Consider the following 57,671-nt stretch of genomic DNA (forward strand, 5'->3'; position numbering starts at 1 on the left):
GACCACCACCGCCCCCACCGGGTCGTCCGCCGGGCCCGAGCCCGCCGTGCGTCCCGCCGTGTCCGTCCCCCGTCGACCACCATCGTCGTTCCTCTCTGTCATGCACACATCGGTCATCCGGCACCCGGGCGGCCGTGTCGTCCGCCCGGGTCGACCGCGGGCCCCCGCCCGCGGTGTCGGCTCTGATCATCGCGGCCCAGCGTCGTCGCCCACGTCGCCGTCGCCCGGCTTGTGGACGATCACGTGACGGCGGCGATGGTGGACGACGCGATGCCGACGACGACCGGGACGACGCCGACGAGGACGAACGCCGGCAGGACACACAGCCCCAGCGGCACGACGAGCTGGGCGTTCAACCGCTCCGCCGCAGCCAGACGGTCGGCGACCACGCGACGTCGGACGTCCAGTGCGCTCGTGCGGAGCAGTGCCGCCGCGGGCACGCCCGCCTCCGCAGCGACGGCCAGGGTCTCGGCGGCCGCGCGGGCCTCGGCGTCCGGAGGCGGCACGACCGACTCGGCGACCACCCGTTCGGCGGTCGACCACGCCGCACCGCCCGAGACCGCGATCGCCCAGGTCTCGAGGACGAGCCCCGGCACGGGCCCGTCCGGCCGGGCCCGACGGACGAGGGCGGCAGTCCAGGCCCTCGCGAGCGCCACCAGCCCGACGGCGACGACGATCGACGCCCAACCGAGCGGTGTCAGGAGGAGGAAGCGCAACGCATCCGCACCCGAGAGGAGCCCGAAGAGCACGCCCACCAGCGGCAGCGCGAGGACGACACGAGCACTCGCGCGTGGACCCGCGAGCGCCACCTCCACGGCACGTTCGCCCTCGGCGACGTCGCGGAACGCCGCGGCGGCCGCGGCGAGCGCCGGACCGGCGGGCGCGCCGATGCGCTCGGCGACCCGCCACATCGCGGCCACCTGCGCCCAGGCAGGACCGGGCAGCCTGGCGATCGCCGCGACGAGGTCCTCGCCGGCGTCGCACGCGACGACGAGCGGTGCGATCGCGGGTTCCCGCGCCGCCACGATGCGCCAGGCACGGCGCGGTGCGAGCCCGCCGCCCACCAACGCCGCGACCCGTTCGAGCACGCGCGCCGTGGCGGTGGCGACCTCCGCGGGACGGTCGGGCGGACGGGCCTCCCGGGCCAGACGCGAGGCGGCGACACCGGAGGTCGTCGTCGCGTCGTGCGGGCCGGTCACTGCGCCGCCGCCGCCGCCGTCGGCGCCGTCTGACGGACGACCAGTCGGCCGCTTCCGTCGAGCGCCAGGGACGCGACCGCCTCGAGCCGCCGGGTCCCGGCGGTCCGTCCGACGTGGAACACACGCTCGAACGCGCTGACGGCCTGCCGCGCGAGCGCGTCCGATCCGAGCCCGGCGAGCGCGCCGAGGGCCTCGAGCCGCGCGGGGACGTCCGCCACGCCGTTCGCGTGCAGCGTGCCCGCGCCGCCGTCGTGTCCGGTGTTGAGGGCGCTCATGAGTTCCCGGACCTCGGCTCCGCGACACTCGCCGACGACGATCCGGTCCGGCCGCATCCGCAGGGCCTCGCGGATCAACCGGTCGAGCCCGATCGCGCCCGCACCCTCCGCGTTCGCCTGCCGGGCCTGCAGCGCGACGACGTGTGGGTGAGCGACGCGGAGTTCGGCGACGTCCTCGACCGTGAGGATGCGTTCGTGGTGCGGGACGAGTGCGAGCATCGCGCCGAGCAGGGTGGTCTTGCCGCTGCCGGTCGCTCCGCTGACGAGCACGTTCCGGCGCGCGCGCACGGCGTCCTCGACCTCGGTCCGGGCGACGCTGGTGAAGAACCCGGCCGCTTCGAGGTCCGACAGCCCGAGCTGCTCGGTGCTCGGCAGCCGGATGCTGATCGCGGTCCCGTGGTGGGCGATCGGACGGAGCACGACGTGCACGCGGATGCCGCCGACGTGGTGGACGTCCGCGCAGGGCGTGGACTCGTCGACGTGGCGACCGCCCAGCGCCACCAAGCGGACGGCGAGTTCCCGCGTGCGGGCCTCCGGGAGCACCATCCCCACCACGGATCGGAGTCGGATCCCGTCGTCGACCCAGACTCCGCGGCCACCGATCACCAGCACGTCGGTGATGTGCGGATCGGCGACGAGCGGGTAGAGCTCGTCGAAGTCGACGAGCCGGTCCGGACGGGGCCGGGAGTCGAGCAGCGGCGGTCCGTCGCTCGTCGTGGACGGAACGAACGGTGTCACGTCCTGCGTCCAGGCCACCCCGGGCGGACGCGGCGTCTCGGTGTCGTGCATGCCGCGGAACGGTACGCAGGCGCCGAGGGCGCCGATCGCTCGACAGCACCCGCGGTGGATGACTCCGAGGCGGCGCGACCTGTGGAGGAGGTATGTGACGAGCGCACCGACGGGACGCGATCTGTACCCCGTTGTGCGGGTGCGGTCCGCGCCCGCGGTCGTCGCGGCCCGGGTCGGGCGTACGGTGCCGCGAGGCACGACGAGCAGCGTCGACGACCGCTGTCGGTGCGAGGGTCAGCCGCTCGGCTCGGACGGGGATGGACCGCTGCGGCGACGTCCGCCGAGCCCCCAGACCGACCGTTCTGTGTACAGCGCGGCGATCGGGAGGCGTCCCGAGGGCCCACGGTCGCCCTCGACCGCGTCGACCCTCACCAGGAAGAGAAAGGGGCGGCACCAGTTGGGGGGAACGGGTGCCGCCAGACAACGGAGGATTGGGGGGAATCCCGACCGCTGCCCCCGGAAACGAGTCCGGTACCACCAGTGTACCCCACGACAACACCGTCGTGGGCGCACCGCGACCGTTCCGAGGGCAGTCTGTCCGCACCGACAGGATCGGAGGCGTGACGGTCGTCGTCCGCGGTAGTGTCCCGAACAGCCACAACCCGTCGCGACGATGCGAAAGGACGCCGATGCCCACTCCCGCCGAGTCCCCGGTCACGCCCCACGACGGGTTCCCCCCGTCACCGGAGTTCTCCGCGACCGCGATCGCGCAGCCCGACGTGTACGACGCAGCACGAGAGGACCCGGCGGCGTTCTGGGCCCGACAGGCACACGAGCTCCTCACCTGGCGGACTCCGTTCGCGCGGACCGTCGACACCTCGGACGCACCGTTCGTCCGCTGGTTCGAGGACGGCACGCTCAACGTCGCCGAGAACTGCCTCGACCGGCACGTACGGGACGGGCACGGCGAGCGGGTCGCGATCCACTTCGAGGGCGAGCCGGGCGACCGACGGGACATCACCTACGCGGAACTGACCGACGAGGTCCGCCGCGCCGCGAACGCCCTCGAGTCCCTCGGCGTCGGGGTCGGCGACCGGGTCGTCGTGTACATGCCGCTCGTCCCCGAGGCGGTGGTGACGATGCTCGCGGTCGCCAGGATCGGCGCCGTGCACTCGGTGGTGTTCGGCGGCTTCAGCGCCGAGAGCCTCCGCGCCCGGATCGAGGACGCCGGCGCGAAGGTCGTCGTGACGGCCGACGGCGGCTGGCGGAAGGGCGCGGTCGCCCCGCTCAAGCCCGCGGTCGACGAAGCCCTCGCCGGGGCGGGGACCGGATCGGTCGAGCACGTCGTCGTGGTCCGCCGCGGCGGGAACGCGGTCGGGTGGCAGGACGATCGCGACCTGTGGTGGCACGACCTCGTGCCGGCCGCCTCCCCGGAGCACGAGGCCCGGGCGTTCCCGGCGGAGCAGCCGCTGTTCATCCTGTACACGTCGGGCACCACGGGGCGCCCGAAGGGGATCGTCCACACGTCGGGCGGCTACCTGACCCAGGCGGCCTGGACGCACCGGAACGTGTTCGACATCCACGCTGACCGCGACGTCTACTGGTGCACGGCGGACATCGGCTGGATCACCGGCCACAGCTACGTCGTGTACGGCCCCCTGGCGAACGGCGTCACCCAGGTGCTGTACGAAGGCACCCCGGACGAACCGCGTCCCGGGCGCTGGTGGGACGTCGTCGACCGGTACGGGGTCACCGTCCTCTACACGGCACCCACCGCCGTCCGCGCGGCGATGAAGGCCGGGCGTGCGATCCCCGACGAGCGCGATCTCGGCTCGTTGCGGCTCCTCGGCTCGGTCGGCGAACCCATCAACCCGGAGGCCTGGCACTGGTTCCGGCAGGTCATCGGGCACGACCGCACGCCGGTCGTCGACACCTGGTGGCAGACGGAGACGGGCGCGATCATGGTGTCCGCCCTCCCCGGCGTGACGCGGTTGAAGCCCGGAGCCGCGCAGACGCCGATCCCCGGGATCAGCGCCGAGGTCGTCGACGACGACGGAGCGGTCGTGCCGCGAGGCGGGAGCGGCTACCTCACGATCACGGAGCCCTGGCCGTCGATGGCGCGGGGCATCTGGAACGACCCGGAGCGGTTCGTCGAGACCTACTGGTCGCGGTTCCCCGGCCGCTACTTCGCCGGTGACGGCGCACGGCTCGACGGCGAGGGCGACCTCTGGCTGCTGGGCCGGGTGGACGACGTCATGAACGTGTCGGGGCATCGCCTCTCCACCGCCGAGATCGAGTCGGCGCTCGTCGAGCACCAGGCGGTCGCCGAGGCGGCCGTGGTCGGCGCCGCCGACCCGACCACCGGACAGGCGATCGTCGCCTTCGTCATCCTGCGGGCGTCCGCCGACGATGTCGACCGGGAGGCCGTGGCCGCGGAACTCCGCACCTTCGTCGCCACGCGGATCGGTGCGATCGCCCGCCCGCGTCAGGTCGTCGTCGTGCCGGAACTGCCGAAGACCCGGTCGGGCAAGATCATGCGGCGGCTGCTCCGCGACCTCGCGGAAGGACGGGGCGTCGGGGACACGACGACGCTGGCGGACGCCGACGTGATGCGACGGATCACGGAGTTGCTCTGACGGACCGGTCGAGCCGGCCCGCGGAACGGGCACGGACCTCCCTGCTGCGGCGGGACCGCGAAGCGCACGCGTTGTCCGATCAACGACCGGATGGTGACGACGCGGCGCCCGCGCGGACGACGCTCTGACGGGCGGTCACCGCACCTGCGGCGATGAGCGGCGCCGTGGCCGGTCTCCCCCAACACACCGACCGGTCACGGCGTACCCGGCGTCGGTTCGCGGCGTCCCGGGCGGTGTCAGGCCGCGAGCTCGAGGACGAGCTCGATCTCGACGGGCGCGTCGAGCGGCAGCACCGCCACCCCGACGGCGCTGCGCGCGTGCACGCCGACGTCGCCGAAGACCGCGCCGAGGAGGTCCGACGCGCCGTTGACGACGCCGGGCTGCCCGGTGAAGGACGGGTCGGAGGCGACGAACCCCGTCACCTTGACCACGCGAGCCACGCGGTCGAGCGACCCGATCGCGGCACGCGCCGCGGCGAGGGCGTTGAGGGCGCACTGGCGTGCCTGGTCCCGGGCGACGTCCGCGGTGACCTGCGCGCCGACCTTGCCGCTGACCGGGAGCGCTCCGTCGACGAACGGCAGCTGCCCGGAGGTGTACACGAAGCCCTGGGCCACGACGGCGGGGACGTAGGACGCGACCGGGGCGGCGACCTCCGGCAGGGTGATGCCGAGTTCGGCCAGTCGTGCGTCGACGTTCACGCCGACGCCAGCGGACGCTTGAGGTACGCCACGAGCCCGCCCTCGGGACCCTGCACCACCTGCACCAGCTCCCAGCCGTCCTGGCCGAAGTTGTTCAGGATCGCCGTCGTGTTGTGGATGATCAACGGGGTGGTGAGGTACTCCCAGCGGGGCATGCGGCTCCTTGTCAGCTGGACGGTCGGGGGCATCATCTAGGCTGCATCCTATGTCTGCCCAGAGGACGAAGCCCGTCTCCGCCGTCGGCGCCCTGGTCGGTTTCGTCGGCTTCAGCGTGCTCGCCGGACTGCTCGTGACGATCGGGGTGACCCCCGCCATCGCCGTCGCGGGCGTCACGACGACGTCCACGATCGGCGTCTTCGAGTCGCTGCCGGAGTACATCGAGATCGGTGCGCTGCCTCAGCGGAATGAACTCTACGCGTACCAGGGCGGCAAGTCCGTGCAGTTCGCGACCGTGTACGACCAGAACCGCGAGGAACTGACGTACGACCAGATCTCCCCGATGCTCAAGGACGCCGCGGTCGACGGTGAGGACCGCCGCTTCTGGAGCCACGGCGGCGTCGACGTCGCGTCGTTGGTGCGCGCGGGTGTGGGCAGCATCGCCGGTGGCAGCCTCGGTGACTCCGGTGGGGCGTCGACGCTGACGATGCAGCTCGTCCGGAACATCAAGATGCAGCAGGCGCTCGAGAAGCCGACCAAGGCCGAGCAGCTGAAGGCCTACAACCAGGCCGTCGAACAGACGATCCCGCGCAAGCTCGAGGAGATGAAGCTCGCCATCGGTCTGGCGAAGAAGTACACGAAGAAGCAGATCCTCACCGCGTACCTCAACATCGCGTACTTCGGCGACAACACGTACGGGGTGCAGGCGGCAGCGCAACACTACTTCAACAAGAGCGCCACGAACCTCTCGCCGGTCGAGGCCGCGTCGATCCTGGCGATCGTGCAGTCGCCGAACACGCGGAACCTCTCGGACCCGAAGTACTACGACGCCAACCAGGCCCGCCGCGACGTCATCCTCAAGGCGATGTTCGCCGAGCACGACATCTCGAAGGCGGACCTCGACAGCGCCCTCGTGACGAAGCCCGCGGACTACGTCCACCTGACCCCGGCCACGCAGGGGTGCCAGGCGGCCGGTGGAACCGGCGCCCAGTTCTTCTGCGACTACGCCGTCAAGGTCGTCAAGGAGATGGACCAGCTCGGCGGGACCCAGGAGGAACGCGACGCCGCGTGGCGGACCGGCGGGTACAAGATCCAGACCACGCTCGACCTCGACCTCAACGGGCAGCAGAAGACCTTGCTCGACACGTACGACGACAAGGGCTCGACAGCGCTCTCGCTCGGGTCGACCTTCGACTCCGTCGAGACGTCCACGGGGCGGATCCTGACGATGGCGCAGAACAAGGACTACGACCAGTCCCCGACCTCGCCCCCGTCATCCACGAGCATCAACTACAGCGTCGACCACAAGTACGGCAACTCGATCGGGTTCCAGACCGGGTCGACGTACAAGCTGTTCACGCTCCTCGACTGGCTCGAGAACGGGCACGGCTTGTACGAGAGCGTCAACGGGACGCCCCACACGGTGAGCGCATGGCAGCACTGCGGGAGCACGCTGTACACCCCCTGGAACCCGAAGAACGACTCGCTCGGCGAACGCGGGTACTACTCGGTCGTCAACGCCACCGCCGAGTCGGTCAACGCGGCCTTCGAGTCCATGGCGGCCAAGCTCGACCTCTGCGACATCCGTGACGTGGCGCAGAAGCTCGGCGTGCACGACGCCGACGGCAAGGCGCTGAAGACCGTGCCCTCGTCCGTGCTCGGTGTGAACAACATCGCGCCCCTCACGATGGCGTCGGCGTACGCCACCGTCGCGAACAACGGCGTGTACTGCGCTCCGATCGCGATCGACGGCATCACGGACGCGAACGGCACGTCGCTCGGCGGCCAGACGAAGCAGTGCAAGCAGGTCATCGACCCGAGCGTGGCGCAGGCCGCGGTCTACGCGATGAAGCGCACGATCTCGAGCGGCACCGCGGTGGGCGCGCAGACGTACGACGGAGCCCAGCTCTTCGGCAAGACGGGGACCACCGACAACGCCGACCAGATCTGGCTCGTCGGCGGGAGCACCAAGGTCGTCACGGCCTACTGGCAGGGCAACACGGACGGCAAGCGGATCAGCCTCCGGCACGTGTACTCGCCCGCGAGCGGGACCACCCTCGCGTCGCAGCGCGCGTCCGTCTGGCGACAGGCGCAGACGCCGGTCAACCAGCAGTACGCACCCGGCGTGTTCACGGACCCCACGTCGTCCGCGATCAACGGGTCCTCCGTGAGCGTGCCGGACCTCAGCGGGAAGACGACGGCCGACGCCCAGACGACGCTCGCCGCGGACGGCTTCACGTTCGTCGACGGTGGCACACAGGCGGGGTCCGCCGCCGCGGGCACGGTGTCCTCGACCTCGCCCACCGCGGGCACGATGCTCTCGAAGGGATCGAGCGTCACGGTGTTCACCAGCGACGGGTCCCAGGCGAAGGTCCCCGCCGTCAAGGGCAGGACGTCGTCGGACGCCAAGGCGACCCTCGGCGATCAGGGCTTCACGTCCGTGACCGTGAGCGGCACCTTCCAGAAGGGCACGAACGGCCAGGCCTGCAAGGTCGCGTCGACGGACCCGGCCGCCGGGACCGCCGCGACGAAGTCGGCCCAGGTGACGCTCACGCTGTACGGGACGCCGGACGGCAAGGACCCGGGGAACTGCAAGTGACGCGCGGTCGCGGCGGCTCGGCCGCGCTCGGCGTCCTCGCGGTCGGCGCGGCCGTCGGCGTCGGGAGTGCGGCGTGGGGCACGCTCGTGGAGCGTCGGCGGTTCTCGATCCGGTGGGAGACCGTCCCGGTCCTGCCACCGGGATCACGGGACCTGACCGTGCTGCACCTGTCCGACATCCACATGGCGCCGTGGCAGTCCGACAAGCAGCAGTGGCTCCGTGACCTGAGCCTCGTCGAGCCCGACTTCATCGTGAACACGGGCGACAACGTCAGCCACCCGATGGCGAACGCGGCGGTGGAGTACGCACTCGAACCGTTCCGCGGCGTGCCCGGCGTCTTCGTCGACGGCTCGAACGACCACTTCGGGCCGAGCCCGCGCAACCCGCTCAAGTACTTCGGCGGCCCCAGCCAGCTCCGCAAGGACGTCGAACCGGTGCGCCTCGACGTCACGCGCCAGCACGCGTTCTTCGAGTCCCTGGGCTGGCTCGACCTGAACAACCGGGCACGTGCCGTCGAACTCCGCGGCTCACGCCTCGAACTGTTCGGGACCGGCGACGCGCACCGCGGTTGGGACCGCCTCGATCTCCTGCCGAACACCGTCGACGAGCTCCGCGAGAACGTCCCGTGGACGGACGAGCCGGGACCGGAGCCCGTGTCGATCGGCGTGACGCACGCGCCCTACCGCCGCGTGCTCGACGCGTTCGTCGCCCAGGGCGCGGACATCGTGTTCGCGGGACACACGCACGGCGGCCAGGTCGCGGTCCCCGGGTACGGCGCGCTCGTCACGAACTCGGACCTCCCCCGGCGCTACGCGAGCGGTCTGCACCGGTGGGAGAACCGGACGCACTGGTCCTGGCTCGAGGTCTCGGCGGGGATCGGGACGTCGATCTACGCGCCCGTGCGGTTCGCGGTCCGACCCGAGGCGGTCGTCGTCACGCTCACGGCGCGCACGGTCTGACCATCCGACGCGTGGTCTCGAACACCCCCGATCATCCGGTAGACTTCTGGGGTTGCTCCGATTCGGACAACCGCACCGCGGGGTGTGGCGCAGCTTGGTAGCGCGCCTCGTTCGGGACGAGGAGGTCGCAGGTTCAAATCCTGTCACCCCGACCACCACGAAGGGCCCGGCTCATGTGAGCCGGGCCCTTCGTCCTTCCGCAGGCAGGACCGCCGCTCGCGACCGGCCAGCCCCAGTCCGTCGGCCGCTCGCGGATGCGCGTCCGCGTGGCGGACGCGTCAGAGGGCGGAAGCAGCAGCCGACGCGGTCCGGGTGATCCGGCCCTCCCGGTGCAGCCGCATGACGGTCTCGAGCGCCTGGTGCCGGTACGGGGCCTGCGCGGCACCCGGCGCGATGATCAGGCCGTCGGCACCCGTCGAGTCGAGCAGGGACGACAGCTTGTCGGCGACCTCGTCGGCGGAGCCGTACGCCTGGCGGGCGATCCGCGCGGCGATGAACCGGCGCTCGAGCTCGTCGAACTGATGGGCCCGGGCCTCGTCCATGCTCACGGGCTGCGGCTTCGCACCCTGACGCATGCGGATGAACGAGATCATGCCCGGCGCGGACTGCTCGTCGACGACTCGGGGGTCCTCGTCGGTGACGACCTGGACGCCGATCATCGACCGCGGTTCGGACAGGAACCGCGACGGACGGAACGAGGACCGGTAGAGCTCCAGCGCCGCCTCGGTGTTGTCCGCGGCGAAGTGGTGCGCGAACGCGAACGAGACGCCGAGCACGCCGGCGACCTGGGCGCTGTAGCCGGACGACCCGAGCAGCCAGAACTCCGGCACGTCGCCGTATCCCGGGACCGCCTGGATGCGCGCGAGGGGGTTCGTGGGCTCCATGCCCGTGAAGAACCCGATGAGGTCGGCGAGGCGGTCGGGGAAGTCGTCGACGTCGAGCCGGTCGGTCCGACGGAGGGCCATCGCCGTCGCCCCGTCGGTACCCGGAGCGCGTCCGAGCCCGAGGTCGACGCGGTCGCCGTAGAGGGCACGGAGCGTGCCGAACTGCTCGGCGACGACGAGTGGGGCGTGGTTCGGCAGCATGACACCGCCGCTGCCGATACGGATCGTGGACGTGGCCGCGCCCACGGCGGAGAGCAGCACCGCCGGTGCGGACGACGTGATGCCGGGCATGCCGTGGTGCTCCGCGACCCAGAACCGCTCGTACCCGAGCCGCTCCGCGACGGTCGCGGTCTCCACGCTCCCCCGGAGCGCGTCACCGTTCGACTGCCCGTACTCCCGCGTCGCCAGGTCGAGGACGGACAGGTGCACGCTGGTGTCGGTCATGCCCACTGCAACGCCTCGTGGCGCCGCCGGATTCCCGGGAGGCACGGCTCGGGCCCACCCGCAGCGGGCCGCCACCGCGGCTGGATCCCGGGAGGCACGGCTGGGGCGCATCCGCAGCGGGCCGCCACCGCGGCTGGATCCCGGGCGGCACGGTGCGGTCGGACCGGCACCGCGCCTCCCGACCGACGTCAGTCGCCGTCGAGGACGCCGCCGGACTCGGTGAGGTAGCAGGTGGCGCAGAGCGACTCGTACGTCACGTCGGCGCCGTCGATCGCCACCTGCGACCCGGCGAAGACGAACACGCCGTCGACCTTGCGCGCGTTGAACACGGCCTTCCGGCCGCATCGGCAGATGGTCTTCAGCTCCTCGAGGGAGTGGGCGACCTCGAGGAGACGGCGGCTGCCCGGGAACGCCTCGGTCCGGAAGTCGGTGCGGATACCGTAGGCGAGCACCGGGACCTCGTCGAGGACGGCGATGCGGAGCAGGTCGTCGACCTGCCGGGGCGTGAGGAACTGGGCCTCGTCGACGAGGACGCAGCTCACCGGCCGCACCATGCCGTCGAGGGACGACGACATCGGGTCGGTCCCGCTCGCCGTGGCCACCGCGGCGCGCACGTCATCCGACCCACCGACGACGAGGTCGACGGGACGGGTCACGCCGAGGCGCGAGACGATGTGCCGGTCGCCCTTCGTGTCCACCGAGGGCTTCGCGAGGAGCACCCGCTGGCCCCGCTCCTCGTAGTTGAACGCCGCCTGGAGCAGCGCGGTGCTCTTGCCGCTGTTCATGGCGCCGTAGCGGAAGTACAGCTTCGCCACTACTGGAGGAACCCGTCCTCCGCCGCGCGCCGGATGAGATCGGACTTCTTCGATGCCGGCCGACCGACCTTGCCGTACTTCTCCCGCACGCGACGCAGGTACGTCTTGGCGGTCTCGTACTGCACGTTCATCTGCGCGGCGACCTCGTTCGTCGAGAACCCCGACACGTACAACCGGAGCGCTTCTTCCTCACCGTGGCTCAGCTTCGGCCGCTGGTGCGCGTTCGCACCGGTCGGCAGGGGACGCCAGTCGCGCTGCGGAGCGGCCTCACGAGCGACGCCCATGATGTCGCGGGCGATGTCCATGACCTCGCGCATCGGCAGCGACTTCGACAGGAACGCCGCGGCTCCGGCCTGCAGTGCACGGTCGCGGGACTCCCGCGTGTCGACGCTCGACAACACCACGACCTTCGCGCCGGCAGCACGGCAGGTCCGGACCCGGGCCTCGATCGAGACGGGTTCCTTGAGCTGGAAGTCGAGGAACACGAGGTCGGTCGGGAAGCTGTCGCTGTGCACCATCTCGAGCCAGCTGTGCGCGGTGAGCGCGAGATCGAAGTCGTAGGCGTTCACCGAGATCCAGCTCGACAGGCTGTCGAGGAGGACCTCGTGGTCGTCGAGGATCGCGAGCCGGACGCGCCGTGCGCTCTGCCCTGCTCCTTGACCCGGTGCCCCCTGAGCGGCGCGGGCGTCGCGCGCGGTGGCCGGCACGGACGTCGCTCCGGCGGGCCGGGCGTCGGCGGCAGGGAACCGCGCCGACTGCCCGTTGGTCAGCCTGTTCGGGTCAGTGCTGGTCATAAGAGAACCTTAGTGCGAGGGCGGAAGGACGGACCTCGACGTCGAGGTCCGGGAACGTCACGCGGAGGACGGCGAGGTACGGATCGAAGGCGCGGTGGATGGCGAGGTCCGTGGCTGCGACCGCGGCCTCGAGCGTGAAGCGGACGCGGCCGTCGTGGTGCGGGTCCGGCTCGATCCGGATCCGGACGCCCGCCGGGTCGACGGTGGACGCCCGGAGCACCGCGCGGACCGCCGTGCGGACGACCGTCCGCTGGTCGACGTCCATGCTGCGGATGAGTGCACCCGGATCATGGACGTGCGCGGCCTCGGCGTCGTCCGCCATGAGCGCCTGCTCGAGCCAGGTGCGATCGGCCTCGGCGACCATGACGCGGCGGATGCCGTCGGCGATGGAGCGCGCGCGGGCACGGTCGGCGTCGGTGATCGCCTCGCGCCTCCGGAGCTGTTCGAAGAACGGGATGACGTCGCGCGCGAGGATGGTCACCCGGTCCTGCTGGACGCTGCGGGCGATGCCGTCCCGCTCCGCGCGCTCGACCGAGTACGAGGCCGCGCGGATCTGCACCCGTTCGGCGAGACCGACGAACGTCCACGCGAACGTCACGGCCGCGGTCGTGAGCACGACGGTGGGGACGGCGGCGAGCACGGCCGACACCGCGACCGGCACGCTGGACGGGAACGCGGCGGCCACGGCCCCGAACGCCACGGCGTCGACGACCGCCAGGACCACCCCGCCGACGAGGACGTCGCGCCAGGGCCGGTAGGGCGCCATCACGAGGATGCCGACGCCCGTGACGAGCGGCATGAAGTCGTTCGCGGCGTCCCGGTCCGGGCCCCACTGCGCCGCGACGCTCGCGATCGACGCCGCCGCGAGGAGCGCGGTGTAGGCGACGAACGCCCCGCGCGCGAACGGCGCACGGAACGGACTCGTCGCGAACGCCGAGACACCGGCAGCCGCCGCGACGAGCAGCACGGTGAGCGCGGAGAGCGTGGGACTCCCCGGTACGTCCCGGGCGACGATGGAGGCCACGAGCGCCCAGACGACCGAGGCGGCCCCGGTCACGAGGGCGAGCGGGCGGGACCCGAGTGCGCCGAGCGGGTCGTACTGCTGCGGGGTCCGAGCGGGCTCGCGGCTCACGAGGCCGACCTGAGCCGGCCGTCGTCTCCGGCGGGGAACGAGGGTGCCGAGACCGCGCCGGCGCGCCGCGCGTCACCCTCGGCGGCACCGCGTCGGCCCGGACCGAAGGGCACGGACATCATGACGCTGGTCCCGCTGCCGGGCGAGGACCACACCTGCACCTCACCACCGACGCGATCGATCCGCTGCCGCACGGAGTTGCGGAGACCGAGGCGGTCGGCGCCGGTCGTCCGCTCGTCGAAGCCCCGGCCGTCGTCGACGACCATCACGGTGCACATGAGGCCGTCGTCGAACACGCTGACTTCGGCGCGATCGGTACCGGCGTGTTTCTGGACGTTCGTCAGGCACTGCGCGAGCGCACGCGCGAGCGCGGCCGCGACCGGCTGGTCCAGCCGGGCGGTGACGCCCGGGTCGCCGGTCAGGTCGACCTGGAGGCCCGCGGACCGGCACTCCTCCACCGTCCGGTGGACCACGTCGTCGTCCGTCACGGCTCGTCCCTGCGCATCGGCGTCCCGGCCCGCGTCCGGCGCCGCCAACCACTCGTGTCCGGTGAGCATCGCGAAGTCCTCGTCGACGGTCCGGGCGAGGGTGGCGTCCATGGGGCCCGCGGGGGCGAGGGCGATCGCGTTGAGGTGGTTGAGGACCGTGTCGTGGAGGATCGCCGCGGCCTCGAGCTCGATGCCCTGCCGGTACGTCGACACGTGCTCCTCGCGCGCCGACCGCAGCAGCTCGGGTTGGACGCGCTGCAACCGCGCGGTCAGCCCCGTGGCGACGCCCACGATCCCGACGACGAGCCCCATGGTCACCCACGCGAGCAGGGTCGGCACCACCTGACCGATCACCTGGGCGGTGCCGATCAACGTCGCGAGGTGACCGACCGAGAACCCGAGGATCGACCACGCGATCACCCGTCCCGTCGACGTGCTCGCCCCACCCACGAGGACGAGCGGGATGACGGCGAGCGACAAGAGGTACGACTCGATCCAGGTGGGCGCGCCGAGGCCGCTCGCCACGACGATCGTGAACCAGTACGAGCACGCGCCCCCCACGAGCAGGAACGCCGCCGCAGAGCGCCACGTACCGATGCGTGCGTGGACGGCGATCATCACGGTCGTCGGGACGAGCGCGAGCACCGCGAGTCCGACGCGCGGCGACCCCATGACCGCGCCGTACAGCCCGAGGACCGCGACGAGTGCGACCAGTGCTGCGAGGGCGGCAGCGTGGAACGCCCGCACCAGCGACCATGCGTTCACGCGCGGCGCGAGGTGCGTTGGAATCCCGAGCATCGGTGCCGTCCCTTCCGCCGCCCTGGTGCGCCGCGGCCGATTCAACCACCACAGCGCGCGTCGTGTACCCCGAACAGTGGAGTTGGCTCGGGTTGACCTGATTGTAGCGGGCCGTCGCGACCATGGTGTGTCCCCCGAATGCCCGGACCCGAGCCCGAGAGCCGGCCCGCGACGTCGGCGGAGGCAGCGCCCGCGCGACCATGCTCGCCGGGCGTGGATGACGACGTCAGAACAGGGTGACGGCCGACCCTGCGGCGACGTCGAGGTCCCCTCGGGCGCGGCCTGCCGTGGTCGGGGACACGGCGGTCGGCACCGCCGGGGCCCCAACTGCCGGGAGGATCCGGACCGCTGCTGCCGGGGCCACCGGGGCCACCGGGGTCACCGGGGCAGCCGCAGCCGACGCAGCGCCCTGTGCCTCGCCGACCTCGTCACCGAAGGACGCCGCGGCCCGTTTGAGTGGCGAACCGTCGTGGAATCCCATGGAGCCCGTCGCCGGGTCCACTCGCCCCACGGGCAGGCCGTGGTCGGCGAGGATCGGCCGCATCCGCTCCGAGAGCCACCGTCGGTAGTCCCGCGGTGCGTACGCGGCATCGAGGTACATCCGCCGGTAGCGCTCGACGAGGTCCGGGTGGCGTCGTCCGAGCCAGTCCATGAACCACGGCTTGACGCCCGGCTTGAGGTGCAGGGCGGAGAACACCACGCTCGTCGCCCCGGCTGCCGCCGCACGGCCCACCGCATCCATCAGGTGTGCCTTGGTGTCCGTGACGTACGGGAGGATCGGCATGAGGAACACGGAACAGTCGAGTCCGGCGTCGCGCACCGCGCGCACGGTCGCCAAGCGCGCGGCCGTCGAGGGCGTCCCTGGTTCCACCGACTGCTGGAGGTCGTCGTCGTACACGGCGATGGACATGGCGAGGTCCACCGGGACGCGCTCCGCGGCCTCGACGAGGATCGGGATGTCGCGACGGAGCAAGGTGCCCTTCGTCAAGATGCTGAACGGCGTGCCCGAGTCGGCGAGCGCGCGGATGATCCCGGGCATGAGCCGGTATCGCCCCTCGGCACGCTGGTACGGGTCCGTGTTCGTGCCCAGCGCGACGGGATGACGATCCCACGAGGGTCGCGCCAGCTCACGCGTGAGGACCTCGGACACGTTCGTCTTGACCACGATCTGCCGGTCGAAGTCCGCTCCGGCGTCGAACTCGAGGTAGGCGTGGGTGGGGCGGGCGAAGCAGTACACGCAGGCATGACTGCAGCCCCGATAGGGGTTGATCGTCCACCCCCACACGCCGCCGTCGTGGCCGCCGACCCGGTTGAGCGCCGACTTGGCCAGGACCTCGTGGAACGTGACCCCGGCGAACTCCGGCGTCGTCACGCTCCGGACGAACCCGCGGTTCGACGCGAGCCCGGGGAGCATCGCGTCGTCCGAGGCATCGATCGTCTGGCCGTCCCACCGCATGTCCCCATTCGAACACGTGTTCGAACGGAGGTCAAGCGGCAGCGGTCAGCGGTGGAGGTGCAACGTCGCCGCGGTCCGGGTGAGCGTCTCGTCAGCGAGCGCCGGGTCGTCCGACAACCGCTTGCCGTACGTCGGCACCATCCCCCGGATGGCATCCGCCCAGCGGTCCCGGCGGTCGGGGAAGCAGCGCTCGAGCAGCCCGAGCATGATCGGCACCGCGGTCGACGCCCCGGGCGAGGCGCCGAGCAGCCCGGCGATGCTGCCGTCCGCCGAGGTGATGACCTCGGTGCCGAACTGCAGGACACCGCCTCGCTCGCGGTCGGGCTTGATGACCTGGACGCGCTGTCCCGCCGTGATCCGGTGCCAGTCCCCCGGCTGTGCGGACGGCATGAAGTCCCGGAGCGCGGCGAACTTGCGGGACCGGCTCGCGAGCAGCTGCCCGACCAGGTAGCGGACCAGGTCCATGTTCGAGAACGCGACCGACAGCATCGGCCGCAGGTTGTGGAGCCGGATCGACCGGAAGAGATCCGACCAGGAGCCCTGCTTGAGGAACTTCGGGCTGAACCCGGCGTACGGCCCGAACATCAGACTCGCCTGACCGTCGACGATCCGCGTGTCCAAGTGCGGCACCGACATGGGCGGCGCACCGACCGACGCCTTGCCGTAGACCTTGGCGGCGTGCTTGACCACGACCGCCGGGTCGTCGGAGCGGAGGAACTCACCGCTCACGGGGAACCCGCCGTAGCCGCGGATCTCCGGGATGCCGGAGCGCTGGAGGAGCTGGAGCGCGCCACCGCCGGCACCCACGAAGACGAACTTCGCTGCGATGCGGGACCTCGACTGCCCCACCTCGTTCTTGACGAGGAGCTCCCAGGTGCCGTCCTTCCGGCGCGACACGTTCTTCACGACGTGGTTCGACTCGAACTGGACGCCGTCCCGGCGCAGCCCGTCGACGAGCTGACGCGTCAAGGAACCGAAGTCGACGTCGGACCCGGCGGGCGAGTACGTCGCCGCGATGGGCTGCGACCGCTTCCGGCCGGGGATGAGCGCGGGCGCCCACCGGCGGATCTGGCGTGCGTCGTCGCTGTACTCGAGGCCGGCGAAGAGCGGGTGGTCCTTCATCGCCTCGTACCGTGTGCGCATGTAGGACACGTTGTCCTCGCCCCAGACGAAGCTGATGTGCGGCGTCGGGTTGATGAAGGTCTCGGGAGCGGCGAGCGCGCCGGTCTCGACGAGGTGCGCCCAGAACTGCCGCGAGACCTGGAACTGCTCGTTGACGCCGATGGCCTTGCTGATGTCCACGGAACCGTCGGGCAACTCCGGCGTGTAGTTCAGCTCACAGAGTGCCGAGTGCCCGGTTCCCGCGTTGTTCCAGGGGTTGGAGGACTCTTCGGCGACGTCGGCGAGGCGCTCGTAGATCCGGATGGACCAGTCCGGCTCGAGACGGTGGATGAGCGCGCCCAGCGTCGCGCTCATGATGCCACCGCCGATCAGGACGACGTCCAACGGCTGCACTGGCTTCTCTGGCACCCGATGATCCTACCGGCGGCGGTCCGACACCGGCTGCGCCGGCGCCGGGAGGCACGGCCTGGGTCAGGCGACGACCGCGCGGCGGGCGAGCACCGCCTCCGCGATCTGGACCGCGTTGAGCGCGGCACCCTTCCGGAGGTTGTCGTTGCTGACGAAGAGGGCGAGCCCGTGCCCCTCGGGTGCCGAGCGGTCCGTCCGGATCCGCCCGACGAAGCTCGGGTCGGCGCCGGCGGCCTGCAGGGGCGTCGGGACCTCGGACAACTGCACGCCCGGTGCGCCGGCGAGGACCTCCGACGCTCGCTCCGGCGTCAGGGGGCGCGCGAACTCCGCGTTCACCGAGATCGAGTGCCCCGTGAACACCGGGACCCGGACGCAGGTCCCCGCGACGAGCAGGTCGGGCAGCTCGAGGATCTTGCGGCTCTCGTTCCGGAGTTTCTGCTCCTCGTCCGTCTCGCCCCAGCCGTCGTCGACGATGCTGCCCGCGAGGGGGATGACGTCGAAGGCGATCGGCGCGACGTACTTCGTGGGCTCCGGGAAGGTCACGGCGGAGCCGTCGTGCGTGAGGGCCGCGGCGTCCTGCTCGAGCGCCGCCCGGGCCTGCCCGAGCAGTTCCTCCACGCCGGCGAGGCCGCTGCCGGAGACGGCCTGGTACGTCGTCGCGACGAGCCGGCGCAGACCGGCCTCGGCATCGAGCACCTTGAGGACCGGCATGATCGCCATGGTCGTGCAGTTCGGGTTCGCGATGATGCCCTTGCGTGCCTCGTCGATCGCATGCGGGTTGACCTCGCTCACGACGAGCGGGACATCCGGGTCCATCCGCCAGGCGCTCGAGTTGTCGATGACGAGCGCCCCCGCGGCGGCGAAGCGCGGTGCCAGGGTCCGGGATCCCGATGCCCCGGCGGAGAACAGGGCGATGTCGATGCCCGTCGGGTCCGCGGTCGCCGAGTCCTCGACGACGATGTCCTCGCCCCGGAACGGCAACGTCGTGCCTGCGGAGCGGGCGGTGGCGAAGAACCGGACCGTCGTGGCGGGGAAGGCACGGTCCTCCAGTAGACGGCGCATGACGGTGCCGACCTGCCCGGTGGCGCCGACGACGGCGACGGTGAGCTCGCTCATGGTGTCTCCTGTCTACCGGCCGGTGCCGGCGTAGACGACGGCTTCGACGTCGGCGTCGAGACCGAACGCCGAGTGGACGACGCGCATCGCCTCGTTCAGGGTGTCGGCCCGCGTGACGACCGAGATCCGGATCTCGCTCGTCGAGATCATCTCGATGTTGATCGAGGCCTCGTGGAGCGCACGGAACAGCTGCGCCGACACCCCGGCGTTCGTCCGCATGCCAGCACCGACCAGGGCGAGCTTGCCGATCTGGTCGTCGTACTGCACGGTCTCGTAGCCGATGCTCGCCTTCGAGGCCTCGAGCGCGGTGAGGACCCCGGAGCCCTGCGACTTCGGCAGCGTGAAGGAGATGTCGGTGCGGCCGGTCGCCGCGGCGGAAACGTTCTGCACGATCATGTCGATGTTCGCGCCGGCCCGGGCGACGGTCGTGAAGATCTCGGCCGCCTTGCCCGGCTGGTCGGGCACGCCGACCACCGTGATCTTGCCCTCGGAGAGGTCGCCGGCGATGCCGGTGATGATCGGTTCTTCCACGGACTCCCCCTCGGCAGGGTTGTAGACGATGGTGCCCTCGGTGTTGTTGAACGAGGACCGGACGTGCAGGGTGACGCCGTGCCGCCGGGCGTACTCGACGGCGCGGATGTAGAGGACCTTGGCGCCCGCGGCCGCGAGCTCCAGCATCTCCTCGCTCGTGATGCGGTCGATCTTGCGCGCCTTCGGGACGACCCGCGGGTCGGCGCTGAAGATGCCATCGACGTCGGTGTAGATCTCGCACACGTCGGCACCGAGGGCAGCGGCCAGGGCGACGGCGGTCGTGTCGGAGCCACCGCGGCCGAGGGTGGTGATCTCACCCGTCGTGCGGTTGAAGCCCTGGAACCCCGCGACGATCGCCACGTGTCCGGCATCGAGGGCCTCACGGACGCGCTTCGGGGTGACGTCGACGATCCGGGCACGGCCGTGCTGGGCGTCGGTCAGCATGCCCGCCTGGCTGCCGGTGTACGAGCTGGCTTCGACCCCGAGGCTCTTGATCGCCATCGCGAGCAGCGCCATCGAGATCCGCTCGCCCGCGGTGAGGAGCATGTCCAGCTCGCGACCGGACGGCAACGGGGTGACCTGGTTCGCGAGGTCGAGGAGCTCGTCCGTCGTGTCGCCCATCGCGGAGACGGCCACGACGACGTCGTTGCCGGCCTTCTTCGTCTGGACGATCCGCTTGGCCACGCGCTTGATGCTCTCGGCGTCCGCGACGGACGAGCCACCGAACTTCTGCACGATCAATGCCACTGACGAACTCCTGGACTCCCACGGACGCGGTCCGCCGATTCTACCGAGTGTCCTCGGACTGTTGCGTCGCGTGCACGCCGCACGCAGCGACCCCGGGCGGTCGCCGACCGGCGCCCGTCGACCGGGAGGCCCGGGTCAACCGCCCACGAGCCGGCGCCCCTCGAACGCGCGTCCGAGCGTGACCTCGTCGGCGTACTCGAGATCCCCACCGACCGGGAGTCCGGAAGCGAGGCGCGTCGTCCGGACCCCCATCGGCACGAGGAGCCGGCTGAGGTAGGTGGCCGTCGCCTCGCCCTCGAGGTTCGGATCGGTCGCGATGATGACCTCGTCCACGGTGCCGTCCGCGAGCCGCGTCAGCAGACCCTGGATGCGGAGGTCGTCGGGGCCGACGCCGTCGATCGGGCTGATCGCGCCGCCGAGCACGTGGTACAGCCCGCGGAACTCACGGGTCCGCTCGATCGCAGCGACGTCCTTGGCCTCCTCGACCACGCAGATGACCGCGGGCGAGCGGCGGGGATCGCGGCAGATGCTGCAGCGTTCCGTCTCGGTCACGTTCCCGCAGACCTCGCAGAAGCGGACCTTCTCCTTGACCGTCATGAGGAGTTCCGCGAGGCGCGTCGGGTCGAACGACTCGGTCTGCAGGATGTGGAACGCGATCCGCTGCGCGGACTTCGGACCGATCCCCGGCAGACGGCCGAACTCGTCGATGATGTCCTGGACGATGCCGTCGTACATGGTCAGAAGCCTCCGGACCCGCTGCTGTCGAGCGTGGTCTCCTCGATGAACTGGGCCCCGAGGATCTCACGGACGACCGCCTCGCCGTAGCGTCCGGGGACCGGCACACGGGCGGGCCGCTCGGGCGCCGACGGGGCCGTCCGGGCGGGAGCTGGGGTGCCGCCCCCGCGAGGTGCGGACGCCGACGGTGCTCGTCCTCCGGTGGGTACGGGCCCCGCGGCGGATCGACCCGACGGGCCCGGGTCCGGGAACGGCGCTCCGTCGTCGTAGGGCTCGTCGTCGAGGGGGTAGTCGTCGACCGGCACGTCGCTCGGTCCGCCTGCGACGGCCGGGGTGCTGGCCGGACCACGGACGGCACCGGCAGCGGGCGCGCTCGTCGGGGCATCCGCGGGCGCACCGCCCGTCCGTCCGGCCGGCGCGACGGCGGCCGGTGCCATGCCGTCCGGGCTCGACGCCACCCCGAAGGGCGCGGCCCACGACGGCTCGACGTCGTCCGGGACGGCATCTGCAGTGGGATCGGACGCCGGGATCGTCGCGACCACCCAGTCGGTGACCGGGCCGGTGGGAGCGGGGGCCGGCGCGGCTGCGGATGCTCGGGACGGAGCAGGCGCGGCTGCTGGCGCCGATCCCCCGGCTGAGGCCGGCACCTGTGCGCTGCTCTGCTCGGAGGATCCGCGAGCGCCGTCACGCGTCGGCGCCGCCGGTGCGGACTCAGGCGCCGACTGGCGCTCGGGTGTCGGCTGACGCTCGGGCGCCGACTGGCGCTCGCGCGCCGACTGGCGCTCGGGTGTCGCCTGACGCTCCGGCACCGCCTGACGCTCCGGCACCGCCTGACGCTCCGGCACCGACTGGCGCTCGGGTGTCGCCTGACGCTCCGGCACCGCCTGACGCTCGGGTGCGGGCCGTCCCGCGTCCGGGTTCGACCCAGCGGGTGCCGGCCCGCGAGCGACGAACTTCACACGGACGCCGAGGACATCGAGGATGGCGGCCCGGAGGTACTCGCTGACGCTGTCCTTCGGGTCGGTCATCTGCTTGAACGACGCGACGTCCTGCTGACTCGGGAACGTCAGTGTGAGGACGTCGTCCGTGAAGGCGGTCACCTGCGCGGTCACGACGACCATCCAGGCGGACCGTCGAGCGCGCTGCACGTGCTCGACGACCTGCGGCCAGCTGTCCCGCACCTGTTGCACGCCCAGCTCGCCGACGGCCCGGACCGCCGGCGAGGCCGCGAGCGCCGCGCCGACACCGGTCGACGAGGGCGAGCCCGCACCCGAGGGCGCGCTGCCGGTCGTGGGGACGACCTCGACCGCGCCGGGGACCGCGCGCTGCTCGTCATCGTCGGCCCGTTCGGTCCCGGACGCGCTGGCCGGGGCAGCAGCAGCGGTGGCACGGGTCGAAGCCGGGGTCGGCGCGGCCGTCGTCGGCGCGGCCTGCGCCGGCGCCGGCGCGGGTGCGGCAGCCGGTGCGCTTGACGTGACGACAGCGACGGGCGCAGAACCGGTCGTGCCCCCGGCGTCACCGACGCCGACGCGACGCTCGAGGCGCTCGACGCGCGCCAGGGCGCCCCGCTGGCTGTCATCGCTCTCCGGCACGAGCATCCGCGCCACCATGAGTTCGAGGTGCAGGCGGGGCGACGTCGCGCCGGTCATCTCGGTGAGCGCACGGTTCGCGATGTCGGCCGCGCGCGAGAGCCCGACCGCGCCGAAGACGGCCGCCTGCCGCGTCATCGTCTCGAGTTCCTCGGGCGAGACTCCGCGCAACACGCCCGCAGCGCCCTCGTTGGTGGCGGCGACGACGATGAGGTCGCGGAGCCGTTCGAGCAGGTCCTCGACGAAGCGACGCGGATCCTGACCTGTCTGCACGACGCGGTCGACGGCCGAGAACGCCGAGGCCGGATCCGCCACGGCGAGCGCGTCCACGACGTCGTCGAGCAGGGCGGCATCGGTGTACCCGAGGAGTGCGACCGCGCGGTCGTAGGCGATCGTGCGGTCCTCGCTCCCGGCCATCAGCTGGTCGAGGAGCGACAGGGTGTCCCGAACCGATCCCCCGCCGGCCCGGACCACGAGCGGCAGGACACCGGGCGCCACCGACACGGACTCCTGCGCGCACAGCTGCTCGACGTACTCGAGCATGGACGCCGGCGGCACGAGCCGGAACGGGTAGTGGTGGGTCCGCGAGCGGATGGTCCCGATGACCTTCTCGGGCTCGGTCGTCGCGAAGATGAACTTGACGTGCTCCGGTGGTTCCTCCACCAACTTGAGGAGTGCGTTGAACCCCTGCGGCGTGACCATGTGGGCCTCATCGAGGATGAAGATCTTGTAGCGGTCGCGTGCCGGGGCGAACACGGCGCGGTCGCGGAGGTCGCGTGCGTCGTCCACGCCGTTGTGGCTGGCTGCGTCGATCTCGATGACGTCGAGCGACCCGCCGCCGTCCCGCGCCAGCTCCACACAGCTCGGGCACACTCCGCATGGCGTGTCCGTCGGGCCCTGAGCGCAGTTGAGACACCGCGCGAGGATCCGTGCCGACGTGGTCTTGCCACAACCCCTCGGTCCGCTGAAGAGGTAGGCGTGGTTGACGCGGTCTGCCCGGAGTGCTGTCCGCAGCGGATCGGTCACCTGCGACTGGCCGATGAGTTCGGCGAAGTTCTCGGGCCGGTAACGGCGATACAAGGCGGTGACCACGCCACCAGGGTAATCGGCGCCGCCGACACCGGGGGTCGCTCTCCACAGACCCCGGCGATGTCCGCTCGTGGTCCCGGCGCTCGCTGGCCAACCTGGACGTCGACCCAGAAAGGGCGTACCGATCAGTCCGTGGAGCGGTATCGTCCACGTACGGCCACGGCGCGACCGACCATCGCAGGACCATCCGTGGCGGATCAGGATCAGGAGTCGAGCTCATGAACGAGCGGTTGACGCTGTCGTGCACGCTGCGCCGGACGATCGTCCGGACCACCGTGGCGCAGACGGCTGGCCGGGCTCGGAACGGCACCACGACGAGCGCCTGATCGCGGGCTCCGGGAGCCTCGGCCCCCGGAAGCCGGGGCGCGTCGGTGTTCGGGTCATCGCCGCCCCGGCCCCTCGGAGCGGCGGACGACGATGTTCGGGTCATCCTCGTCCGCCGCTCCCTCATGCGTGTCAGGGCCGCGTCCGCGCCGCTGCCCAGCGGCCGCAACTGATCCGACGGACGCGCACCGCGGACCGGACTCGGGGAACGGGGGGTCGGTGCCGGCCGTGGCGGTCCGCGCCGGACGCCGGACAGCGCCACCGGTCCCCTGCAGCGGCCTCCGAGCAACCGTGATCGACCGGTTCCAGCGGGCGGCGGAGGAACGAGAAGACTCCCCACGTACCCGCCAGAGCCCGGTTGCCCTTGCTGCGTTTCCGCCCTGGGGGAGTTGGCCTGGATGGCGTCACGTGAGGAGCCGCCGACAGTCTAGCGGACGCCTCGCCCGTTCATCGACGCGCACTCAGCCGCGGGCGGTTCAGTGGAGGCATGAAGATCGTCATCGCCGGAGGACACGGCAAGATCGCCCTGCTGCTCGAACGGCTCATCACGCAGGCGGGACACGACGCGGTCGGGATCGTCCGCAACCCGGCGCATGTCGCCGACGTCGAGGCCACCGGCGCGACCGCGATCGTCCGGGATCTCGAGCAGATGGACGAGGACGACCTGGCGGTGGACCTCGAGCAGGCCGACGCCGTCGTGTTCGCGGCGGGCGCCGGACCGAACAGCGGTGCCGAACGCAAGTTCGCGGTCGACCGCGACGCCGCGATCCTGCTCGCCGACGCCGCCTCGCGGGTCTCGGTGCCGCGGTACGTGCTCATCTCGGCCATGGGCGCCGACTCGTACGACCCGGCCACGGCGGTCCTGCCGGCCGCGGACGACCGCGCGGTGTTCCAGGTCTACCTGCGAGCGAAGGCGGAGGCGGACGCGAACATCCGCGCACGCGGGTTCCAGTGGACGATCGTGCGTCCCGGAGGTCTCCTCGACACCCCGGGCCAGGGCACCGTCCGCGCCGGCACCGAGGTGCCCCGTGGTTCCGTCTCGCGGGCCGACGTCGCGGCGGTCGTCCTGGAGGCCCTGCTCGCGGGTGCCGCGATCGGTCGCCAGTTCGAGCTCACGTCGGGCGACGTGCCGATCCACGAAGCGCTCGCGGCGCTCTGAGGCGGCGGCGCGCCACGGCCCGCATCAGCCCGGGCGGCAGCAGCGGCGCGCGCTGGAAATCATGGGGACGCGCCGGCGGCGCCACGACGCTGACGCGGACGCCGGGCGAGCCCGGCAGATCAGTGCAGTGCCACAGCGGCGGACTGCCGCGCGATCTCCAGCTCCTCGTTCGTCGGGATCACGAGCACCGCGACCCGGGAGCGGTCGGTCGAGATCCGCCGCGCACGGCTGGAGTGCAGGTCGTTGCGGTCGTGGTCGACCTCGATCCCCAGGTGCTCGAGCCCGGCGAGGACCCGGCGCCGCAGGAGCGCGTTGTTCTCGCCCACACCCGCCGTGAACACGACGGCGTCGAGGCCGCCGAGCTGGGCGGTGTACGCGCCGACGTACCGGCGGATCCGGTGCCGGTAGACGGCGAGCGCCGCCTCCGCCCGGTCGTCGCCCTCGGACGCGTCGCTCTGGACGTCCCGCATGTCCCCGTTCCCGGTGAGTCCGAGCAGGCCCGACTGCTTGTTGAGCATGGTGTCGAGGTCCTCGAAGGACATGCCTGCCTCGCGGTGCAGGTGGATGAGGATCGCGGGGTCGAGGTCGCCCGAGCGGGTCCCCATGACGAGCCCCTCGAGCGGCGTCAGGCCCATCGACGTCTCGATGCTGCGCCCTCCGTCGATCGCGGCGGCGGACGCCCCGTTGCCGAGGTGCAGGACGATCGTCTTGAGCTGCTCGAGCGGGCGGCCGAGGAACACCGCGGTCTGCTCGGACACGTACTTGTGGCTCGTCCCGTGCGCGCCGTACCGCCGGATCGCGTAGCGCTGGGCGAGGTCCGCCGGGATCGCGTACGTGTAGGCCTCCGGCGGCATGGTCTGGTGGAACGCGGTGTCGAAGACGGCGACCTGCGACACGTCCGCGAACACGTGCTGTGCGGCCCGGATCCCCTCGAGGTTGGCCGGGTTGTGCAGCGGTGCGAGGGCGGACAGGGCGTCGATCCGCGCTTCGACCTCGGGCGTGATGACGGTGGCGCGGTCGAAGTCGGTGCCGCCGTGGACGACCCGGTGGCCGACGACGGCGGGCGGCTCGTCGTCGAACGAGGGTCCGACGGCGGCGAAAGCGTCGAGCATCGCGCGGAACCCGGCGGCGTGGTCCGGCACGTGGGCGTCGTCGTTCGAGGTGGACTTGCCGGTCAGGGCGTTCGTGTGCTTGGTGGCGCCGGAGGACTCCCCGATGCGCTCGACCAGCCCGGACGCGAGCATGCGCTCCCCCTCGAGCTCGATGAGCTGGTACTTGAAGGAGCTCGATCCGGAGTTGACGACGAGTGCTGTGGTCACGATGCCTGCTTCCTGGGTTCGGCGCTGGTCCCGGCCTGGATGGCGGTGATCGCGACGGTGTTGACGATGTCCCCGACGAGTGCGCCGCGCGACAGGTCGTTGATCGGCTTGCGCAGCCCCTGCAGGACGGGCCCGATCGCGACCGCGCCGGCGGACCGCTGCACGGCCTTGTACGTGTTGTTGCCGGTGTTGAGGTCCGGGAAGATGAACACCGTCGCGCGGCCGGCGACCGGCGAGTCCGGCATCTTGGCGCGGGCGACGGTGGGGTCGGCGGCGGCGTCGTACTGGATCGGGCCCTCGACGAGCAGCTCGGGGTGCCGTTCGCGGACGAACGCGGTGGCGGCCCGCACCTTGTCGACGTCCGCCCCGGATCCGCTGTCCCCGGTCGAGTAGCTGAGCATGGCGACGCGCGGTTCGATGCCGAACTGCGCCGCGGTTGCCGCGCTGGACGTCGCGATGTCCGCGAGCTGTTCGCTGGTCGGGTCCGGCACCACGGCGCAGTCGCCGTACACGAGGACGCGGTCGGCGAGCGCCATGAGGAACACGCTCGACACGATCGACACGTCGGGCCGGGTCTTGATGATCTCGAACGCGGGGCGGATCGTGTGCGCGGTGGTGTGCCGGGCTCCGGACACCATGCCGTCGGCGAGGCCGAGGTGCACCATGAGCGTGCCGAAGTAGGACACGTCCGTCACCCGGTCGCGCGCCAGCTCGACGGTCATGCCCTTGTGTGCGCGGACACGGGCGTACTCCTCGGCGAACCGTTCACGGAGCGGTTCGGCGGAGGGGTCGACCACGTCGGCGGCGTCGAGGTCGAGCCCGAGCTCGGCCGCGCGGGTGCGGACCGCCGTCGGGTCCCCGAGGATCGTGAGGTCGCAGACGTCGCGCTGCAGGAGCGTCGACGCGGCCCGGAGGATCCGGTCGTCGTCCCCCTCGGGCAGGACGATGCGCTTCCGGAGCTCCCGAGCGCGGTCGATCAGACCGTGCTCGAACATGAGCGGCGTCACGACGGACGACGGTCCGACCTCGAGCCGGGCGAGGAGTTCGTCCGCGTCGACGTGCCGCTCGAACAGCGACAGGGCGAGGTCGGTCTTGCGCGGCGAGTCCGCCGCGAGGCGCCCCCGGGTCTGCGTGATCCGCAGCGCCGTGTCGTAGGTGCCGAGCCCGTTGCGGGCGATGGGCAGGGTGCTCGACAGACCCTCGAGGAGGCGCTGGATCTGCGGCGACGTCTCGAACCCGCCGTTGAGGACGACCCCGGCGAGCGAGGGGAACGTCTCCGAGTCGTTCGCGAGCAGCGTCGCGATGAGGACGTCGGTGCGGTCGCCCGGGACGACGACGATCCCGCCCTCGATGAGCCGGGGCAGGACGTTCTCCATGCTCATGGCGGCGACCACCGTGCCGAGGGCCTCGCGGTCGAGCAGGGCCTCGTCACCGCTGACCAGGGTGGCGTCCGTCGCGGCGAGCACGGCACGTACCGTCGGGGCGACGAGCACGGCGTCCTCGGGGATCGCCCAGACCGGCGTGCCCGGGTGCTCTGTCGCGATCGCACTGCGGATGCCGGCGACGACCTCGTCGATGCGCTCCGGCGCGGTGCGGTTCGCGACGACCCCGAGCAACGACGCGTGGGCGGCGCGGAGTTCGCTCGTGGTCAACTCCGCGATCTGTCGGACGTCGTCGCCGGTCCGGGCGCCGCGCTCGGAGCTGCTCCGCCCGCCGAGCACGAGGAGGACCGGTGCGCCGAGGTTCGCCGCGATGCGCGCGTTGTACGACAGCTCGGTCGGGCTGCCGACGTCGGTGTAGTCGGAACCGACGACGACGACCGCGTCGCACTGCCGCTCGACGAGCGCGAACCGGTTCACGATGGTGGCGAGCGCCCCGTCGGGGTCCGCGTGGACGTCCTCGTAGGTCACCCCCACGGCGTCGTCGTAGTCGATGCCCGCCGATGTGTGCTGGAGCAGCAGCTCGAGGACGTAATCCCGCTCGGCGGTCGACCGCGCCACGGGCCGGAAGACGCCGACCCGGCCGACGGTCCGCGCGAGGGTCTCGAGCACCCCGAGGGCCACGGTGCTCTTGCCGGTGTGCCCTTCTGCTGACGTGATGTAGATGCGGGTCGACACCTCCCCAGGATAGGACCGGGGGCCGGGTGCCGCCCCAGGGCGCGGTGCCGCGGTCGTCGGCCCGCCTCCGGACCTGTACCATGGGGTGTCGTCGCCACAGGGCGACGCCCGGAGGATTCGCCTAGTGGCCTATGGCGCACGCTTGGAAAGCGTGTTGGGTGCGAGCCCTCGGGGGTTCGAATCCCCCATCCTCCGCCACGATCGACCGTCGATTCCCGTCCGTTTCCCCTCGCGTGGCGCGCCCGGGAGGCCCGTCACCGCCCGCACCGGAGCTCCGGGTCCCCCACCTGCCGGACCCGGTCGAACCCCACGTCGCGGGGATCCGCAGATCACCCCCACAACGCTGGGACGGCGCGGGGGTCAGGCCCTAGGCTGACGCTCGCAGGCCGCTCCGTCACCGGTGACGGCCGAGATCCGGCAGCGGCAGGGGCGTCGCGTCGGACCACCGGGACGGCTCCCGGTGGCCGCCGGACCGTGAGGGGCGAGGAGCATCCGTGGGGGAGACGACGGCACGCGTCAGGGCGACGCCGGGGAGGGCGCACCTCGTGGTGCGGCCGAGCGGGGCGTTCCTGCGGAGCACCGCATTGAGCATCCTGTTCTCCGCGGTGCCACTCGCGGTCGCGCTCGTGTGGGTGTCGTTCCCGCTCGGGTTCGTCGCGCCGGTGGGCACCGTCGCGGTCGTCGCGGCGGTGCTGACCTCGCTGCTCGTGGTCCGGTTCCGCACGGTGTACGCCGGCGTCGGCTCGCACCACGTCGAGATGCGCGGGCTGCTCGGACCACGCGTCGTGCTCGACCGTGCGCACGTGCACCGGGTCGTGCTCGCGACGACGTTCGGTCCGTCCGTGGACCGCACGACCCGCCAGCTCGTCGCGCTGACCGAGTCCGGGCATCCGCTCTTCCGGATGCGGGGCGTGCTGTGGGACGACACGGCGCTCGGGCACCTCGCCGAGGCACTGGACGCACGGGTCACGGAGCTCACCAAGCCCATGCCGCTGCGGGAGTTCCACCGCCTGTACCCGCAGAGTCGCGCTTGGTACGAGCGGCCGATGGCGATCCTCGCGATCGCGGTCGGGGTCGGGTCGCTCGTCGTCCTGGCGCTCGTCGCGGAGACCGCGGGACGCATCGCTCACTGACGTCGGGCCGCACCCTCGGCGGTGCGGATCCGGGGTCAGTGCGACAGCGCCGGCACCGTGCGCGGCCGGACCACGAACCAGAGCACGAACACGGCCACGACGGCGGTGGCGGCCATGACCTCGGCCATGGGCACGGCGGAGCCGATGCCGAGCAGGCCGACGACCGGCGAGATGATGCCGGCCACGCCGAAGTTCATCGCGCCGAGCAGTGACGCCGCCGTCGCGGCCTCCTTGCCGTGGGCTGCGAGCCCGAGCACCTGGATCTGCGGGAACGAGAACCCACACGCACAGATGAAGAACCACAGGGGCACGAACACGCCCGCGCGCCCCACCCCGACGGAGTCGAACACGGCGATGGCGACGGCGCTGACGAGCAGGACGGCGGTGGAGCAGGCGAGGATCCACTGCGGGCCGACGCGCCGTGCGAGGCGCGACGACACCTGCACGCCGATCACGACGCCCAACGAGTTGACCGCGAACAGGACGCCGTACTGCTGGGTGCTGAGGCCGTACACCTGCTGGAACAGGAACGGCGACGCCGACAGGTACGAGAACAGGCCGCTGAACACCATCGCTCCGATGAGCGCGACGCCGACGAACACCCGGTCCGAGAACAGTGCGCGGTACCGGTCCCGTACCGACGCGTGTCCGACGTCGTGGCGGCGCTCGCGCGGGAGCGTCTCGACGATGAGGCTGATCATCGCGATGATCACCACCGCCCCGTAGCAGGCCAGGAACACGAACACCCCACGCCAGTCGACGACGCGCAGCATCTGCGAGCCGATGAGCGGGGCCAGGATCGGGGCGAGCCCGTTCACCATCGCCAACCGGGACAGCATGCGCACGAGCGGGATGCCCCCGAAGAGGTCGCGCACCATGGCCATGGCCACGACGACGCCCGCCGCGGCGCCCATCCCCTGGAGGAACCGGAGCACGGCCAACGTCTCGAGGTTCGGCGCGAGGGACGCGGCCACCGAGGCCACGATGTGGAGGGACGTGGCGAGGATGAGCGGGAGCCGCCGCCCGACGCGGTCGCTCCACGGCCCGACGAGGAGCTGGCCGACGGCGAAGCCGACCGTCGTGGCGGTGAGCGTGAGCTGCACCGCTCCGGCGCTGATGTCGAAGGCACGCTCGAGCGACGGGAACGCGGGCAGGTAGAGGTCGATCGTGAACGGCCCGAGCGCCGTGAGCGCGCCGAGGACGACCACGTAGACGAGGCGCTGGGAGCGACGCAGAGCGTCGCCGGGGTGGACGACGGTCAGGGCGCCGGTGGCAGGGGCGGTCACGGGGAGGAGGGCCTTCCGGGGTGAGGGGTGGTCGCCGGTCGAATCGATTCGGGTCCGGGACCAATGCTACGGGTCCGCATCGGCCCGCGCACGGCGGGCCGCGCTTCTGCGTGCATCGGCGCCGCCCGTGCGCGAACCGGCCCCGCGACCCGCCCTCCTGGTAGCGTCGGGGCGTCCACAGAGGGGTGATGACCATGGTCGACGCGCGGATCCTGCACACCACGGCGGCGCTGCGTGGGGCCATCCTCGGGCTCGCAGCCGACCGGCCGGTGTCGGCCATCACCGTCGCGGACGTCACGCGCGCCGCGGGCATCAACCGCGCGACCTTCTACTCCCACGCGGTCTCCCCCGGCTCGCTCCTCGCCGACGTCCTGACGCCCGAGCTCGACAGCATCCGCGACGAGGACGCCGCGCTCCGCGAGGTCCCGGGCGCCGACCCGAGCACGATCACCCGCAGGGGCATCAGCGCCGTCGTCGAGCACATCGTCGCGCACCGCGAGATCTACCGGTGGGCACTCCCCGACCCGAACGACGCCTCGCTGCATCGGCTGCTCGCCGAGCACTTCCGGGTGTCGTGCGTCGCGCACATCGCCGGCATGGCGCCCGAGGACCGGCCCGAGGTCCTCCACGACGTCGCCGCGGGGTTCGTCGCACAGGGGTTCGTCGGCGCGATCACCGTCTGGGTCGCCGGTCCGCGGCGGTCACGCAAGGCGCTCGTCGACACGATCACCGCGTCCCTCCCCGCCTGGTGGCGCTGACCCCGCCAGGCCCGCGGGTCGCCTGACGGGGCGCTCCGGGCCTCCCGGCCGGAACGGCGAGACGCCGGGCCCCTCGTGGGGACCCGGCGTCTCGTGCACCCGCGGCGGTGCGTCGGACCGGTCGACTAGACCTTCGCCTTCGCGAGCGCGGTGAGCAGGTCGAACGACACCGAGCCGAGGCCGGTGACGTCGTCGTAGCCGCGCGCGGTCGTGAGCGACGTGTCCGTGTTGAGCGTGACCAGGTAGCTGTTCCCGCTCGTGGCACTCGTGTACGCCAGCGCGATCGGCGAGGCTGGCGGGGTCACGTCGTTGAACAGCGACGGGGCCACGCGGTCGACCGCGTAGAGCGTCGGGTTCGCGAACCCGATCCGCGAGTGGGTCGTCTGCTGGACGAGCGCCATCAGGGCCGCCGTGATCGGCGACGCGAGCGAGGTCCCACCGTAGGTCTCGGTCTCGTAGGCCGCCGCGGCGAGCGTGCTGTCGTCCTTGATCGGGCGGATGCCGATCGAGAACCCGGTGTACGGGTCGGCCAGCGCCCCGAGGTCCGGCGAGACGCGCTTGCCGTTCGCGAGACCGGCGGGGACGATGCCCTTCTGGTAGCTCGGCTGGGCGAAGTACGTGCTCGCACCGCCACCCGCGCCGCCACCGAACAGGTTGCCGGGCAGCGGTGCCGCGTAGGAGTCCGTGCCGTTCGTCGACACGATCTTGTCGAGCGTGTCCCCCCAGCCGGTCTCGTAGGCCTTGCGACCCGCCGCGTCGATGCCGAGGCTCGTCCCGCCGACCGCCGTGACCCACGGGGACGAGGCCGGGAAGTCCGGCTCGGGCTGCCCGAGGGCCGCCGTCTCGTCGCCGTTGTCACCGCTCGAGAAGTACAGGCCGATGCCCTCGCCGGCGGCCTGCAGCTGGATGTTCTCCTCGCCCTGCAGGGTCGACAGCGGGACGTCCTCGCCGGTGTTGCCGTAGCTGTTGCTGACGATGTCGGCCAGGCCGCCGTCGAGGATCCGGGACATCGCGATGTCCAGGCCCCCGCCGCAGTTCGTGCCACCGACGTACAGGATCGACGCCGCGGGCGCGACCGCGTGCACGGACTCGACGTCGAGCGTCTCCTCGCCCTGCCAGCCGCTCGGCTCCGCGCAGGCCTCCTGGTCGGTGAACTGCGACACCGACGGGATCTTCTGCGAGAACGTGCTGCTCGTCAGCTGGGGCTCACCGTGGCTGGCCGAGTAGGTGTTCGTGTCGTGGATGATCGTCGGCGACGCGTACGCGTCGATGATCGCGACGGTCTGCCCCTGGCCCTGGACGCCCCGTGCCTCGAGCGCCGAGACACCGTAGGCGGACCGCAGCTGCGACGGGATGTAGCCGCAGTTGAAGGTGTCGACGGTGGTCGTGCCGTACGCGGCCGGGACGGTCGCGGTGTGCTGCCCGGTGTAGGCCGAGCACTGCGCGTTCACCGCGGCCGGCGCCGTGGTCGACTGAGCGAACACGTGCGACGGTGTGGTGGCGGCGGGCGTCTGCCCCTGGCCGACGATCTCGGGACGCGTGGTGAACCGGCCCTGGTCGACGCTGACACCGGAGACCTTCGCCGCGATCGCGGTCGGCAGGGACGGCGTGGAGGACGGCGCGACGAGCGAGCGACCGTCGTGGCGGTACTCGTGGAGCGTCGTGCCCATGACGCTCTGGACCGTGGCAGCGGGACCGCGGAAGACCACGTACTGGTGGCTCGCGGGGACGCCCGAGATCGTCAGGCCCTGCGCGCGCAGGTAGCTCGTCACCTGGTCGACGTCGGCCTTGGTGGGCGCGTACTTCGCGATCCACGCGGCCGGCGACAGCGGCGTGCGGTACTGCGGGTTGCCGGGCGTCGACACCGCCGTGGCGAGGGCGGTCGCCCCGGCCAGGTCGCGGAGCGGCAGGTAGACCTCGCCCTCCACGCTCGTGTCGGCGGCGACGGTCCCGCTGTCGTTCGCGTGGGTCGCCCACGACGGGACGGAGTTGCCCAGCGGCGCACGGGTGGCCGCGTTGGCGGGGGCCGCGGCGAGGAGCGAGGTGCCGGCGACGCACGCCGCGGCGATGACACCGACGAGGACTCGTCGATGAGGGGTGAGTTTGGGAGTTGGCACTACTGTCCTCTCTGACCGTTGTCCAGGAGACCCAGGGAGCTCCAGGAGATTCGTGTGCTGACCCTAATCTGGGGGGTCCCCGGCAGGACAGTCAGCACATCGCGGGACGGTCGCCGTGCCCCGGGCGTGGTCCGGACCCTGAGCGGACGCACAGCGCCGCGCCGCGCGGAGGCAGGCGACGATGCGATCGGTGGGCAGCACGGCTGGGAGGACGCCCAGAGCGATCCGGGCCCCTGCCAGCTGCCGCCAGCTGCCGCCAGCCGCCAGCCGCCAGCCGCCAGCCGCCAGCCACCAGCCACCAGCCACCAGCCACCAGCCACCAGCCACCAGCCGGAGCGTGCCACGGATGCCCGTCGCCGGACGACGGTCCGACGGCGCTCACTCCCCGGACGGGCGGCGTCCCTCCTGGAGCCGGTCGGTGAGCCGGACCACTCGGCGGACGAGGTCGGCATCGCTGCTCCCCACCGGGAGCCGGAAGTCCGAGACGACCGGCCGTGACGCGCCCCCCTTCCGCAGGGGTTCCCCGATCGCGACCACCACCGCGCCCGCGTCCTGCGCGCGCTGGACCGCCGCGGCCAACGCCGTCGGGTCGACCGCTTCGACCACGACCACCTTCGCCCCGGCCATCGCCGCGGCGACGATCGCCGCGGACTGCGCGTCCGGACGGGAGGCGATGCGCACGTCCGGCACGTAGCCGGATGCAGTGAGCGCGGATCGGAAGGCCCCGTCGAGTCCGGGCGTGGGTGTGGCGATCGCGCCGGGCTGCGTCGCGCCGGGGGTCGCGTCGGCGGTCGCGTCGGCGGTCGCGTCGGCCCTGGCTCCGCGCGTGCCGCTGGAGGATGCGCCCGCCGGCACCACGACGGCGACGCGCGCGTGCTCGTCGAACCCGCCGTCGGCTCCCGTGAGGTCCGTGCTCCGCACCGGCGTCGGGGTCGTACCGTCCTCCGCCGCGCAGGCGGCCGGCCCGACCGCGACCACCGCGGCGAGGATGACGCACCGGGTCACCACGGCCACCGTCCTGCCCCGCCGCATCACGTCCTCCCTGGTCGCCCGGCGCCCCACGCTACACACGGCGGAACGGCCGGCACCGCCGCGTCGCCCGCTCCGTCACCCGCGCGGGGCGGGCACGGGCCCGACGCGGCGGACGAGGGCCAGGCCGGCGAGCGCCACGAGCGTCATCGCGCCGAACACCACCGCGAACGACACGGTGGCCGCCCGACCCCCGAACGCCGTGAAGGCGACGCCCGTGATCGCGAGCCCCACGACCGCGCCGGTGGCGTCCCCGATCGCCAGGGCGGAACTCGCGGATCCCTGGTCCGCGCGGTCACTGAGCCGGAGTGTGAGCATCGAGGTCCGCGGGTAGACGATCCCCATGCCGGCACCCGCCACGAACCAGCCGGCGATCATCACGACCGGCAGGACACCGGTGACGGCGACGACGAACGCGGCGAGCAGCCCGAGCGCCACGAGCGTCAGTCCGATGCTGAAGGTGCGGCGCGCCGTGAGCACCCGTTCCGGGATCCGGCCGTGGGCCCAGCTCGCGGCGGCCCAGCTGATCGCCGCCAGGGTCAGGGTGACACCGGCCGCCGACGGGCTGAACCCGTGGTGCGCCTGGAGCAGGTACGGCAGGTACACCTCGCTGCCCATGTAGGCGGCGCCGGCGACGGCGCGCATCACGACGACTGCCGGGAGGCCCGGTGCGACCCGGAACGTCCCCGCCGGCAGCAGGGGGCGCAGCCCGACCACCGCGACCACGAGTCCGACGGCGAGCACGAGGGGCCCGAGTGCGCCGGCGAGGTCCGGGGCGGTGTTGAGCCCGAGCACCGCGACGGCCGCGACGGCGGACCAGGCGATGCGCGGGCCCGGCCACGCTGGTCGGTCCGCGACGTCGGGGACCGGGAGACGCCGGAGGCTCGGCAGCAGGAGGACGAACGAACCGACGGCGATGACGAGCGCGCCGACGAACACCCAGTGCCAGCCCCACGTGTCCGTCACGACACCGGCGGCCGCCGGACCGACGAGGCCCGGCACGACCCACGCGCCGGCGAAGCCCGCGAAGATCCGTCCGTGCAGGTGCTCGGGGTAGATCCGCGACACGATGACGTACAGCACGACCGTGAGGGCCCCCGCGCCGAAGCCCTCGACGAGGCGTCCGCCGAGGAACACCGGCATCGACCCCGCCAGGGCCACGATCGCCGTGCCGAGCGCGAAGAGCAGCGCGGAGACGATCGTGACCACGCGTGCCCCCGACCGGTCCGCCCAGGTGCCGGCCACCACCATGCCCGGCACCCCTGCGGCGAGCGGCGCGGCGAAGGCCAGCGAGTACAGCGCCTCGCCGTCGAGGTCGCGGCTGATCACCGGCATGATCGTGGCCATCGCCAGGTTCTGGAACGCGCTGACGGCGACGATCGCGACCATGCCGACGGTCGGCAGGACGTATCCGCGTCCCAGGATGCCCGCGCGCCCCGGCATCGCCGCGCGCCCGGGCGGGATGGTCACCGCGTCAGGGCCTGCTCGACGTCGGCCACGAGGTCGGCGACGTCCTCGATGCCGACCGACAGGCGGACCACGTGCTCGGGCACCGCGAGCTCGGTGCCCTTGACCGACGCGTGGGTCATCTCGCTCGGGTATCCGATGAGCGACTCGACACCACCGAGCGACTCCGCGAGCTGGAACACCTCGGTGGACTCGGCGAACCGGCGTGCGGCCTCCGGACCACCTGTCAGCGCGACCGACAGCATGCCGCCGAACCCGCGCATCTGCTTCGCCGCGATCCCGTGACCCGGGTGGGACTCGAGGCCCGGGTAGAACACCCGCTCGACCGCCGGGTGCCCGACGAGCGCCTCGGCGACGGCCTGCGCGTTCGCCGAGTGCCGTTCCATCCGGACCGCCAGCGTCTTGATGCCCCGGGTCGTCAGCCAGGCGTCCATGGGCCCGGAGATCGCTCCTGCGGCGAACTGCACGAAGCCGACGCGCTCGGCGAGCTCCTCGTCGCGCAGCACGATCGCACCGCCCACGACGTCCGAGTGGCCACCGAGGTACTTCGTGGTGGAGTACGCGACGACGTCGGCACCGAGCGCGAGCGGCTGCTGGAGGTACGGGGACGCGAAGGTGTTGTCGACGACGACGAGTGCGCCGACCTCGTGCCCGATCGCGGCGAGCGCGGCGATGTCGACGATCTTCATCAGGGGGTTCGTCGGCGTCTCGACCCAGAGCACCACCGTGCGGCCGGGCTCCCCTGCCTGGAGGACGGCGCGCACCGCGTCGAGGTCGCTCATCTCGACGGTGGTGAGCTCGACCCCCCACGGCACGTGCAGGCGGTTCACGAGGCGGTGGGTGCCGCCGTAGACGTCGTTGCCCATCACGACGTGGGCGCCCGGCGCGAGGACGGCGCGGAGCAGGGCGTCCTCGGCGGCGAGGCCGGACGAGAACGACAACGCCCGGACGCCGCCGTCGAGGTCGGCGAGTTGCTCCTGCAGGGAGTCACGTGTGGGGTTGCCGGACCGTGAGTACTCGTACCCGTTGCGCATCCGCCCGATGCCGTCCTGCACGAACGTCGAGGTGAGGAACACGGGCGGGACCACCGCACCGGTGCGCTCGTCGGGCTCCTGCCCGGAGTGGATCGCGCGGGTGGAGAACTCGGCCATGGGGTGACTCCTGGTGATGACGGCGGGGTGGATGGTCGGACGGCTCCACGGCGGGGCTGCCCAGCGGGGCCGGGAACGGCTACGCGGACAGGAACGCGAGCAGGTCGTGGCGGGTGACGACCGAGACGGGCTTGCCGTCCTCGACGACGAGCAGGGCGTTCGTGTCCTCGAGCGCACGGCGGGCAGCCGTGACGGACTCACCGATGCCGATGATCGGCAGCGGGTCGCCGACCGAGGCCGACAGCGAGTCGGTCATGCGGGCCGCGCCCGTGAACACGGCCTCGAGCAGCTCCTGCTCCTCGATCGCGCCGACGACCTCGCCGATGACGACGGGCGGCTCGGCCGAGAGCACCGGCATCTGCGAGACCCCGTACGTCTTCATGATGTCGATGACGTCGCGCACGGTGTCCGACGGGTGGGCGTGCACGAGGTCCGGCAGGGCGCCGGTCTTGGCCTGCAGGAGTGCGCCGACCGTGCGCTCGTCCTCGGTCTCGACGAATCCGTACGAGCGCATCCAGCGCTCGTTGAAGATCTTGCCGAGGTAGCCACGGCCCCCGTCCGGCAGGAGCACGACGACGACGTCGTCCGGTCCGAGGTCGCGCGCGGCACGGAGGGCGGCCACGACGGCCATGCCGCTGGAGCCACCGACGAGCAGGCCCTCCTCGCGGGCGAGGCGGCGGGTCATCGCGAACGACTCCGCGTCCGAGACCGCGATGACCTCGTCGACGACGCTGCCGTCGTAGGCGGGCGGCCAGAAGTCCTCACCGACACCCTCGACGAGGTACGGGCGTCCGGTGCCGCCGGAGTAGACGCTGCCCTCGGGGTCCGCACCGACGATGCGCACGCCGCCCTCCGAGACCTCCTTGAGGTACCGTCCCGTCCCGCTGATCGTGCCGCCGGTTCCGACGCCCGCGACGAAGTGCGTGATCGTCCCGTCGGTGTCCCGCCAGATCTCGGGGCCGGTCGTCTCGTAGTGGCTGCGCGGCCCGTTCGGGTTGGCGTACTGGTTCGGTTTGAACGCGCCGGGGATCTCCTGCACCAGGCGGTCGGAGACCGAGTAGTAGGACTCGGGGTGCTCCGGCGGCACGGCGGTCGGGGTGATGACGATCTCGGCACCGTAGGCGGTGAGGACGTTGCGCTTGTCCTCGCCGACCTTGTCGGGGAGGACGAAGACGCACCGGTACCCACGCTGCTGGGCGACGAGCGCCAGACCGACGCCGGTGTTGCCGCTCGTGGGCTCGACGATCGTGCCGCCCGGTCCGAGCTGCCCCTTCGCCTCGGCGTCGTCCATGATCCGGGTGGCGATGCGGTCCTTGGCCGAGCCACCCGGGTTGAAGTACTCGACCTTGACGAGGACGGTCGCGGCGATCCCCGCCGTCACCGAGTTGAGGCGGACGAGCGGGGTGTTCCCGACCAGGTCGATGACGGAGTTGGCGTAGCGCACGGTCATCGAGTGTACGTCGTGCCCCTGCCGCATGACCTGGCAGGTCGGCGAACGCCCCCGGCAGCGGACGTCGCACGGGTCTCCCGCGGCGCCGCGCCTGCTGAGGCCCTGCGTTCAGGCCTCGACGCCCTGGGCAGCGGCGACCACCGGCTCGTTCTGCTGACGGTGCAGCGCCGCGTAGACACCGCCGAGTGCCAGGAGCTCCTCGTGGTCGCCGCGCTCGACGATCCGGCCGTGATCGACGACGAAGATGACGTCGGCGTCCCGCACGGTGGACAACCGGTGCGCGATCGCGATCGTCGTCCGACCGCGGGCGGCCGCGTCCAGGGCGTCCTGCACCACCCGCTCCGAGATGGAGTCGAGCGCGCTCGTCGCCTCGTCGAGCACGAGCACCGGCGGGTCCTTGAGCAGGACGCGCGCGATCGCGATGCGCTGCTTCTCGCCGCCGGAGAGTCGGTAGCCGCGCTCCCCCACGACGGTCGCGTAGCCGTCGGGGAACGACTGGATCGTCGCGTCGATGTTGGCGGCACGGGCGGCCGCGCGGAGCTCGTCGTCGGTCGCGTCCGGCTTGGCGTAGCGGAGGTTGTCGGCGATCGTCGCGTGGAACAGGTAGGTCTCCTGGCTCACGACGCCGACGTGCCGCACCAGGTCGTCCTGCGCGATCGCGCGGACGTCGGTGCCAGCGAACCGGACCGTGCCCGTCGTCGCGTCGTACAACCGGGGCACGAGGTACGAGATCGTGGTCTTGCCGGCGCCCGACGGTCCGACGAACGCGGCGAAACGTCCGGGCTCGAGGTCGAACGACAGCCCACGGAGCGTCGGCTCGTCCGGGTCGCCGTCCGGGTAGACGAACGTGACGTCCTCGAACGCGAGCGCGCCGATCCGTGACTCGTCCACGGGGACGGGATCCGCCGGGTCGGTGATGGCCGGCCGCAGGTCGAGGTACTCGAAGATGCGCGCGAACAGCGCCCCGGACGTCTGCAGGTCGAGCACGACGCGGAGCAACCCGACCGTCGGGAACAAGAGCCGCGACTGCACGGTGGTGAACGCGACGATCGTCCCGGCGGTGACGGGCACACCACCGACGATGAGCCAGGCCGCGACGAGGTAGATGATCGCCGGGATCACGGACAGGAAGATCTGCACGATCGCGAAGAACCACTGCCCGGACATCTGCTGACGCACCTGCAGGCGGATCTGGTTGCGGTTCTCGGCCTCGTACCGGTCGATCTCGGCGCCCTGGCGGTTGAAGCTCTTGGCGAGCAGGATGCCCGACACGCTCAGGGCCTCCTGGGTGATCGCCGTCATGTCCGACAGGGACTCCTGCGTCTCGGCGGCGATGCGGGCGCGGACCCGGCCGACGCGACGCTGCGCGATCACCAGCAGCGGCAGGAGCACGACCGCGACGATCGTCATCTGCCAACTGAGCAGCACCATCGCGACGACGGCGGCGATCACGGTCACGGTGTTGCCGAGGACGGACGAGATGGTGTTGTTGAGGACGCTCGCGACCCCACCGACGTCGTTCTGGAGGCGCGACTGGATGACACCGGTCTTCGTGCGCGTGAAGAACGCGAGTTCCATGCGCTGCAGGTGACCGAACAGCTGCGTGCGCATGGCACCCATCACCCGGTTGCCGACGGTCGCGGTCAGGTAGGTCTGCCAGACGCCGAGCCCCGCCGACGCGATCCACAGCGCGACCATGCCCGCGACGAGCCATCCGAGCACGGGCAGGTCGGGATGTCCGGACCGGGGGAAGAGCCCGAGGTCGAACGCCTTCTGGGTGAGCAGCGGCGGGATCACGCTGAGCGCCGCCCCGAGGAGCACGAGCACGACGGTCCCGATGATCGCCGTCCGATGCGGCCGGAACAGCCCCGCGATGCGACCGAGCAGGTCGGGGATCTTCGGCGCTGCCGCGTTCATGGCCCGCTGGGCGTCCGGGTCGCCGCTCGAGATCCGGTTGCCGCGCATGGGTCCGCCCCCGCCGCCGCCCCGCATGCCACCGCCGCCGGCGACGGCGTCCATCCGGCTCACGGCGCGATCCTCGTCATGAGGGTCCAGGGTAGTCGCGCGCGCCGACGCGGACGGGCGCCGTCGCACCGTCGGTGAGCGCGCGTGTGGCGCCCGGCGACGACGGGCGGTGCATTGCCGGGGAACGACGGAGGCCGCCGTCCCCGAGGGGACGACGGCCTCCGTGCGAGCGGTACCGACGGGTCTTACTTGACCGTGACGGTCGCGCCAGCGCCCTTGAGCTGGTCGGCGGCCTTGTCGGCGGTCTCCTTGTTGACGCCCTCGAGGACGTTCGCGGGGGCACCGTCGACGAGCGCCTTCGCCTCGCCGAGGCCGAGGCTCGTGAGGGCGCGCACCTCCTTGATGACCTGGATCTTCTTGTCGCCGGCGGACTCGAGCACGACGTCGAACTCCGTCTTCTCCTCGACCTCCTCGGCCGGGGCGGCGCCCGCGCCACCAGCGGCGGCGACGGCGACGGGAGCGGCGGCGGTGACCTCGAAGACCTCCTCGAACTTCTTGACGAAGTCCGAGAGCTCGATGAGCGTGAGCTCCTTGAAGGCGTCGATGAGCTCGTCCTGGGACAGCTTGGCCATTGTTCTCTCCTTGCTACGTGGTGTGGTTGTCTACCGCAGGCCCGATCAGGCTGCGGACTCCTGCTTCTCGCGCAGTGCCTCGACGGTGCGGACGGCCTGCGAGAGGGGCGCGTTGAACAGGTACGCGGCGCCGAACAGCGATGCCTTGAAGGCGCCGGCCAGCTTGCCGAGCAGCACCTCCCGCGACTCGAGGTCGGCGAGCTTGTCCACCTCAGAAGCGGTCAGGGGGTTACCGTCGAAGTACCCCCCCTTGACCACGAGCTGAGGGTTCGCCTTGGCGAATGCACGCAGCGACTTCGCGACGGCGACGGTGTCACCGTGCACGAAGGCGATCGCGGACGGACCGGCCAGCTCGTCGTCGAACGACGAGATGCCCGCCTCGTTGGCAGCGATCTTCGTGAGCGTGTTCTTCACCACGGCGTACGTGGCGTGCTCGCGGATGTCAGTCCGCAGCTGCTTGAGCTGGGCAACCGTGAGACCGCGGTACTCGGTCAGCAGGACGGCGTTCGAGTTGCGGAAGTGATCCGACAGCTCGGCGACCGCAGCTTCCTTGTTCGCCATGGCTCTCCTTAGGGTCTGTGCCGGCAGCCCCCGGTCCCGAACACGAAAAAAGCTCCGGCGCAGAGGCTCGGAGCTGGACCCACGCGAGGCGTGTGAGCGGTTCGGAACACCTGCGCGGGCTGCCTCGTCGGACGAGGACCTTCGGCCACCACACCAGCGACAGTGGGAACTGTGCAGGCACGGCGGCAACCGGCGGTCTTTGGCTTCCGAAAGCGTACCAGTCCCGCCGCAGGGCCACAACCGGCGGACGACCGCTCACGCGCCCGACGCGGCGACTCCCGATCGGCGCAGGTCGTCCGGGCTCGACGGCACCGCCGGCAGACGGACCGTGAACACCGTGTCGCCCGGGACACTCCGGACGGACACGACGCCGCCGTGGGCCTGGACGACCGCGTCGACGATCGCGAGCCCGAGGCCGGTCGATCCGGCGGTCCGGCTCCGCGAGCTGTCGGCACGCGCGAACCGCTCGAACATCTTCGGCAGGAACGCGGGGTCGATTCCCTGTCCGGTGTCGCGGACGGTCAGGTCCACCCCCTCCGGCCCGGTCGCGATCCCGACCGTGATCCGGGTGCCGTCCGGGGTGTGCGTGCGGGCGTTCGTGACGAGGTTGACGACCACCTGGTGCAACCGTGCGGCGTCGCCGAGCACCACGACGGGCTCGTCCGGCACGTCCACGTCGATGAGATGGCCGGGACTGGCGGCGTGCGCGTCGTTCACGGCGTCGAGGACGAGCCCGGTCAGGTCGACGTCGTCGAACTGGATCTCGCGCCCCTCGTCGAGTCGGGCGAGCAGCAGCAGGTCCTCGACCATCCCGGTCATCCGGACGGACTCGGCCTCCACGCGACTCATGGCGTACACGACGTCGTCGGGCAGGTCGACGGACATGCGCCGCGTCAGTTCGGCGTACCCGCGGATGGAGGCCAACGGGGTCCGGAGCTCGTGCGACGCGTCGGCGACGAACTGCCGGACCTTGTCCTCGCTGGCCTCACGGGCACGCATGGCGTCGCCGATGTGGCCGAGCATGCGGTTGAAGGCGGTGCCGACGCGCCCGACCTCGGTCCGCGGGTCGGTGTCCTGCTGCGGCACGCGCACGTCGGCGAGCTGGTCGCCCCGGACGAGCGGCAGGCGCGCGACCGTCGTCGCGGTCTCGGCGACGCGTTCGAGCGGGCGCAGGGAACGGCGGACGGCGTACGTGGCGACGAGGCTCGCGGCGACGAGCGCGACGACCATCACGACGACGACCACCCAGATGAGGTTCCAGATGCTCGCGTAGACCGGGGCCATCGGCAGGCCGACGACGAGCACGCCGTTCGTGGTCGCGACCGCGGCGACCCGGTAGTCACCGACGCTGCCCCCGAGGCGCACGGTCTGCGCCCCGTTCCCCACGGTCGCCTGCGCGAGCGTCTGCGCCTGGCCCGCGGTGAGCTGCTTGATGGAGCCGCTCTCCTGGATGATCGTGCTGAAGACACGGTTCCCGTTGAGGTACACGGCCGTGAGCGTGCCGGCCGCTTGACCCGCCGGTCGGGCGAGGTCGTCGGGAGGCGCGCCTCCGAATCCGCCGCCGCCCTGGTTCAGGTGGCTCTGCGCCCGGTCCGTCGCGTGTTCGATCTGCGAGTCGATGCTCGTCGTCTGGATGGTCGCGAGCGCGATGATGCTGCCCGCGCCGATCACCGCGCTCACGGCGACGACGAGGGCGACGATGCTGAGCACGAGGCGTCGACGGAGCGTCATGGGTGGAGGTGCCTTCGTCGGGGCGGTCCGGGCGTGGTCACCCGTCGGTCAGGACGTCGGCTTGATGACGTAGCCGACGCCGCGGACCGTGTGGATCATCGGAGTCTCGCCCGCGTCGATCTTCTTGCGCAGGTACGAGATGTAGATCTCGACCACGCTCGACTTGCCACCGAAGTCGTAGCTCCAGACGCGGTCGAGGATCTGTGCCTTCGAGAGCACGCGTCGCGGGTTCCGCATGAGGAAGCGGAGGAGCTCGAACTCGGTGGCGGTGAGTTCGATCGACCGACCGGCACGGTGCACCTCGTACGACTCCTCGTCGAGCACGAGGTCGCCGACGGTGATCGTGGAGTCACCGGCCTCGGCGATGCTGATCTGCGACCGTCGGATCAGTCCGCGAAGCCGCGCCACGACCTCCTCGAGGCTGAACGGCTTCGTGACGTAGTCGTCGCCGCCCGCCGTGAGCCCGCTCACCCGGTCCTCGACGCTGTCCTTCGCGGTGAGGAAGAGGACGGGGGTGTCGTCGTTGTTCTGCCGGAGTCGGTTGAGGACCTGGAGGCCGTCGAGGTCCGGCATCATCACGTCGAGCACCATCGCGTCCGGCCGGAACTCGCGGGCCTTGGCCAGGGCGTCCTGACCGCCGTTCGCGCTCGTGACGTCCCATCCCTCGTACCGCAGGGCCATGGAGAGCAGGTCGGTCAGGCTGGACTCGTCGTCGACGACGAGGATGCGCAACGGCGAGCCGTCGGCACGGGTGAGACGGGGAGCGGCTGAGGGCTGGGAGATGGTCACGTCTTCCGAGTATCTGGACTCGCCTATGAGCAGTCTGAGGAGGACCGGAGGACCGCCTGTGGATGCGATGGCGTCGGCATCCCCGACATCTGTCGGGCGGCGGCGCAGCCGCTCCTCCGTGCGTACGGTGGCAGGGTGCTCCACCCGACCGCCGCGCCGTCCGCGCACCACCCGTCCGACACGACCGAGGAGGACTGACATGGTGAGCTTCGACCACCGGGAGCCCGGCACCGACCCCGCGTCGTGGACGACGTTCCTCGCGGAGCGGACGACGGAGCGGCTCGACCTCGACGGGATCGCGTCGGTCGTGGTGCTCGCACCCCACCCGGACGACGAGACCCTCGCCGCCGGGGGGCTGCTGGCGACGGCCGCCGAACTCGGGTTGCCGGCACGGGTCCTGCTCGCCACGCGCGGCGAGCGGTCGCACCCGGACTCCCCGACGACCACGCCCGAGCGGCTCGCCGCGCTCCGCGAGTCCGAGTTCGCGACGGCGCTCCAGGTGCTCCAGCCGGACATCCGCGCCACCCGCGTCCGCCTGCCGGACGGCGAGCTCCGCGAGCACCGCTCGACGTTGCGTGACGCGCTCGACCACGTCCTCGCGGGCATGCCGACCCCGACCCTCCTCGCGGCGCCGTGGACGGGTGACGGTGACCGCGACCACCGCGCCGCGGGCGAGGTGGCCGAGGAGGCCGCCGCCGCCCACGACGGCGTGACGCTCGTCGAGTACCCGATCTGGATGTGGCACTGGGACGACCCCGCGTCGGCGAGCGGTCCGTGGGACCGTGTCACGGCCCTCCCGGTCCCGCCCGCGCTGCGTGAGCGGAAGTTCATCGCGCTCACGATGTACGCGTCGCAGGTCGGCGCGCTCTCGGACGCCCCGGGCGACGAGGCGATCGTCGACCTCCGTCACCTCGAGCACTTCACGCGCGCGGAGGAGGTCTTCTTCCGCATCGCCGCCACCGAGCGGCCGAGCATCGAGGAGCCCGGAACGACGGCAGCACTCGCCGAGGAGGAGCCCGGAACCACGGCAGCACCCGCCGAGGAGGAGCCCGGAACCACGGCAGCACCCGCCGAGGAGGACCCCAGGACGACCCCCGCACCGGGCGGGGGCGAGGCCGGACCGGCGGACCAGCCGTCGCCGGACGGGTCCGGCTCGCGGACCCGCGCGTCCTCCGAGGCGCACTCCGCGCGCCGACCGGACGGCCGGGACTTCGAGCACGAGTGGTACGAGCGCCGGAAGCGGGCCGTCACGATGGCGGCGCTCCCGCGTGAGCGCTGGCGGTCCGCGCTCGAGATCGGCTGCGCGACGGGGTTCCTCACCCGTGAGCTCACGGAGCGGACGGACGCGGTGCTCGGCGTCGACATGGCCCGGGCATCCCTCGAGCAGGCCCGCCGCACGGCACCGCGCGCGACGTTCCTCCGCATGACCGTCCCCCAGGAGTGGCCGGACGGGCGCTTCGACCTCGTCGTGCTGTCCGAGGTCGGCCACGACCTGAGCGCCGCCGACCTCGGAACGACGGTCGAGCGGGTGTTCCGGTCCCTCGACCCAGACGGGGTCCTCGTCGCATGCCACTGGCGCCACCCGATCGGCGACGCTGGGCTCGACGGCGACGCCGTGCACGCCCGCCTCCGCGCGCGCTGGCCCCGGTCACCGCTCGTGCACCACGAGGAGGACGACTTCGTCCTCGACGTGTTCCCCGGCCCGGCCGTCCCCTCGGTCGCGCAGGCGTCCGGTCTCGTCCGGTGAGGTGCTGAGCCGAGGTCGACCGCACTGGGGAATCCCATAGGAGCGGGCAACTCCGCGCACAGCACCCCTCCCTACGGTCTCCTCGTCGGCCCCGTCCTGCGACAGCATGACGGTGTTCCCCGCCGGCCCCTGCGAGGAGAACCATGTTCCTGACCTACCTCAGGCGCGAGCTCACGAACCGCAAGAAGCAGACCGTGATCATCGCGATCGGGATGGCGTTGGCCATCGCGCTCGTGATCATCGTGTCGTCGATCTCGAGCGGCGTGAAGGCAGCGCAGTCCACTGTGTTGCAGTCCGTGTACGGCGTCGGCACCGACATCACGGTCACCCAGACCGCGAGCGCCACCACGGACGGCGGCCGCCCGAGCTTCGGCTTCGGCCAGAGCGGCGGTGCCACCGGCAGCGACGGCACCACGAAGCTGTCGAAGTCGCGGCTGTCGGTCACCCGCGGCACCACCGCCATGTCGGACAGCACCGTGACGACGGTCACCTCCACGGCCGGCGTGTCCGCCGCGTCCGGGGTGCTGAACCTCACGAACAGCACGTTCTCGGGTTCCATCGCCCAGCGACAGGACTCGTCCTCCGGCACGTCGGGCTCGTCCGGCTCGTCCGGCACGCGTCAGGCGCCGACGGGCGGTCAGGGCGGCGGGTTCGGCGGCGGGAACTTCAGCATCGACGAGTTCACGGTCACGGGCATCCCGACGAGCAGCAGCACGGTCGGCCCGCTGACGAGCGCGAAGCTCACGAAGGGGCGGGCGCTCCGGTCCTCGGACGCGGGCAAGGACGTCGTCGTGCTCGACAAGACGTACGCCAAGAGCCAGTCGAAGACCGTCGGCGACACCATCTCGATCGGCGACACGACGTTCACCGTGGTCGGCATCGTGGCGTCCACGTCGTCCGACTCCGCGACCGCGTCGGATTCGTACATCCCGCTCGACACCGCACAGAAGCTCTCGAGCGAGACCGGCAAGGTCACCACGATCTACGTCTCCGCGGCCTCGTCCTCGAACGTCAGCAGCATCAAGACCGCGCTCGAGAAGAAGCTCACCAAGGCGACCGTCTCCACCGAGGCCGACCTCGCATCGAGCGTGTCCGGGTCCCTCTCGACCGCGTCGAGCCTCGTGTCGAACCTCGGCACCTGGCTGTCGATCGTGGTCCTCGCCGCCGCGTTCCTCATCGCCATCCTGTTCACGATCTCCGGCGTCAGCCGCCGCACCCGCGAGTTCGGCACCCTGAAGGCCATCGGCTGGTCCAACGGCCGCATCACCCGGCAGGTCGCCGGGGAGTCGTTCGTCCAGGGCATCATCGGCGGCGTCGTCGGAGCCGTCGCGGGCCTGGTCGGCATCCTCGTCATCAACGTCATCGCCCCCACCATCTCCGCCAGCGCCTCCAGCACCGGCACGAACGGGGCCCGTGGCGGCGCCGGCACCGGCGGCGGGTTCCCCGGGGCCGCCGCCACCGGCGCGGCGAACGCCGGCACGAGCGGATCCGGTGCGACCTCGGGTGGGTTCGGCGGGGCGGGGGGCTTCGGCGGCGGACAGACGGCCTCGACCACCGACGTCGTGCTGCATGCCCCCGTCACCGTCGAGATCATCCTCGTCGCGATCGGTCTGGCGATCCTCGGCGGGCTGCTCGCCGGTGTCCTCGGCGGCTGGCGGGCCTCCCGGCTCCGCCCGGCAGAAGCACTCCGGAGCGTCGCCTGATGCCCACCGACACGTCCTCGAACCCCTCTCGGATCCCGAGCGCCACCGACCAGTCAGGAGCACCGATGTCCACCACGGACCGCGTCTCGACCATCGCACCCGCCGCAGCACCGGCCAGCGGGAACCGCCCGATGTACCAGCTGAGCGGCGTCGGCAAGACCTACGCCCAGAAGAACAAGAAGGTCACCGCCCTGGCCGGGGTCGACCTCGAGATCCCGACCGGCCAGCTCGTCGCGATCCAGGGTCCGACCGGCGGCGGCAAGTCGACGCTGCTGCAGATGCTCGGCGCGCTCGACCGACCCACGTCCGGGTCCGTCGTGCTCGGCGACCGGGACATCGCCAAGCTCGGCGACGGCGCCCTCACCGAGATCCGGGCATCCGAGATCGGGTTCGTGTTCCAGTCCTTCAACCTCATCCCGACGCTGACCGCCCGCGAGAACGTCGAGACGGCGTTCGCGGGGTCGCTCGCCCGGTCGTCACGTGACGAGATCACCCGGAGCGCGACCGCGGCGCTCGAGTCGGTCGGACTGGGCGAGCGCCTCGAGCACCTGCCCGCCGAGCTGTCCGGCGGCCAGCAGCAGCGTGTCGCGATCGCCCGGGCGCTGGTCAAGAACCCGAAGGTGCTCCTGGCGGACGAACCGACGGGGGCACTCGACGAGGGCACCCGTGACGAGATCATGTCGATCATCGAGGGTCAGTGGAAGGACCGCGGCCTGACGGTCGTCATCGTGACGCACGACTCGTGGGTCGCCCGCCGCGCCGAGCGCCGTCTGCACATCAAGAACGGCCAGGTGCGCGACATCTGACCGTCCCGCACGCACGGCATCTGCGCCGAAATTGCACGACACGCCGCTTCCCCACGACGGGAGGCGGCGTGTCGTGCGATCTCGACGCGGGTCAGTCGACTGGGTAGTCGCAGTAGGCGAACCACGTCGAGCTCGGCGCCCACGGCGGCACGTTCACCGTCCCCTGGCCACCCTGCATCACCGCGACGGTCCGCGGAGCCTCGGTCGTGGTCCCGAGCACGGCGTCACCGGGGAGCATCCGGAGTTCGACGTCGCGGTCGGCCGGGTGCCCCTGGGTACCCGTCGGGTACGCCAGGTACAGCAGGTGCCGGCCGTCCGGGGACGGGTGGGGGAACCAGTTCACGCGCTCGTCGTGCGTCAGTTGCTCCGCTCGTTCCGTCAGCGCGGGGTGCTCCGCGGTGCTGTCCGGCACCCCGTCGAGTCGCAACCGTGTCAGCTGCGCGTGCCCGGGCTCGGGCTCCCATCGTTCGGAGTTCCAGAGCAGGGCGGACCCGTCCGGGGCGAACACCACGCCGTCGTCGGCGTGCTCGTCGCGCGTCACGAACGTCGGCTCGCCGGTCGCCGGGTCCACGAGCGCGACGTCCGTCGACCACACGCCGTCGTCCGACAGCTCGCCGACGATCGCCGCGAGCGAGGACCCGTCGGGCGCGACGCCGTGCAGGTAGAACTTGCGGCGGACCGGCGCGGCGGCGGCGTCGGTGATGCGCTCGGCAGGCTCGGCCGCGGTGCCCTCGGGCAGTGCGACGCGGTAGAGGTCGCCGTCGCGGGCGGAGACCACGATCGAGGTGCCGGACGGATCGAGCACGTGGTCGTTGTTGATCTCCGGGACACCGTCCATCGGGACCCGCGCCAGGTCGTTCTCGTCGAGGACCACGCCGGTCCGCGGCACGGGGAGCGTGAAGAGGTCGCCGTCGCCGTTGAGCACGAGCCGTTCGTCCGAGGTCCCCGCCCGGTCGATCCACACGTTCGGCGCCTCGACGAGCACGCGGTCACTCACGAACACGACGCGGTCCTCACCGGTCGTCACGTCGACCACGTGCACCCGGCTCGTCTGTCCGGGCCGCAGCTGCCGCCCGCGCGGCTCACTCGTGCTGTCGTCGCTCATGGTCTCCATCCTCTCCTGGTCCGCCGCCGTCCGCCGGTCGCTCGGACGCGCCGTGCGGAGACAGGTCGGCCTGTCCCGCCGGCTCCGGACCGTCGCGCCAGCGACGGGGCGACCGTGCCGGGAGGGACGGTGCGGGTCCGACCCGCACCGTCCCTCCGCGAGTGGCTCGTCCCTACTTGACGGCGCCTGCGGTCAGACCGGCGACGAACTGCCGCTGGACGATGAGGAACGCGACGACGACCGGGATGCTGACCACGAGCGAGGCGGCCATGATCTGGTTCCAGTACACGTTCGTCTGGGTCGAGTACTGCTGCAGGCCCACGGCGAGGGTCTGCGAGTTCCCGTTCGTCAGGACGGACGCGAACAGCACCTCACCCCAGCTCGTCATGAACGAGTAGATCGCGACGGCCACGATGCCCGGTCGCGCGGCCGGCAGGATCACCCGGAACAACGCCCCGAGCGGACCCGACCCGTCCACCATGGCGGCCTCGTCGAGATCGCGCGGGATGGTCTCGAAGTAGCCGGCGAGCATCCAGATCGAGAACGGCAGCACGAACGTCAGGTAGGTGATGATCAGGCCGAGCTGGGTGCCGACGAGCTGGATGCCGAGCAGCTGGTCCAGGTTGACGAAGATGAGGTACAGCGGCAGCAGGAACAGCACGCCGGGGAACATCTGGGTCGCCAGGATCGAGGTGGTGAACGTGCTGCGACCGCGGAACGTCCACCGCGACACCGCGTAGGCGGCGAAGATCGCGATGGCGAGCGAGAACAGCGTCGCGATCGAGCAGACGACCAGGCTGTTCACGAAGTAGGTCGCCAGCGGCACCGTGGTCCAGATGTCGATGAACGGCTGGAAGGTGAGGTGTGTCGGGATCCACGTGAACGCGCCCTGCACGTCACCGAGCGGCTTGAGGGCCGAGGTGATCATGACGTACAGGGGCACGATCGTGAAGATCGACAGCAGGACGATGACGATGACGCGGAACGTCTTGGAGCCAGTTGTCTCACGCACGCTGGGACCTCCGGTTGGTGAAGAGCAGGTAGGCGCTCGTGACGATGAGCAGGAACAGCAACAGCAGCACGCTCATCGCGGCACCGGAGCCGAAGTTCCACGTGATGAACGAGGCGTTGTAGATGTGGAACGAGATGAGGTCCGCGGCCGGCGGCTGCGCGGTCGAGCCGAACAGCACGTAGGGCGTGTTGAAGTCGTTGAACGTCCAGAGGAACATCACGAGGACCAGGGTGACGTTGACCGACCGCACCATCGGCAGGGTGATGCTGCGCCACTGCCGGAACGGCTTGGCGCCGTCCACCGAGCTCGCCTCGTAGACGTCCTGCGGGATCGACTGCAGGCCTGCCATGAGCATGAGGAACGCGAACGGCCACAGCCGCCAGATGGCGACGATCACGATCGCGACGAACGCGTTGTTGCCGATGAGCCAGAACGGACCGTGCGCCATGAGGTGCAGCTGGTCGACGAGGATGTGGTTGATCGCGCCGGTGTCGCGCTGGAACATGAACTTCCAGGCGATGATGCCGGCGTAGAGGGGCAGCGCGTAGGGCACCAGGAACAGTGTGCGGAACAGGGAGCGTCCGCGGAACTCGCGCTGCAGGGCGACCGCCGCGGCCATGCCGAGGACCCACGCGAACCCGACCACCAGGACGGTGAACCCGCACGTCACCAGGAACGAGTTGAGCAGGCTCTTGCCGATCGCCTGGTTGAAGTCGAGCGCCACGCTGTAGTTGTGCAGGCCCGCCCACGGTGCGCTCGACCAGTTGGCGATGAAGTACTTGGTGAGCTGGACGAGGCTGATCCAGATGCCGGTGAGCATCGGGACGATGTGGATGAGCAGCTCGAACAGGATCGCGGGAGCCAGGAGCACGTACGGCAGCCACTGCCCGTGACGGCGCCGCTTGGGCGGCTTGTTCGCGAGCGTGGACCGTGAGTCGGTCGTCAGCTCCGCAGCTCGGGACGACTCGGGGAGGACCGTCGTTGACATGTGGATCACCTTCCGGCGGGTGCAGGGATGGGAAGGGGCGGCGCCCCGGGCGATGGCACCATCGCCCGGGGCGCCGTCGGGATCAGCCGTTGGCCTGGGACACCTGGTCCTGCGCGGTCTGCAGCGCCGACTTGATCTGGCTGGTCGACACCGTGCTGCCGGTGGCGATCTTGGCGAACATGTCGTTCATCGACTTGCCCACGGTGGACTCGAACTGGTCCTCGGCCGGCACCAGCGGCAGCGGCTTCGCCATCGTGTTGTAGATGTTGAGGAACGTCTTCGTCTCGGCGGACAGGTCCGTCGCGTTCGCGGCGCTCTTGAGCACCGGCAGGGCCGCGTACGGCTTGTCGAGGGTCGCCTGGGTGCTCTCGCTCGTCATGAACTTGACGAACTTGAGGGCGCCGTCCTTGTTCTTCGTGTTCTTGAAGATGGACAGGTTGATACCGGCCGGGAAGCTCGCGATCTGCTTCGCACCCGTCGGCGCCGGGAAGGGCACCACACCGTACTTGTCGGCGGACATGCCGTTCGACTGGATGGTGGCGTCGGCGTTGTTCTGGTTGAGGATCATCGCCGCCTTGCCCTTGGCGAAGTCCGACGTCGACTGCGTCGCGTTGTCGTACTGGGCGTTCGAGGTGTTCACGGCCTTCTGGGTCTGCATCAGGTCGAGGTACCGCTTGATGCCGTTGACGTTCGCGGTCGAGGTGAACGTCGGGTCACCCTTGCTGTTGAACCACTGGCCACCGTTCTGCGCCGAGTTGATGAACGCGAAGTGCGCGTTCTCGGTGTAGGAACCCGCGGCGAGGGAGAAACCGTACTGACCCTTGGCCGGGTCGGTGAGCTTCTGCGCGTCGCTCGTCAGTTCCTCCCACGTCGTCGGCGGCTTGAGACCGGCGGCGGCGAACATGGCCTTGTTGTAGAAGAGGCCGTAGGCGAGGCCGTAGAGCGGGACGCTCGTCACGGTCTTGCCGGGGGCACCACCGGTGGACAGCGGCACCTTGCCGAACTTGTCCGAGCCGCCGATCGCCTTCATCGCCGAGCTGTCGAACGGCATGAACGCGCCGGTGGCCTGGAGCGACGTCGCCCAGGTGTTGCCGATGTTGACCACGTCCGGGCCCTGGCCACTCGTGACCGCGGTCTGGATCTTGTTCTGCAGGTCGTTCCACCCGATGACCTGGAGGTTCACCTTGATCCCGGTCTGCTTGGTGAACTTGGCCAGCTCCGGCGTGAGCACCTCCTTGTCGTTCTGGAGGCTCGTGCCCTGGTTGCTCGCCCAGTAGGTGAGCGTCTTGCCGTCGCTGCTGGAGGATCCGGATGAACCGGAGGAGGAACAGGCCGCGAGGCCCGTGACCATCAGTGCGCCTGCGGCGGCGACGGCCAGTGCGCGGAATGTGGTGCGCATGACTCTCTGCTTTCTCGTCGTTGAGTGGGAGGTGCTATCGGGAAGGGAAAAGAAGGGAAACGGAAGTTCGGGGACCCGCGCGGCCGTCGGTGTCGGCCGCGCGGGTCGGGGTCAGGCGAGCGTCGACGCCGCGGGGTCGAAGTCCTCGGGGAGGACGGGACTCGAGGACACCGTGCTCTCGACGCGGACGGGGCCGTGCTGCTCGGCGGCCTCGGCGATCGAGACCATGACGTCGAGCACGTGGAACGCCAGCGCACCGGGGACGCGTTCGGGCACGTCGGCGCGGATCGCGCGAGCGAGCTCGACGACGCCGGTCCCCCGCGTGTAGGTCGACCCCGTGGCGGGGATGACCTCGGGCTCCTCGGAGCCGGCGGTCCAGAGCTTCGTGTCCCCGTCGAACATGTTCGGGTCGGGGAACACCACGGTGCCCGTCTCGCCCGAGACCTCGACGAACCCGGCACGCGGCTGGGCCGACTCGAAGCTGAAGATGCTCTGCGCGCTGCCACCGTTCTCGAACTCGATGAGCGCCGAGTAGTGCGTCGGGACCTCGACCGGGAACTCCGTGCCGGCCTTCGGCCCGGACCCGATCACACGGGTGGCGCGGGCCTTCGACGCGGTTGCGCTCACCTGCGCGACCGGGCCGAACACCTGGACGAGCGTCGTCAGGTAGTACGGGCCGATGTCGAACAGCGGGCCACCGCCGAACGCGAACAGGAACTCGGGGCTCGGGTGCCAGGACTCGGGCCCGGGGCTCTGCATGATCGTCAACGCGTTGAGGGGCGTGCCGATCGCGCCACCGGCGATGGTGCGGAGGGACGTCTGGAGCCCGGCGCCGAGGAACGTGTCCGGCGCGACGCACACGCGCTTGCCCGCGGCGTGGGCCGCCTCGACGAGGGCGCGGCCGCTCTCGCGGTCGAGGGCGTACGGCTTCTCGCCCCAGACGTGCTTGCCGGCCTCGAGTGCCTTGGTGGCGACCTCGACGTGGGCGGCGGGGATGGTCAGGTTCACGACGATCTCGATGTCGTCGATGGCGAGGAGTTCATCGACCGTGCCGGAGCCGGGGACGTTCCACTTCTCCGCCTGTGCCGCCGCACGCGGCAGGTCGATGTCCGCGATGAACAGGACCTCGAGGTCGGGGAAGACGGTGAGGTTGGAGAGGTACTGGTCGCTGATCACGCCGGCGCCGATGACGCCGACGCCGACCCGGCCGGTGCGTGCGGCGCTCATGCCCGGACCCCCGTGAGGAAGGCGTGGCTGTCGGCGACGGCCTGGAACACGTCGCCCTCGTGGTCGTCGAGTTCGATGACCTGCTGGGCCTGCGGCGCCGCGGCGATGATCTCGCGGACGGGCATGATGCCGTTGCCGACCGCGACCTGGGCCTTGTCGTTCTTCGTCCCGTCACCGTCCTTGACGTGCAGGAACCGGACCTTGTCACCGAGCTTGCCGAGGATCTCGACCGCGGAGTCACCCCCGACCTGGCACCAGTACGTGTCGAGCTCGAGCACGACGTCGTCGTGCAGGGCGTTCGCGAACACCTCGTAGGCGGAGACGCCGTCGATGCGGTGCTCGAACTCGAACGCGTGGTTGTGGTACCCGAGGGCCAACCCGTGGTCCGCTGCCCGTGCGGCGACGGCTCCGAGCTCGCGGGCGATCGCCTCGACGTCCTCGCGGGTGGTCCAGCGCGCCTCGTCGATGTGCGGGTCGATGAGCGTGGTGAGGCCGACGGTGACGCTCGCGCTGAGGATGCGATCGAGGTCGAGGCCGGCGTCGCCGAGGAGGCGAGCGTGACCGCTCGGCGCGGTGAGGCCCGTGGCCTGCAGCGCCTCGGCGTACTCGTCCGCGCGGTCGACGTAGCCGGCGAGCTCGACGTTCGTGAACCCGATGTCGGCGATGCGCCGCAGGGTTCCGGGTAGATCGGTCGCGATGGCGTCCCGGACGGTGTAGAGCTGGACCGAAAGCGGTGGGGTCACCTGGTTCTCCTCGTCGAGTGGTGCGGTACCGGCCGGTGTCGGTCCTCCTCCGCGAGGGGCGCCGGCGCTGGCCGCAGGTCACACTACGAGCACTTCTGCCGAGCGTCAAGCAGAAGTCCCATGTCGCTCGGCGATCTTGCTTGCTGCCGCCGTCGTTAGTGTGGTTCACTCCGACCATGGTCGATCTGACGCGTGCGGCAGCGCCGCCCACCGTCGGGGCGAGTGAGCTGTTCCAGATCCTGCGGGACGGCGTCCCCCGTACCCGCGCCGAACTCGCCGCCCGCACCGGGCTGTCCCGCTCGACCGTCAGCGTGCGCCTCGACGCGCTCGTCGAGGTCGGCCTCGTCGGCCCGCTCGACACCGCTGTCTCGACGGGCGGACGGCCACCCGCGCAGATCGCACTCCGACCGACCGCGCGGGTCGTCGCCGCCGCCGACCTCGGTGCCTCCCACGGGCGTGTCGCGCTGACCGACCTCATGGGCAACCGCCTCGCGATGGACGAGGCCCGCATCGACATCGCCGAGGGGCCCGTCCCGATCCTCGAGTGGCTCGTCGGGCGCCTGGACCTGCTGCTCGACCGGATCGGTCGCCGCCGCGAGGACGTCGTCGCCATCGGGATCGGTCTGCCGGGCCCGGTCGAGTTCTCCACCGGACGCCCCGCCAATCCGCCGATCATGCGCGGCTGGGACGGCTTCGACGTCCCCGGATGGGTGCGCCAGCACATCGACACCCACGTGCTCGTCGACAACGACGTCAACATCGCGGCGCTCGGCGAACGGGAGCACGCGTGGCCGGACGTCGACCACATGATGTTCGTCAAGGTCGCCACCGGTATCGGCTCCGGCATCGTGTCCGAGGGCCGCCTCCAGCGTGGCGCTCAGGGCACCGCCGGCGACATCGGGCACGTCCGCGTCGCCCGCGCGGGCGAGGTCCCCTGCCACTGCGGCAACACGGGCTGCCTGGAGGCCGTCGCCTCCGGTCCGGCGATCGCCCGCGCGCTGCGCGCGAAGGGCCACGACGTCACGTCGAGCGAGGACATCCTCGCGCTCGTCGCCCGCGCGGACATCGACGCGATCGGCGCCGTCCGGCAGGCCGGCCGCGACATCGGCGAGGTCCTCGCCACGTGCGTCTCGCTCATGAACCCGGCCGTCATCGCGCTCGGCGGGTCGATGGCGCAGGCGGGGGAACACCTCCTGGCCGGCGTGCGCGAGGTCGTCTACTCCCGATCCATGCCGCTCGCGACCTCGCACCTGGTCATCGCGCAGTCCCGCGCGGGCTCCGCCGCCGCGTTGCACGGCGCGTCCGCCCTGGCGATCGACTACGCGCTCTCCCCCGCAGGGATCGACGAGATGGTGGCCGTGGGCGAGGATCGCCGCCTCGTGTCCTCCTGACCGTCCCGGCGCGAGGGACAATGGTCGCGTGACCATCGTGCAGCCGACGCTCTCCCTCTGGGACGACGACGACGCGTACGACCGGTTCACGGTCCTCCGCGACCACACCGCGCGCATCCTGGCCGACGCGACCGACCGCGTCGGCTGGCTCCGTGCCCGCGCGGCCGGGATCACCGCGACCGACGTCGCCCGGCTCGCGTCCCTCCACGCCGTGGAGGCCGTGGTCGCCGACAAGCGCTACGGCTCACGGTTCTCGGGCAACGCGTTCACGGACCACGGTCGCGAACGCGAACCGGTGATCGCCGCCTGGGTCGCCGCCACGCACGGCATCGAACCGTCGAGCGCCCTGTTCCACGCCCGCACGAACCGAGCCCACCTCGCCACACCGGACGGCGTCGGACACGATCACCAGGGTCGTCTGGTGCTCGCCGAGATCAAGACGACGTCGACGGGCTGGCGTCGGATCCCCCGCCACTACCTGCGGCAGATCTGGTGGCAGCAGTACGTGCTCGGCGCTGAGCGCACGCTGTTCGTGTGGGAACGACACGACGACTTCGTGCCCGTCGCCGACGAGCCCGAGTGCCGCTGGGTGGATCGCGACGACGACCAGATCCGCGGGCTCGTCGAACTCGCCGACCTCGTGCTCGACCGCCTCCGCGTCGCCCGGAGCTGACGCCGGGGCTACCGCCGCTCGACGCGGAGGAGCCGCACCCGCGCCACCCGCGCGACGACGATGCCGATGAGGGTGATGAACACCCCGATCGCCACACATGCGATCGCCACGACGCCGTAGCCCTGCCGCGGATCGAGGAACGGGTACGGCACCCAGCCGTCGGTGCCGCCCCGGACGAGGACCACGCCGAGCCAGACCGCGGGGTAGACGAGGAACCACGGAACGCGCCGCAGCGAGATCGGACGTCGGTCGTCGACGAAGAGCCAGTCGAGTGCCAGGTAGAGCGGCACCCAGCGGTGCAGGACGTCGTTCGACCAGGCGAGCCCGAACGCGCCGAGCGGGACGTGCACGAGGAGGGTGTTGTACACGACGCCCGTCGTGGCCATGTACGTCGTGGCAGCGGCGCGCACGAACGTCAACCGGCTCGTCGACCGTCCACGCGCGGCGAGCACCACGACCGCGACGAGCACCACCGCGGCCACGCAGTTCG

General features: G+C 71.5%; 46 protein-coding genes, 2 tRNA genes and 1 other RNA gene (1 of these 49 running past the window's edge). 13 read left to right on the forward strand and 36 right to left on the reverse strand.

The features are described 5' to 3' along the window. Positions 1-239: 239 nt before the first annotated feature. Both DEI82_RS11005 and DEI82_RS11010 read right to left on the reverse strand, forming a co-directional pair. Positions 240-1,199: a type II secretion system F family protein gene (locus DEI82_RS11005; RefSeq protein ID WP_111036786.1), complete on the reverse strand. Its 960-nt coding sequence runs from the start codon at positions 1,197-1,199 to the stop codon at positions 240-242. Further along, entirely contained in the window at positions 1,196-2,263 is a 1,068-nt protein-coding gene (locus tag DEI82_RS11010; RefSeq protein ID WP_111036787.1) for a CpaF family protein, read from the reverse strand. Before DEI82_RS11010 ends, DEI82_RS11005 begins: the two co-directional genes overlap by 4 nt. A gap of 629 nt (positions 2,264-2,892) precedes the next feature. Here DEI82_RS11010 and acs point away from each other — a divergent pair. Next, positions 2,893-4,839 carry an acetate--CoA ligase gene (gene acs, locus DEI82_RS11015; RefSeq protein ID WP_111036788.1) on the forward strand — a complete coding sequence of 649 codons (1,947 nt, stop codon included), beginning with the start codon at positions 2,893-2,895 and terminating at the stop codon, positions 4,837-4,839. A 236-nt stretch (positions 4,840-5,075) separates the two neighbouring features. Here acs and DEI82_RS16530 read toward each other — a convergent pair whose 3' ends face one another. Together DEI82_RS16530 and DEI82_RS16535 are read right to left on the reverse strand one after the other, a co-directional pair. After that, on the reverse strand, positions 5,076-5,537 hold the full coding sequence (locus DEI82_RS16530) for a RidA family protein (RefSeq protein ID WP_258368514.1): 462 nt from the start codon (positions 5,535-5,537) through the stop codon (positions 5,076-5,078). After that, on the reverse strand, positions 5,534-5,692 hold the full coding sequence (locus DEI82_RS16535) for a DUF4177 domain-containing protein (RefSeq protein ID WP_258370170.1): 159 nt from the start codon (positions 5,690-5,692) through the stop codon (positions 5,534-5,536). Before DEI82_RS16535 ends, DEI82_RS16530 begins: the two co-directional genes overlap by 4 nt. Positions 5,693-5,742: 50 nt before the next feature. Between DEI82_RS16535 and DEI82_RS11025 the strand changes: the two genes are divergently transcribed. The 3 genes from DEI82_RS11025 to DEI82_RS11035 all read left to right on the forward strand — a co-directional run bounded on the left by DEI82_RS11025 (position 5,743) and on the right by DEI82_RS11035 (position 9,406). Beyond that, positions 5,743-8,292 carry a transglycosylase domain-containing protein gene (locus DEI82_RS11025; RefSeq protein ID WP_111036789.1) on the forward strand — a complete coding sequence of 850 codons (2,550 nt, stop codon included), beginning with the start codon at positions 5,743-5,745 and terminating at the stop codon, positions 8,290-8,292. Further along, positions 8,289-9,251, forward strand: a complete 963-nt coding sequence (locus tag DEI82_RS11030) for a metallophosphoesterase (RefSeq protein ID WP_111036790.1) — start codon at positions 8,289-8,291, stop codon at positions 9,249-9,251. The genes DEI82_RS11025 and DEI82_RS11030 overlap by 4 nt, the downstream gene beginning before the upstream one ends. A gap of 78 nt (positions 9,252-9,329) precedes the next feature. Then, positions 9,330-9,406, forward strand: a tRNA-Pro gene (locus DEI82_RS11035). A gap of 123 nt (positions 9,407-9,529) precedes the next feature. Here DEI82_RS11035 and DEI82_RS11040 read toward each other — a convergent pair. The 12 genes from DEI82_RS11040 to ffs form a co-directional block, all read right to left on the reverse strand. Beyond that, a complete protein-coding gene (locus DEI82_RS11040) occupies positions 9,530-10,579 on the reverse strand; it encodes an LLM class flavin-dependent oxidoreductase (protein WP_111036854.1) in 1,050 nt (349 codons plus the stop codon). A 188-nt stretch (positions 10,580-10,767) separates the two neighbouring features. Continuing rightward, positions 10,768-11,394 (reverse strand): thymidine kinase, encoded by a 627-nt coding sequence (locus DEI82_RS11045; RefSeq protein ID WP_111009475.1) that lies wholly within the window; start codon positions 11,392-11,394, stop codon positions 10,768-10,770. Next, positions 11,394-12,188, reverse strand: a complete 795-nt coding sequence (locus DEI82_RS11050; protein ID WP_258370171.1) for a response regulator — start codon at positions 12,186-12,188, stop codon at positions 11,394-11,396. The genes DEI82_RS11045 and DEI82_RS11050 overlap by 1 nt, the downstream gene beginning before the upstream one ends. Beyond that, entirely contained in the window at positions 12,175-13,320 is a 1,146-nt protein-coding gene (locus tag DEI82_RS11055; RefSeq protein WP_111036791.1) for a hypothetical protein, read from the reverse strand. Before DEI82_RS11055 ends, DEI82_RS11050 begins: the two co-directional genes overlap by 14 nt. After that, positions 13,317-14,606, reverse strand: coding sequence for a sensor histidine kinase (locus DEI82_RS11060; protein WP_146242897.1), 1,290 nt, complete (start codon positions 14,604-14,606; stop codon positions 13,317-13,319). The genes DEI82_RS11055 and DEI82_RS11060 overlap by 4 nt, the downstream gene beginning before the upstream one ends. Before the next feature lie 226 nt (positions 14,607-14,832). Next, positions 14,833-16,062 carry an Rv2578c family radical SAM protein gene (locus DEI82_RS11065; RefSeq protein WP_258372042.1) on the reverse strand — a complete coding sequence of 410 codons (1,230 nt, stop codon included), beginning with the start codon at positions 16,060-16,062 and terminating at the stop codon, positions 14,833-14,835. 45 nt (positions 16,063-16,107) lie between these two features. Next, entirely contained in the window at positions 16,108-17,592 is a 1,485-nt protein-coding gene (locus DEI82_RS11070) for a malate:quinone oxidoreductase (protein WP_111036793.1), read from the reverse strand. Positions 17,593-17,655: 63 nt separating this feature from the next. Further along, positions 17,656-18,708: an aspartate-semialdehyde dehydrogenase gene (locus tag DEI82_RS11075; protein WP_111036794.1), complete on the reverse strand. Its 1,053-nt coding sequence runs from the start codon at positions 18,706-18,708 to the stop codon at positions 17,656-17,658. Between the two features lie 12 nt (positions 18,709-18,720). Next, positions 18,721-19,986 carry an aspartate kinase gene (locus DEI82_RS11080; protein WP_111013516.1) on the reverse strand — a complete coding sequence of 422 codons (1,266 nt, stop codon included), beginning with the start codon at positions 19,984-19,986 and terminating at the stop codon, positions 18,721-18,723. Positions 19,987-20,121: 135 nt separating this feature from the next. Then, entirely contained in the window at positions 20,122-20,721 is a 600-nt protein-coding gene (recR, locus tag DEI82_RS11085) for a recombination mediator RecR (protein ID WP_111013517.1), read from the reverse strand. A gap of 2 nt (positions 20,722-20,723) precedes the next feature. Further along, on the reverse strand, positions 20,724-23,402 hold the full coding sequence (locus tag DEI82_RS11090) for a DNA polymerase III subunit gamma and tau (RefSeq protein WP_111036795.1): 2,679 nt from the start codon (positions 23,400-23,402) through the stop codon (positions 20,724-20,726). Positions 23,403-24,047: 645 nt separating this feature from the next. Further along, positions 24,048-24,144: signal recognition particle sRNA small type (ffs, locus tag DEI82_RS11095), an RNA gene on the reverse strand. 66 nt (positions 24,145-24,210) lie between these two features. On the opposite strand from ffs, the gene DEI82_RS11100 reads away from it, so the two are divergent. Next, positions 24,211-24,882, forward strand: a complete 672-nt coding sequence (locus tag DEI82_RS11100; RefSeq protein ID WP_111036796.1) for an SDR family oxidoreductase — start codon at positions 24,211-24,213, stop codon at positions 24,880-24,882. Between the two features lie 119 nt (positions 24,883-25,001). Here DEI82_RS11100 and DEI82_RS11105 read toward each other — a convergent pair whose 3' ends face one another. Continuing rightward, complete coding sequence (locus DEI82_RS11105) at positions 25,002-26,201, reverse strand: acetate/propionate family kinase (protein ID WP_111036797.1); 1,200 nt, start codon at positions 26,199-26,201, stop codon at positions 25,002-25,004. Beyond that, positions 26,198-28,318, reverse strand: coding sequence for a phosphate acetyltransferase (pta, locus tag DEI82_RS11110; RefSeq protein ID WP_111036798.1), 2,121 nt, complete (start codon positions 28,316-28,318; stop codon positions 26,198-26,200). The genes DEI82_RS11105 and pta overlap by 4 nt, the downstream gene beginning before the upstream one ends. 110 nt (positions 28,319-28,428) lie before the next feature. Between pta and DEI82_RS11115 the strand changes: the two genes are divergently transcribed. Then, positions 28,429-28,516: transfer RNA gene (locus DEI82_RS11115), tRNA-Ser, on the forward strand. Positions 28,517-28,812: 296 nt separating this feature from the next. Continuing rightward, positions 28,813-29,451, forward strand: a complete 639-nt coding sequence (locus DEI82_RS11120) for a hypothetical protein (protein ID WP_111013522.1) — start codon at positions 28,813-28,815, stop codon at positions 29,449-29,451. 35 nt (positions 29,452-29,486) lie between these two features. On the opposite strand, the gene DEI82_RS11125 is transcribed toward DEI82_RS11120, so the two are convergent. Next, complete coding sequence (locus tag DEI82_RS11125) at positions 29,487-30,737, reverse strand: multidrug effflux MFS transporter (protein ID WP_111009462.1); 1,251 nt, start codon at positions 30,735-30,737, stop codon at positions 29,487-29,489. Positions 30,738-30,925: 188 nt separating this feature from the next. On the opposite strand from DEI82_RS11125, the gene DEI82_RS11130 reads away from it, so the two are divergent. Then, complete coding sequence (locus DEI82_RS11130; RefSeq protein ID WP_111009461.1) at positions 30,926-31,495, forward strand: TetR/AcrR family transcriptional regulator; 570 nt, start codon at positions 30,926-30,928, stop codon at positions 31,493-31,495. A 125-nt stretch (positions 31,496-31,620) separates the two neighbouring features. On the opposite strand, the gene DEI82_RS11135 is transcribed toward DEI82_RS11130, so the two are convergent. The 10 genes from DEI82_RS11135 to DEI82_RS11185 form a co-directional block, all read right to left on the reverse strand. Beyond that, entirely contained in the window at positions 31,621-33,612 is a 1,992-nt protein-coding gene (locus tag DEI82_RS11135; RefSeq protein WP_258372043.1) for a protease pro-enzyme activation domain-containing protein, read from the reverse strand. Positions 33,613-33,990: 378 nt separating this feature from the next. Further along, positions 33,991-34,644 (reverse strand): substrate-binding domain-containing protein, encoded by a 654-nt coding sequence (locus DEI82_RS11145; RefSeq protein WP_146242898.1) that lies wholly within the window; start codon positions 34,642-34,644, stop codon positions 33,991-33,993. Positions 34,645-34,719: 75 nt separating this feature from the next. After that, positions 34,720-36,111, reverse strand: a complete 1,392-nt coding sequence (locus DEI82_RS11150) for an MFS transporter (RefSeq protein ID WP_111036800.1) — start codon at positions 36,109-36,111, stop codon at positions 34,720-34,722. Beyond that, on the reverse strand, positions 36,108-37,259 hold the full coding sequence (locus tag DEI82_RS11155; RefSeq protein ID WP_111036801.1) for a cystathionine gamma-synthase: 1,152 nt from the start codon (positions 37,257-37,259) through the stop codon (positions 36,108-36,110). The genes DEI82_RS11150 and DEI82_RS11155 overlap by 4 nt, the downstream gene beginning before the upstream one ends. A 79-nt stretch (positions 37,260-37,338) precedes the next feature. Then, the gene (locus DEI82_RS11160; protein WP_111027063.1) at positions 37,339-38,703 is read right to left on the reverse strand and encodes a cystathionine beta-synthase; all 1,365 of its coding nucleotides are present in this window, start codon (positions 38,701-38,703) and stop codon (positions 37,339-37,341) included. A gap of 114 nt (positions 38,704-38,817) precedes the next feature. Further along, a complete protein-coding gene (locus DEI82_RS11165; RefSeq protein ID WP_181434864.1) occupies positions 38,818-40,728 on the reverse strand; it encodes an ABC transporter ATP-binding protein in 1,911 nt (636 codons plus the stop codon). 191 nt (positions 40,729-40,919) lie between these two features. Then, a complete protein-coding gene (rplL, locus tag DEI82_RS11170; RefSeq protein WP_111009457.1) occupies positions 40,920-41,306 on the reverse strand; it encodes a 50S ribosomal protein L7/L12 in 387 nt (128 codons plus the stop codon). A 45-nt stretch (positions 41,307-41,351) separates the two neighbouring features. Further along, positions 41,352-41,867 carry a 50S ribosomal protein L10 gene (rplJ, locus tag DEI82_RS11175; protein WP_111009456.1) on the reverse strand — a complete coding sequence of 172 codons (516 nt, stop codon included), beginning with the start codon at positions 41,865-41,867 and terminating at the stop codon, positions 41,352-41,354. 255 nt (positions 41,868-42,122) lie between these two features. Continuing rightward, a complete protein-coding gene (locus tag DEI82_RS11180) occupies positions 42,123-43,598 on the reverse strand; it encodes a cell wall metabolism sensor histidine kinase WalK (RefSeq protein WP_111036802.1) in 1,476 nt (491 codons plus the stop codon). Positions 43,599-43,646: 48 nt separating this feature from the next. Continuing rightward, positions 43,647-44,387, reverse strand: coding sequence for a response regulator transcription factor (locus DEI82_RS11185; protein ID WP_111009454.1), 741 nt, complete (start codon positions 44,385-44,387; stop codon positions 43,647-43,649). A gap of 199 nt (positions 44,388-44,586) precedes the next feature. Here DEI82_RS11185 and DEI82_RS11190 point away from each other — a divergent pair, with 199 nt between their 5' ends. From DEI82_RS11190 to DEI82_RS11200, 3 genes are all read left to right on the forward strand, one after another. Next, positions 44,587-46,134 carry a bifunctional PIG-L family deacetylase/class I SAM-dependent methyltransferase gene (locus DEI82_RS11190; protein ID WP_181435190.1) on the forward strand — a complete coding sequence of 516 codons (1,548 nt, stop codon included), beginning with the start codon at positions 44,587-44,589 and terminating at the stop codon, positions 46,132-46,134. A gap of 143 nt (positions 46,135-46,277) precedes the next feature. Further along, on the forward strand, positions 46,278-47,837 hold the full coding sequence (locus DEI82_RS11195; RefSeq protein ID WP_111036804.1) for an ABC transporter permease: 1,560 nt from the start codon (positions 46,278-46,280) through the stop codon (positions 47,835-47,837). Positions 47,838-47,968: 131 nt separating this feature from the next. After that, the gene (locus DEI82_RS11200; RefSeq protein WP_111013594.1) at positions 47,969-48,643 is read left to right on the forward strand and encodes an ABC transporter ATP-binding protein; all 675 of its coding nucleotides are present in this window, start codon (positions 47,969-47,971) and stop codon (positions 48,641-48,643) included. A 91-nt stretch (positions 48,644-48,734) separates the two neighbouring features. Here the strand turns inward: DEI82_RS11200 and DEI82_RS11205 are convergent, their stop codons facing one another. From DEI82_RS11205 to DEI82_RS11230, 6 genes are all read right to left on the reverse strand, one after another. Further along, a complete protein-coding gene (locus tag DEI82_RS11205; RefSeq protein WP_111036858.1) occupies positions 48,735-49,748 on the reverse strand; it encodes a biopolymer transporter Tol in 1,014 nt (337 codons plus the stop codon). 172 nt (positions 49,749-49,920) lie between these two features. Next, on the reverse strand, positions 49,921-50,760 hold the full coding sequence (locus DEI82_RS11210) for a carbohydrate ABC transporter permease (protein ID WP_111013529.1): 840 nt from the start codon (positions 50,758-50,760) through the stop codon (positions 49,921-49,923). Next, the gene (locus tag DEI82_RS11215) at positions 50,753-51,748 is read right to left on the reverse strand and encodes a carbohydrate ABC transporter permease (protein ID WP_111009450.1); all 996 of its coding nucleotides are present in this window, start codon (positions 51,746-51,748) and stop codon (positions 50,753-50,755) included. Before DEI82_RS11215 ends, DEI82_RS11210 begins: the two co-directional genes overlap by 8 nt. Before the next feature lie 82 nt (positions 51,749-51,830). Further along, positions 51,831-53,147 carry an ABC transporter substrate-binding protein gene (locus DEI82_RS11220; protein ID WP_111009449.1) on the reverse strand — a complete coding sequence of 439 codons (1,317 nt, stop codon included), beginning with the start codon at positions 53,145-53,147 and terminating at the stop codon, positions 51,831-51,833. 111 nt (positions 53,148-53,258) lie between these two features. Then, positions 53,259-54,374, reverse strand: coding sequence for a Gfo/Idh/MocA family protein (locus tag DEI82_RS11225; RefSeq protein WP_111009448.1), 1,116 nt, complete (start codon positions 54,372-54,374; stop codon positions 53,259-53,261). After that, the gene (locus DEI82_RS11230; protein WP_111036805.1) at positions 54,371-55,117 is read right to left on the reverse strand and encodes a sugar phosphate isomerase/epimerase; all 747 of its coding nucleotides are present in this window, start codon (positions 55,115-55,117) and stop codon (positions 54,371-54,373) included. The genes DEI82_RS11225 and DEI82_RS11230 overlap by 4 nt, the downstream gene beginning before the upstream one ends. Before the next feature lie 176 nt (positions 55,118-55,293). On the opposite strand from DEI82_RS11230, the gene DEI82_RS11235 reads away from it, so the two are divergent. Further along, positions 55,294-56,508 (forward strand): ROK family transcriptional regulator, encoded by a 1,215-nt coding sequence (locus DEI82_RS11235; protein ID WP_111009446.1) that lies wholly within the window; start codon positions 55,294-55,296, stop codon positions 56,506-56,508. A gap of 28 nt (positions 56,509-56,536) precedes the next feature. Continuing rightward, positions 56,537-57,181 (forward strand): YqaJ viral recombinase family protein, encoded by a 645-nt coding sequence (locus tag DEI82_RS11240; RefSeq protein WP_111013531.1) that lies wholly within the window; start codon positions 56,537-56,539, stop codon positions 57,179-57,181. 8 nt (positions 57,182-57,189) lie between these two features. Here the strand turns inward: DEI82_RS11240 and DEI82_RS11245 are convergent, their stop codons facing one another. Beyond that, positions 57,190-57,671, reverse strand: the 3' portion of a protein-coding gene (locus DEI82_RS11245; protein ID WP_111009444.1) for a Pr6Pr family membrane protein. 145 nt of this gene lie beyond the right edge of the window; only the last 482 of its 627 coding nucleotides appear in the window; the start codon falls outside the window, past its right edge; it ends in the stop codon at positions 57,190-57,192.

Source organism: Curtobacterium sp. MCBD17_019 (assembly GCF_003234555.1).
In the GTDB taxonomy this organism is placed as follows: domain Bacteria; phylum Actinomycetota; class Actinomycetes; order Actinomycetales; family Microbacteriaceae; genus Curtobacterium.

Coding starts and splice junctions, on each gene's coding strand:
- DEI82_RS11180 (WP_111036802.1), bottom strand. CDS start 43,598: ATGACGCTCCGTCGACGCCTCGTGCTCAGCATCGTCGCCCTCGTCGTC.
- DEI82_RS11040 (WP_111036854.1), bottom strand. CDS start 10,579: ATGACCGACACCAGCGTGCACCTGTCCGTCCTCGACCTGGCGACGCGG.
- DEI82_RS11050 (WP_258370171.1), bottom strand. CDS start 12,188: ATGACCAGCACTGACCCGAACAGGCTGACCAACGGGCAGTCGGCGCGG.
- DEI82_RS11205 (WP_111036858.1), bottom strand. CDS start 49,748: ATGAGCGACGACAGCACGAGTGAGCCGCGCGGGCGGCAGCTGCGGCCC.
- DEI82_RS11235 (WP_111009446.1), top strand. CDS start 55,294: ATGGTCGATCTGACGCGTGCGGCAGCGCCGCCCACCGTCGGGGCGAGT.
- DEI82_RS11100 (WP_111036796.1), top strand. CDS start 24,211: ATGAAGATCGTCATCGCCGGAGGACACGGCAAGATCGCCCTGCTGCTC.
- DEI82_RS11130 (WP_111009461.1), top strand. CDS start 30,926: ATGACCATGGTCGACGCGCGGATCCTGCACACCACGGCGGCGCTGCGT.
- acs (WP_111036788.1), top strand. CDS start 2,893: ATGCCCACTCCCGCCGAGTCCCCGGTCACGCCCCACGACGGGTTCCCC.
- DEI82_RS11220 (WP_111009449.1), bottom strand. CDS start 53,147: ATGCGCACCACATTCCGCGCACTGGCCGTCGCCGCCGCAGGCGCACTG.
- DEI82_RS11065 (WP_258372042.1), bottom strand. CDS start 16,062: ATGCGGTGGGACGGCCAGACGATCGATGCCTCGGACGACGCGATGCTC.
- DEI82_RS11060 (WP_146242897.1), bottom strand. CDS start 14,606: ATGCTCGGGATTCCAACGCACCTCGCGCCGCGCGTGAACGCATGGTCG.
- DEI82_RS11225 (WP_111009448.1), bottom strand. CDS start 54,374: ATGAGCGCCGCACGCACCGGCCGGGTCGGCGTCGGCGTCATCGGCGCC.
- DEI82_RS11200 (WP_111013594.1), top strand. CDS start 47,969: ATGTACCAGCTGAGCGGCGTCGGCAAGACCTACGCCCAGAAGAACAAG.
- DEI82_RS11155 (WP_111036801.1), bottom strand. CDS start 37,259: ATGGCCGAGTTCTCCACCCGCGCGATCCACTCCGGGCAGGAGCCCGAC.
- DEI82_RS11215 (WP_111009450.1), bottom strand. CDS start 51,748: ATGTCAACGACGGTCCTCCCCGAGTCGTCCCGAGCTGCGGAGCTGACG.
- rplL (WP_111009457.1), bottom strand. CDS start 41,306: ATGGCCAAGCTGTCCCAGGACGAGCTCATCGACGCCTTCAAGGAGCTC.
- DEI82_RS11165 (WP_181434864.1), bottom strand. CDS start 40,728: ATGGACGCCGTCGCCGGCGGCGGTGGCATGCGGGGCGGCGGCGGGGGC.
- DEI82_RS16535 (WP_258370170.1), bottom strand. CDS start 5,692: ATGCCCCGCTGGGAGTACCTCACCACCCCGTTGATCATCCACAACACG.
- DEI82_RS11145 (WP_146242898.1), bottom strand. CDS start 34,644: ATGCGGCGGGGCAGGACGGTGGCCGTGGTGACCCGGTGCGTCATCCTC.
- rplJ (WP_111009456.1), bottom strand. CDS start 41,867: ATGGCGAACAAGGAAGCTGCGGTCGCCGAGCTGTCGGATCACTTCCGC.
- DEI82_RS11195 (WP_111036804.1), top strand. CDS start 46,278: ATGTTCCTGACCTACCTCAGGCGCGAGCTCACGAACCGCAAGAAGCAG.
- recR (WP_111013517.1), bottom strand. CDS start 20,721: ATGTACGACGGCATCGTCCAGGACATCATCGACGAGTTCGGCCGTCTG.
- DEI82_RS11075 (WP_111036794.1), bottom strand. CDS start 18,708: ATGAGCGAGCTCACCGTCGCCGTCGTCGGCGCCACCGGGCAGGTCGGC.
- DEI82_RS11025 (WP_111036789.1), top strand. CDS start 5,743: ATGTCTGCCCAGAGGACGAAGCCCGTCTCCGCCGTCGGCGCCCTGGTC.
- DEI82_RS11190 (WP_181435190.1), top strand. CDS start 44,587: ATGGTGAGCTTCGACCACCGGGAGCCCGGCACCGACCCCGCGTCGTGG.
- DEI82_RS11010 (WP_111036787.1), bottom strand. CDS start 2,263: ATGCACGACACCGAGACGCCGCGTCCGCCCGGGGTGGCCTGGACGCAG.